This is a genomic window from Agrobacterium burrii (genome assembly GCF_017313405.1).
Taxonomy (GTDB): domain Bacteria; phylum Pseudomonadota; class Alphaproteobacteria; order Rhizobiales; family Rhizobiaceae; genus Agrobacterium; species Agrobacterium burrii.
Window position 1 is genome coordinate 1 of sequence record NZ_JAFLNA010000009.1, and the last position, 56,802, is coordinate 56,802.

General features: G+C 58.4%; 54 protein-coding genes and 1 tRNA gene (1 of these 55 only partly in view). 35 read left to right on the top strand and 20 right to left on the bottom strand.

Annotated features, from left to right (window positions below):
* Positions 1–39: 39 nt before the first annotated feature.
* Entirely contained in the window at positions 40–789 is a 750-nt protein-coding gene (locus JZX89_RS16780; RefSeq protein WP_207134807.1) for a hypothetical protein, read from the bottom strand.
* A gap of 560 nt (positions 790–1,349) precedes the next feature.
* Here JZX89_RS16780 and JZX89_RS16785 point away from each other — a divergent pair.
* The 6 genes from JZX89_RS16785 to JZX89_RS16810 all read left to right on the top strand — a co-directional run bounded on the left by JZX89_RS16785 (position 1,350) and on the right by JZX89_RS16810 (position 6,931).
* On the top strand, positions 1,350–2,381 hold the full coding sequence (locus tag JZX89_RS16785) for a glycosyltransferase family 2 protein (protein WP_336510817.1): 1,032 nt from the start codon (positions 1,350–1,352) through the stop codon (positions 2,379–2,381).
* Positions 2,350–3,084: a class I SAM-dependent methyltransferase gene (locus JZX89_RS16790; protein ID WP_153513131.1), complete on the top strand. Its 735-nt coding sequence runs from the start codon at positions 2,350–2,352 to the stop codon at positions 3,082–3,084. The genes JZX89_RS16785 and JZX89_RS16790 overlap by 32 nt, the downstream gene beginning before the upstream one ends.
* Positions 3,081–3,470 carry a GtrA family protein gene (locus tag JZX89_RS16795; RefSeq protein WP_174375266.1) on the top strand — a complete coding sequence of 130 codons (390 nt, stop codon included), beginning with the start codon at positions 3,081–3,083 and terminating at the stop codon, positions 3,468–3,470. The genes JZX89_RS16790 and JZX89_RS16795 overlap by 4 nt, the downstream gene beginning before the upstream one ends.
* A 179-nt stretch (positions 3,471–3,649) precedes the next feature.
* On the top strand, positions 3,650–5,449 hold the full coding sequence (locus JZX89_RS16800) for a hypothetical protein (RefSeq protein WP_153513133.1): 1,800 nt from the start codon (positions 3,650–3,652) through the stop codon (positions 5,447–5,449).
* Between the two features lie 412 nt (positions 5,450–5,861).
* A complete protein-coding gene (gene aqpZ, locus JZX89_RS16805; RefSeq protein ID WP_207134808.1) occupies positions 5,862–6,548 on the top strand; it encodes an aquaporin Z in 687 nt (228 codons plus the stop codon).
* Between the two features lie 89 nt (positions 6,549–6,637).
* Positions 6,638–6,931: a hypothetical protein gene (locus tag JZX89_RS16810; RefSeq protein WP_207134809.1), complete on the top strand. Its 294-nt coding sequence runs from the start codon at positions 6,638–6,640 to the stop codon at positions 6,929–6,931.
* Between the two features lie 223 nt (positions 6,932–7,154).
* Here the strand turns inward: JZX89_RS16810 and JZX89_RS16815 are convergent, their stop codons facing one another.
* Positions 7,155–9,095, bottom strand: coding sequence for a glycosyltransferase family 2 protein (locus JZX89_RS16815; protein ID WP_207134810.1), 1,941 nt, complete (start codon positions 9,093–9,095; stop codon positions 7,155–7,157).
* 170 nt (positions 9,096–9,265) lie between these two features.
* Between JZX89_RS16815 and JZX89_RS16820 the strand changes: the two genes are divergently transcribed.
* Positions 9,266–10,027 (top strand): transporter substrate-binding domain-containing protein, encoded by a 762-nt coding sequence (locus tag JZX89_RS16820; protein ID WP_207134811.1) that lies wholly within the window; start codon positions 9,266–9,268, stop codon positions 10,025–10,027.
* A 99-nt stretch (positions 10,028–10,126) separates the two neighbouring features.
* On the opposite strand, the gene uppX is transcribed toward JZX89_RS16820, so the two are convergent.
* Positions 10,127–11,419 (bottom strand): Wzx-type polysaccharide biosynthesis protein UppX, encoded by a 1,293-nt coding sequence (uppX, locus tag JZX89_RS16825; protein ID WP_174375263.1) that lies wholly within the window; start codon positions 11,417–11,419, stop codon positions 10,127–10,129.
* A gap of 289 nt (positions 11,420–11,708) precedes the next feature.
* Here uppX and uppY point away from each other — a divergent pair, with 289 nt between their 5' ends.
* Positions 11,709–13,004, top strand: a complete 1,296-nt coding sequence (gene uppY / locus JZX89_RS16830; protein ID WP_174375262.1) for a Wzy-type polysaccharide biosynthesis protein UppY — start codon at positions 11,709–11,711, stop codon at positions 13,002–13,004.
* A 26-nt stretch (positions 13,005–13,030) separates the two neighbouring features.
* Entirely contained in the window at positions 13,031–13,783 is a 753-nt protein-coding gene (locus JZX89_RS16835; protein WP_207134812.1) for a polysaccharide deacetylase family protein, read from the top strand.
* A gap of 47 nt (positions 13,784–13,830) precedes the next feature.
* On the opposite strand, the gene JZX89_RS16840 is transcribed toward JZX89_RS16835, so the two are convergent.
* Positions 13,831–14,481, bottom strand: a complete 651-nt coding sequence (locus JZX89_RS16840; protein WP_046800522.1) for a S24 family peptidase — start codon at positions 14,479–14,481, stop codon at positions 13,831–13,833.
* A gap of 113 nt (positions 14,482–14,594) precedes the next feature.
* Positions 14,595–15,245 (bottom strand): response regulator, encoded by a 651-nt coding sequence (locus JZX89_RS16845; protein ID WP_149898515.1) that lies wholly within the window; start codon positions 15,243–15,245, stop codon positions 14,595–14,597.
* A gap of 241 nt (positions 15,246–15,486) precedes the next feature.
* Here JZX89_RS16845 and JZX89_RS16850 point away from each other — a divergent pair, with 241 nt between their 5' ends.
* A complete protein-coding gene (locus tag JZX89_RS16850) occupies positions 15,487–15,840 on the top strand; it encodes a DUF952 domain-containing protein (RefSeq protein ID WP_149898516.1) in 354 nt (117 codons plus the stop codon).
* On the top strand, positions 15,840–16,931 hold the full coding sequence (locus JZX89_RS16855; RefSeq protein ID WP_207134813.1) for a quinone-dependent dihydroorotate dehydrogenase: 1,092 nt from the start codon (positions 15,840–15,842) through the stop codon (positions 16,929–16,931). Before JZX89_RS16850 ends, JZX89_RS16855 begins: the two co-directional genes overlap by 1 nt.
* Positions 16,932–16,996: 65 nt before the next feature.
* On the opposite strand, the gene JZX89_RS16860 is transcribed toward JZX89_RS16855, so the two are convergent.
* Positions 16,997–17,494, bottom strand: coding sequence for a CAP domain-containing protein (locus tag JZX89_RS16860; protein ID WP_153513140.1), 498 nt, complete (start codon positions 17,492–17,494; stop codon positions 16,997–16,999).
* A gap of 1 nt (position 17,495) precedes the next feature.
* Positions 17,496–17,762 (bottom strand): DUF6460 domain-containing protein, encoded by a 267-nt coding sequence (locus JZX89_RS16865; protein ID WP_045022252.1) that lies wholly within the window; start codon positions 17,760–17,762, stop codon positions 17,496–17,498.
* Positions 17,763–17,929: 167 nt separating this feature from the next.
* On the opposite strand from JZX89_RS16865, the gene JZX89_RS16870 reads away from it, so the two are divergent.
* From JZX89_RS16870 to JZX89_RS16880, 3 genes are all read left to right on the top strand, one after another.
* Complete coding sequence (locus JZX89_RS16870) at positions 17,930–18,871, top strand: class I SAM-dependent methyltransferase (protein WP_207134814.1); 942 nt, start codon at positions 17,930–17,932, stop codon at positions 18,869–18,871.
* Between the two features lie 135 nt (positions 18,872–19,006).
* A complete protein-coding gene (locus tag JZX89_RS16875; protein ID WP_207134924.1) occupies positions 19,007–19,618 on the top strand; it encodes a YitT family protein in 612 nt (203 codons plus the stop codon).
* 81 nt (positions 19,619–19,699) lie between these two features.
* On the top strand, positions 19,700–20,341 hold the full coding sequence (locus tag JZX89_RS16880) for a YitT family protein (protein WP_137083434.1): 642 nt from the start codon (positions 19,700–19,702) through the stop codon (positions 20,339–20,341).
* A 25-nt stretch (positions 20,342–20,366) separates the two neighbouring features.
* On the opposite strand, the gene JZX89_RS16885 is transcribed toward JZX89_RS16880, so the two are convergent.
* The gene (locus tag JZX89_RS16885; RefSeq protein ID WP_149898519.1) at positions 20,367–20,828 is read right to left on the bottom strand and encodes a carboxymuconolactone decarboxylase family protein; all 462 of its coding nucleotides are present in this window, start codon (positions 20,826–20,828) and stop codon (positions 20,367–20,369) included.
* 114 nt (positions 20,829–20,942) lie between these two features.
* Positions 20,943–21,446: an RrF2 family transcriptional regulator gene (locus tag JZX89_RS16890; RefSeq protein WP_149898520.1), complete on the bottom strand. Its 504-nt coding sequence runs from the start codon at positions 21,444–21,446 to the stop codon at positions 20,943–20,945.
* Positions 21,447–21,495: 49 nt separating this feature from the next.
* Between JZX89_RS16890 and JZX89_RS16895 the strand changes: the two genes are divergently transcribed.
* Both JZX89_RS16895 and pdeM read left to right on the top strand, forming a co-directional pair.
* Complete coding sequence (locus JZX89_RS16895) at positions 21,496–24,087, top strand: ligase-associated DNA damage response DEXH box helicase (RefSeq protein WP_246746755.1); 2,592 nt, start codon at positions 21,496–21,498, stop codon at positions 24,085–24,087.
* A 22-nt stretch (positions 24,088–24,109) separates the two neighbouring features.
* Entirely contained in the window at positions 24,110–24,838 is a 729-nt protein-coding gene (gene pdeM / locus JZX89_RS16900) for a ligase-associated DNA damage response endonuclease PdeM (protein WP_207134815.1), read from the top strand.
* Between the two features lie 78 nt (positions 24,839–24,916).
* Here pdeM and JZX89_RS16905 read toward each other — a convergent pair whose 3' ends face one another.
* From JZX89_RS16905 to podJ, 4 genes are all read right to left on the bottom strand, one after another.
* Entirely contained in the window at positions 24,917–25,354 is a 438-nt protein-coding gene (locus JZX89_RS16905; protein WP_149898523.1) for a universal stress protein, read from the bottom strand.
* A 159-nt stretch (positions 25,355–25,513) separates the two neighbouring features.
* Entirely contained in the window at positions 25,514–26,341 is an 828-nt protein-coding gene (locus JZX89_RS16910) for a TIGR02186 family protein (RefSeq protein ID WP_174375255.1), read from the bottom strand.
* The gene (locus tag JZX89_RS16915) at positions 26,338–27,264 is read right to left on the bottom strand and encodes a sulfite exporter TauE/SafE family protein (protein WP_149898525.1); all 927 of its coding nucleotides are present in this window, start codon (positions 27,262–27,264) and stop codon (positions 26,338–26,340) included. Before JZX89_RS16915 ends, JZX89_RS16910 begins: the two co-directional genes overlap by 4 nt.
* Before the next feature lie 264 nt (positions 27,265–27,528).
* Complete coding sequence (gene podJ, locus JZX89_RS16920) at positions 27,529–31,278, bottom strand: peptidoglycan-binding protein (protein WP_207134816.1); 3,750 nt, start codon at positions 31,276–31,278, stop codon at positions 27,529–27,531.
* Positions 31,279–31,653: 375 nt separating this feature from the next.
* Between podJ and JZX89_RS16925 the strand changes: the two genes are divergently transcribed.
* From JZX89_RS16925 to JZX89_RS16955, 7 genes are all read left to right on the top strand, one after another.
* Positions 31,654–33,450 carry an acyl-CoA dehydrogenase C-terminal domain-containing protein gene (locus JZX89_RS16925; RefSeq protein WP_207134817.1) on the top strand — a complete coding sequence of 599 codons (1,797 nt, stop codon included), beginning with the start codon at positions 31,654–31,656 and terminating at the stop codon, positions 33,448–33,450.
* Between the two features lie 37 nt (positions 33,451–33,487).
* Positions 33,488–34,696: an acetyl-CoA C-acetyltransferase gene (locus tag JZX89_RS16930; protein WP_207134818.1), complete on the top strand. Its 1,209-nt coding sequence runs from the start codon at positions 33,488–33,490 to the stop codon at positions 34,694–34,696.
* 10 nt (positions 34,697–34,706) lie between these two features.
* Positions 34,707–34,919, top strand: coding sequence for a hypothetical protein (locus JZX89_RS16935; protein WP_174375251.1), 213 nt, complete (start codon positions 34,707–34,709; stop codon positions 34,917–34,919).
* Positions 34,920–34,952: 33 nt separating this feature from the next.
* Positions 34,953–37,169, top strand: coding sequence for a 3-hydroxyacyl-CoA dehydrogenase NAD-binding domain-containing protein (locus JZX89_RS16940; RefSeq protein WP_207134819.1), 2,217 nt, complete (start codon positions 34,953–34,955; stop codon positions 37,167–37,169).
* A gap of 166 nt (positions 37,170–37,335) precedes the next feature.
* Positions 37,336–37,767: a hypothetical protein gene (locus JZX89_RS16945; RefSeq protein ID WP_207134820.1), complete on the top strand. Its 432-nt coding sequence runs from the start codon at positions 37,336–37,338 to the stop codon at positions 37,765–37,767.
* A gap of 285 nt (positions 37,768–38,052) precedes the next feature.
* A tRNA-Phe gene (locus JZX89_RS16950) sits at positions 38,053–38,128 on the top strand.
* A gap of 222 nt (positions 38,129–38,350) precedes the next feature.
* Positions 38,351–38,818 carry a GIY-YIG nuclease family protein gene (locus JZX89_RS16955; RefSeq protein WP_207134821.1) on the top strand — a complete coding sequence of 156 codons (468 nt, stop codon included), beginning with the start codon at positions 38,351–38,353 and terminating at the stop codon, positions 38,816–38,818.
* Between the two features lie 192 nt (positions 38,819–39,010).
* Here JZX89_RS16955 and mnhG read toward each other — a convergent pair whose 3' ends face one another.
* From mnhG to JZX89_RS16990, 7 genes are all read right to left on the bottom strand, one after another.
* Positions 39,011–39,355 carry a monovalent cation/H(+) antiporter subunit G gene (mnhG, locus tag JZX89_RS16960; RefSeq protein ID WP_149898534.1) on the bottom strand — a complete coding sequence of 115 codons (345 nt, stop codon included), beginning with the start codon at positions 39,353–39,355 and terminating at the stop codon, positions 39,011–39,013.
* Positions 39,352–39,633, bottom strand: coding sequence for a K+/H+ antiporter subunit F (locus JZX89_RS16965; RefSeq protein WP_080810635.1), 282 nt, complete (start codon positions 39,631–39,633; stop codon positions 39,352–39,354). The genes mnhG and JZX89_RS16965 overlap by 4 nt, the downstream gene beginning before the upstream one ends.
* On the bottom strand, positions 39,630–40,118 hold the full coding sequence (locus JZX89_RS16970; RefSeq protein ID WP_207134822.1) for a Na+/H+ antiporter subunit E: 489 nt from the start codon (positions 40,116–40,118) through the stop codon (positions 39,630–39,632). Before JZX89_RS16970 ends, JZX89_RS16965 begins: the two co-directional genes overlap by 4 nt.
* A complete protein-coding gene (locus JZX89_RS16975; protein ID WP_188355952.1) occupies positions 40,115–41,761 on the bottom strand; it encodes a monovalent cation/H+ antiporter subunit D in 1,647 nt (548 codons plus the stop codon). The genes JZX89_RS16970 and JZX89_RS16975 overlap by 4 nt, the downstream gene beginning before the upstream one ends.
* Entirely contained in the window at positions 41,758–42,093 is a 336-nt protein-coding gene (locus JZX89_RS16980) for a Na+/H+ antiporter subunit C (RefSeq protein WP_149898535.1), read from the bottom strand. The genes JZX89_RS16975 and JZX89_RS16980 overlap by 4 nt, the downstream gene beginning before the upstream one ends.
* A complete protein-coding gene (locus JZX89_RS16985; RefSeq protein WP_207134823.1) occupies positions 42,093–45,011 on the bottom strand; it encodes a monovalent cation/H+ antiporter subunit A in 2,919 nt (972 codons plus the stop codon). Before JZX89_RS16985 ends, JZX89_RS16980 begins: the two co-directional genes overlap by 1 nt.
* Before the next feature lie 104 nt (positions 45,012–45,115).
* Positions 45,116–45,481 carry a hypothetical protein gene (locus JZX89_RS16990; protein ID WP_153514111.1) on the bottom strand — a complete coding sequence of 122 codons (366 nt, stop codon included), beginning with the start codon at positions 45,479–45,481 and terminating at the stop codon, positions 45,116–45,118.
* A gap of 517 nt (positions 45,482–45,998) precedes the next feature.
* Between JZX89_RS16990 and JZX89_RS16995 the strand changes: the two genes are divergently transcribed.
* The 12 genes from JZX89_RS16995 to visR form a co-directional block, all read left to right on the top strand.
* On the top strand, positions 45,999–47,594 hold the full coding sequence (locus JZX89_RS16995; RefSeq protein WP_246746756.1) for a globin-coupled sensor protein: 1,596 nt from the start codon (positions 45,999–46,001) through the stop codon (positions 47,592–47,594).
* Positions 47,594–47,893: an STAS domain-containing protein gene (locus JZX89_RS17000; RefSeq protein ID WP_153513153.1), complete on the top strand. Its 300-nt coding sequence runs from the start codon at positions 47,594–47,596 to the stop codon at positions 47,891–47,893. The genes JZX89_RS16995 and JZX89_RS17000 overlap by 1 nt, the downstream gene beginning before the upstream one ends.
* The gene (cheY1, locus tag JZX89_RS17005) at positions 47,890–48,255 is read left to right on the top strand and encodes a chemotaxis response regulator CheY1 (protein WP_004439870.1); all 366 of its coding nucleotides are present in this window, start codon (positions 47,890–47,892) and stop codon (positions 48,253–48,255) included. Before JZX89_RS17000 ends, cheY1 begins: the two co-directional genes overlap by 4 nt.
* Before the next feature lie 16 nt (positions 48,256–48,271).
* Positions 48,272–50,524, top strand: coding sequence for a chemotaxis protein CheA (locus JZX89_RS17010; RefSeq protein WP_207134825.1), 2,253 nt, complete (start codon positions 48,272–48,274; stop codon positions 50,522–50,524).
* Positions 50,525–50,537: 13 nt separating this feature from the next.
* The gene (gene cheR, locus JZX89_RS17015; protein WP_207134826.1) at positions 50,538–51,446 is read left to right on the top strand and encodes a protein-glutamate O-methyltransferase CheR; all 909 of its coding nucleotides are present in this window, start codon (positions 50,538–50,540) and stop codon (positions 51,444–51,446) included.
* On the top strand, positions 51,443–52,498 hold the full coding sequence (cheB, locus tag JZX89_RS17020) for a protein-glutamate methylesterase/protein-glutamine glutaminase (protein ID WP_207134827.1): 1,056 nt from the start codon (positions 51,443–51,445) through the stop codon (positions 52,496–52,498). The genes cheR and cheB overlap by 4 nt, the downstream gene beginning before the upstream one ends.
* Positions 52,498–52,887, top strand: coding sequence for a chemotaxis response regulator CheY2 (gene cheY2 / locus JZX89_RS17025; RefSeq protein ID WP_149898541.1), 390 nt, complete (start codon positions 52,498–52,500; stop codon positions 52,885–52,887). The genes cheB and cheY2 overlap by 1 nt, the downstream gene beginning before the upstream one ends.
* Positions 52,884–53,429 (top strand): chemoreceptor glutamine deamidase CheD, encoded by a 546-nt coding sequence (gene cheD, locus JZX89_RS17030; RefSeq protein ID WP_046800555.1) that lies wholly within the window; start codon positions 52,884–52,886, stop codon positions 53,427–53,429. The genes cheY2 and cheD overlap by 4 nt, the downstream gene beginning before the upstream one ends.
* 14 nt (positions 53,430–53,443) lie before the next feature.
* Positions 53,444–53,827, top strand: coding sequence for a chemotaxis protein CheT (gene cheT / locus JZX89_RS17035; protein WP_153513157.1), 384 nt, complete (start codon positions 53,444–53,446; stop codon positions 53,825–53,827).
* Positions 53,828–53,956: 129 nt separating this feature from the next.
* Positions 53,957–55,639 carry a flagellar basal-body MS-ring/collar protein FliF gene (gene fliF, locus JZX89_RS17040; RefSeq protein ID WP_188355953.1) on the top strand — a complete coding sequence of 561 codons (1,683 nt, stop codon included), beginning with the start codon at positions 53,957–53,959 and terminating at the stop codon, positions 55,637–55,639.
* Between the two features lie 370 nt (positions 55,640–56,009).
* Positions 56,010–56,741, top strand: coding sequence for a transcriptional regulator VisN (gene visN / locus JZX89_RS17045; RefSeq protein ID WP_174375241.1), 732 nt, complete (start codon positions 56,010–56,012; stop codon positions 56,739–56,741).
* Between the two features lie 53 nt (positions 56,742–56,794).
* A protein-coding gene (gene visR, locus JZX89_RS17050) for a transcriptional regulator VisR (RefSeq protein WP_174375240.1) crosses the window boundary here: on the top strand, positions 56,795–56,802 show its 5' portion. It continues 694 nt past the right edge of the window; 8 of the gene's 702 nt are visible here — the first part of the coding sequence; the start codon lies at positions 56,795–56,797; the stop codon falls past the right edge of the window.

A 56,802-nucleotide genomic window follows, 5' to 3' on the forward strand; every position in this document is an offset into this window, starting at 1 on the left:
ACTACGCCATGCTGGACGAACCAGCCATGGCCGCATAACTCAAACCAAATGGCCTCCGGCAAACCCGGTGCGGTTCACTGCGTAGAGTAGCGCCAATGTTTGTTTCGAACTGCTCCATCTGTCGTGGAGCAATGATCCGGCCACATATTGGGTGCGGTAAGCTTCTGCCCCTAGGGAATTTTTTATATCTGCGAGTATTTTAGGAGCGCGGTTTAGACTGGGAGCAAAATCGAACTCGGGCTGCTTGTAGCGATCAGCGCCATGGTGCAAGTATAGAAGTGCTCGAACAACCGTCTTGATAGACTTGTCTTCCGAGTTGGCGTGTATGGAAAGGCTGTCCAGGCTGAAAATTCGAGCGAATGCTTGGTATCCCCCAAGGGGATCATAGATGTCTGACAAAAAATCAACGCCAGTCAGAACGTAGTGAGAGACGATATCGCGGTGTAAGTCGAGTGGATGGTCAATCAAGCCAACCAAAAGATCGTGATCATCCATGTGATCGAGTACAGCATGCGTCATCAAGGCGTGACGTACTGGTTGGGCATCAGGAAATAACGCCCAACCAATAAAGCCAGATGAAAGAACCTCTCTAAATCCAGGATAGGCGGGTTCGCTGCTCAAAATCACATTAAGTGCGTCTCTGGCTCTAAACTCCCGGCCCAGCACGATTTCTTTAAACGTTTTCTGAGTGGGGCTTTTCCTGGGTAGCTGATGTTTTTCCAGCAGAATCTCGATTGCCTTCACTGCTGCATTTAGTTCTCCAGAATCAAGAATTTCTACTACGTCCATTCCGCTAGCTCCTGTTGCTTCGGGATGACGATATTCGAGGTTGGAATTGCTTTCGACGCTGGGCGGGATATTTTTTATGTAACGGGTAAGATATTCATCTCAAGAAATCCGCACAGATCCAATGGCCGTTCCGGTATAATGAACGGTATTTTATAAAAGGATTTTCAATTAATGTCATTTAATCAAATAATTAATTGATTATTTAGATTCCCTTCACCCGCTCCAGAGAAATTATCTTCCGTAGTTCCTATCTATTTGTTATTGTTATTAAATAGAAAGTCCAGCGTTTGGCTTTACCTATTTTTCACATACGGTGCCACAAATGAGCCCCAGCCGGCCCGCTTGGGTATTGAGGCATGGCATAGGCGGCAAACAGGAGGCAAAAAGAATCCAGTTCGCTATCTGACGGAGCGGTCGGCGTCTTCTACCGCAGCTAAGGATACCCCCGCAGCTACTCGAAATGGATGGTCCAGGACAGGATATCCGGATAATCATCATTTAGTTGATGGATATGCTGGGTTGCTGTATAGGGCTCCAAACGCAGTAATCAAGAGACGCTCGTGGCTACTAAAAAAAACGAAGGCAAAGGCGATTCGAGGATGCTGTCGGTTGTCGTTCCTTGTTACAATGAAGTGGATGGCCTGGGTGAACTGCATCGTCGCGTGACAGAAGTTTGCGTGAGCTGTGTTTCTGATCAGTACGAGTTAATCCTTGTAAACGACGGATCTTCTGATGGGACTTGGGCCGCTATGTCTAAATTGGCAGAGCGAGACAGACACATCGTTGCCGTTAACTTATCACGCAATCATGGACATCAGCTTGCTTTGACTGCTGGGCTGAATATGTGCCGCGGTGACCGCGTATTTATTCTCGATGCGGATCTGCAGGATCCGCCCGAGTTATTGACAGACATGATGAGCCGTATGGATCTGGGTTGTGACGTTGTCTTTGGACAACGAATAAAGCGTGAGGGCGAAACAGCGTTCAAAAGAGCCTCAGCCTTTATTTTTTACCGCCTTCTCAATAGGATAGTGGATATAGACATTCCACCAGATACGGGCGATTTCAGGTTGATGAGCCGGCGTGCGCTCGATGTCTTGAACAGCATGCCAGAGCATCACCGTTTTATTCGCGGAATGGTTAGCTGGATTGGGCTACGGCAGGAGGCGGTTCAATATGAGAGAGCGCCTCGCTTTGTTGGTGAGACAAAATATCCGCTTCACAAGATGATTCGTTTTGCGATCGATGCCATCACGGGATTTTCGATCCGCCCGCTTCGAGTGGCGACATACGTGGGTCTAGGTTTTGGCTTTCTGGAATTGCTTCTGCTTGGATATGTGATTGTCGAATACCTCCTCGGGAACACGATTGAGGGTTGGGCGTCGCTTGCCGTAATTGTGCTTGCAGTTGGAAGCGTGCAGTTGTTTGTGGCCGGGATTATGGGTGAATACCTAGGTAGACTTTACATAGAATCAAAGGGGCGGCCCTTATTTATTATTCAGGACGTTCTTTGCTCGGAGGAACTAGTAGTCAATACGTCAACAGTAAAGGCGCTCGAACATGGACAACGAGACCAAGACGCAGGGCTCTAGAGGAGCACGCCTGCAAGCCGAATTCGACCTCCTGGCCGATGAGTATCGTAATGTTCACAAAGAAAACATAGCGATCACGGGCGAAGCTCCGGAGTATTTCTCAGAGTATAAAATCGCCGATCTCGCAAGGTGGTTCACACGAGAGAATAAACCCGTGGCGAGCATCTTAGATTTTGGAAGCGGTATAGGTAATTCCTTACCGTATTTCCGGAGCTACTTTCCTGGGAGCGAAATAAATTGCGCAGATGTTTCCGCACGCAGCATTGAAATTGCACAAACTCGATTTCCCGGCAACGAGAATTACCTGCTGATTGATGGAAACGTACCATTGCCAACGGATAGCCAGGACGTTGTGTTTTCTGCATGTGTATTTCACCACATTCCGCATGACGAGCACCTGCATTGGTTGGCAGAGTTGTGCCGCGTTACAAAGCCAGGGGGCGTTCTCGCCATCTACGAACATAATCCCCTAAATCCACTTACGCAGCGCGCCGTCAATACATGCGAACTTGATGTCAACGCCCATCTCATACGCGGAGGCGTGATGCGGGCTCGGGCTCGGAAAGCAGGTTGGGCGTCTGCTCAGGTAGCATATAAGGTATTCTTCCCTTCCGCTCTGGGAAAGTTGCGGCCACTGGAGAAACGCCTTGAATGGTTAGCTTTAGGGGCTCAGTACCGCATGCTAGCACGGAAGAGCGCATGATTGACGCTGTTTGGCAGGTTCTTCGCTTTGGCACAGTCGGGCTTGTTAATACTGCCGTTGGTCTCCTTGCTATCTATGTACTTATGTATGTATTTGATACGAATCTGCTGATCGCAAATGCCTCTGGGTATATAGTCGGTCTTTTAGTAAGTTTCTTATTAAATAGAACCTGGACTTTCAGGAGCGATCAGCGGACGACTGTGGTGTTGCTGCGGTATATAGCGGCGGCGCTTTTTTCGTATTCTTTAAATTTTCTTATTGTACTTTATGGCGACATGTATTCATCGGTGAATCAATTTTTTTTGCAAATTATTGGAATTTCATTTTATACGGTTTCCATGTTTATACTATGCAGATATTTTGTATTTGCTGTTCGGTCCCACTAACCGTGGCAGGAAGTGATAAATTGGAGATTCAATTAAATGGTGGATGATGACCTGCCGTCTCGCGTATCTGCTGATGAGTGCAATATTATACACGGTCTCAAGACGTCGACATGCCAGTGCAAGCCTGATAGACGGTTGGTGAACGAATTGCCCAACGGCGATCCTCTATCGAGATAGTGTTGAACAGTTATACGGATCACAGGACGGGGCATCAATTGCTGAAATTTTCGGACGGCGTTTCTCGACAAACCCCGAAGTCTCTACTCCAGATCGGCACCGCGCTTGCCTATGGTTTGGCCATCACTATATTTCTGTTAATCGCTCAGAGCGTCATTGACAATGTCCATATCACGACGACAAACGGACTTTGGAAGAGCATCGACATTAGAAGGTGGATCGAAAGCCCCTCCTGGTCGCTGATGCAGCCATCGAATGCAATTTTCTATCCGGTGTATGCAACTCTTGCGAAATTGCTGACAGAGGTCGGCGTGTATCCAGACTTGGTCTGGCGACAAATGGCTGTAATTAATGCGATATTCGCTGGAGTTGCGGGAGCTGTTGCCTTCGCATTCGTCGCAGCTTGGACGCGCAATCTCTTCGTCACCTTGTTGGCGGTAACGGCATATATGATGTCGGGCTACATTCTTCTGCACGGGCTCATCAACGAAGACATTATGCCAGGATACTCAATCGTTTTGACGAGCACGCTACTGGCTTGCGCCTGGTTCGGTCGGCCGTCGGCGCCGCGAATTATGGTTGTAGGAGTGCTTTTCGCAGTTGGGTGGTTGTTTGAATGGCGGCTCATGTTTCCAAGTCTGCCGCCATTGTTACTCGCGTTATTTCTGGCACCCGGTACTCGTTCGCAGCGCATCTTGAGGCCGTTTTTATTTCTTGCCGCGATGGCTGTCCCGCCGGCGATTGTAGCGATGCTTACGCTGACCGTGAATACGGCGGAACAAGCCATCACGTTGTTTACGACGTTGTTTTGGACTGGCAAGGGTGTCGGTAGCGGTTGGGGTGGCTTCTCTCTTAACAAGGTTTGGTTCGAATGGGCCGGGGTCGCGGAAGCGCTAATCGGCGGACGATATATTTGGGACCCTGCTTGGTTAATGACGACTCAGGCGACGGAAATCCTCGTTGCGACAGCGTTGTTGCTGGTGCTCGGCTGGTTATGTTTGCAGTATGCGTGGCGCAATCGGAGTAATCCGACAGTTTGCGCGGCCTTCGTGATCGTAGGGGGAAACGCCGGGTGTGGAATCGTTTTTAATCTCTATTCACAACCCCAAGACCCGCAGATGCAGATCAACGTTACGATCTGGTTGCTATTCGGTTGGGTGCTTCTGATAGATCGCCTGATACGGATGAGCAAACTCGGATCGTCAATAATTTTGCAAAGATTTGCACTAGCACTGGCAGTCGCTTCCCCGATCGTTTTGGGGAGCTATAACTTTGCTGTTGCTTACGCAGTGAAAGGTTATGACACTAGGACGATGAATCGGATCGCTGCCATTAATGCGCAGTTCGATCCGAGCAAAACAGTATTTGTGTACCATGACTTCGACGGCACGATCACATGGCAATCGTCGCTATACGGCATGGCTTCTTATGTCGGGATAGAGACGCTGCCGCCGGCACCTGCGCAAGAGCCCCTATTTAAGTGGATCGGGTTTGTTAGGGATGCCGTGCAACACCCGGAGTGGACTGCCGAGCAGCACGCTACAAAGGTGACTGCCGACATTGATCGCGCCCTTGAGCTTGGGTATCGTTTGGTGACGCCCGCGTATTGGACAGGCAGCGAGGACGAGTGGGTCCAAGGTTTTGCGACAGTTGTTGCTGATTCAAACAAATCGCGCGAGATCTGGCGTTTGTTGCACCAAAACTTTACAGCCACTAAAATCTGGAGTGAACCGGAGGGAGAGTCCTGGTATGAGATCACTCGCCGAGCGTGTATGTCGCAAAACCGGTCGGATTGTTCATAAGTCGCCGCTTCCTGAAGGTGTGGCTGCAGAAACTGGGTTGGGCGAGTCTTAATTGAGCCGCGTTTGTCTCATTTCGCCGGTTTTCGAAATGTCATAAATGATGACTGCTTGTGACAGGCTTTATCAAACATTGTAATGCCGATACTCGCGTAGCTAGTAAAAGAATATATCAGGACAAGGCAGCATTGGCGATGCCCTCGCTCAGCACTATCTCGCTGGAACCGTCGTGCTTGTTTCTGAAAGCAAAGGCTGGGTCCTTTTCACACACTCCAGTTTCACGGTTTTCGAGATGCTTCCTAACTGAAAATATGGCGCGCCATTTTGTAGTTGCTATGCGAATATGCAATTTATCTTGACTACGATTAAATTGCACGTGATAGTTGATGCAGTCGTAACATTATGGGGAAGTGTTATGAGTCGCAAACTTCTTTCGGAATTTTTGGGAACTTTCTGGCTTGTCTTCGGTGGCTGCGGCAGTGCGGTTTTCGCTGCTGGGTTTCCTGAGCTTGGTATTGGTTTTCTCGGCGTTGCTTTTGCTTTTGGCCTGACGGTTCTGACCATGGCCTATGCGGTCGGAGGTATCTCCGGCGGTCATTTTAATCCGGCGGTTTCCGTTGGTCTGGCGGTTGCCGGCAAGTTCCCGGCATCGAACCTCGTCCCTTATATTGTGACGCAGGTCCTGGGTGCGATCGTCGCGGCGGCGGCGCTTTATGTCATCCTTACCGGCAAGGCGGGGGCCGAAATTGGTGGTTTTGCCGCCAATGGTTATGGAGAACATTCACCGGGCGGATATTCCCTCGTATCAGCGCTGCTGATCGAGGTCATCCTGACGGCGTTTTTCCTGATCGTCATTCTGGGATCGACGCATGGCAGGGTTCCGGCCGGTTTTGCGCCGATCGCCATTGGACTTGCCCTCACCCTTATTCATCTGATTTCCATTCCGGTCACCAATACCTCGGTCAATCCGGCCCGCTCGACGGGACAGGCATTGTTTGTCGGTGGATGGGCGCTGCAGCAGCTCTGGCTGTTCTGGCTTGCTCCGATACTCGGCGGCGCCATCGGTGCTGTGATCTGGAAACTTTTCGGCGAGAAAGACTAAGGCCCAAGGCCAGCTCTGTCCTGCCCGCGCAGACATGAATGGGACGTTTGTTTCCCTGAATGGTCGGGGAAACCAGTGAGGAGGATGACATGGATCTTACTTCGATATTGGCCCAAATCGTGGGCGGTGCGGTCGGCGGCACGGCTGGCGGGAAGATAGTGAAGGATTCCGATCTCGGCTCACTCGGCAACCTGATCGCCGGCGCCATCGGTGGCATCGGCGGCGGAACAGTGCTGGGCTCGCTGCTCGGAGCCGCGGGAACTGCAGCGGCCGGCGGTGTGGATATCGGCGCTCTTGCCGGCCAACTGGTTGGTGGCGGTGTCGGCGGTCTGATCGTTCAGATCATTGTCGGCCTGATCAAGAACAAACTCGTCGCCAAATAGGGTCGTTCAGTCACCGTCGTGGTGATGTGACAGACCTTGCCGGAGGAGACACCTCATTCGGCAAGGCATTCTGGTCTATTGCGTATCGATAGCGGGCAACGCCGCCAGAACCGGATTTTTGCGAGATGCATTAGCACGGGCCGCAATGGTGGGACGTATTCTGCGGCCGTCGAAGAGAGGTGCGAAGACTGCATTTACCGATGTTGCGGATGCCGCGTCAGGCCTAATTCTTGACGGCCGGTATATGCGGTGTCTTGTTCCAGACGAAGGGTCTGGTTTTCAGTTCCACAACCGCGCGCCATGCCGCAAAAGACAACATCAGCCAGTAAAACGGGATCGCCAGCCAGCGTTTCCCGACCTGTTTCTTTTCATAGGATATCATTCTGTTTCGGCCCATCAGCACGAAGATGGTGTAGCTTCCGAAAATATTCAGCGTATCGATGATGAACAGAATGCCCTGCCAGGAAAACAGTATATCTGTGCCGCTTTCCAGGATCGCCATGGCCATGAAGGTGAAGGAAAGAAACAGCAGGGGGTGGGTCAGTGACGATAAAAGCATGCCGCCGATCAGCAGTTGAAAGACGATATAGTCGATCCATCCCATCTGGCGCGCAGTTGTAACCGGCGCACGGGTCATCACCAGCCAGCTTTGCAGCCAGCCCTTGTACCAGCGCGCGCGCTGGTTCAGCCAGACGGAGAGCGAGGTTGGCGCGTCTTCCAGCGTCTGTCTGCGGATGACACGGCAGCGATAACCGAGCCTGTGCAGCCTGAGGCCCATATCGGCATCTTCCGTCACATTATAGGGGTCCCACGCGCCAACGCGGCGCAACACGGCGGTGCGGAAATGGTTTGAAGTGCCGCCGAGCGGCAGCGGCAGCCTGTGTGCGGCAAGAACGGGCAACATGCAGCGAAAGAGGCCGGAATATTCCAGTGCGAAACACGCGCTGAGCCAGGAGGAGCATGCATTGCTGACAATAAGTGGCGCCTGCAGGCAGGCCACTTCATCCGGCTGGCTGCGAAAGGTGGCATGGGCTTCGCGCAATTGCTGCGGATGGGGACGGTCTTCCGCATCGTATACAACAACGAATGTACCCCGCGCCCCAGCGAGCGCATAGGTCAGCGCCTTGGGTTTGGTGCGCGGCAGGGATGGCGGCACTTTTATGACCTCGATATGCGGACCGGGACTGACACGTCTGATGGCGGCGATCGTCGCGTCATCATCCGCTTCGCAAACGAGTTTGATATCCAGCCGGGACTTGGGCCAGTCCAGACGCTCAAGCGCGCCGATGAGCTGCTCGACGACTGCCTCCTCGCGATAAAGCGCCACGAGAACGGTGTATACCGGCAGGTCGCTGTCGTTTCGGAGAGCGGGGAGGGTTTGTTTTTCGTTTTCCGTTGGAGCGTGCGGAACATTCACGAGCGCAAACAGCCTGAAAAGCAGGGTGAAGAAATACAGCATCGTCAGGCTGACGTGAATGTAAGCCAGAGCCACTTCCGCATAAAACAGCAGCGACAGCATCAGCAGCGTAACCAGAACGCCAGTGTAGAAACCCTGCTGGCCCTGTAGTGTAATCCTGGCGGAATGGTGCGGCGCCACGTTGAAAAGCCGTTGTTGCACCTCTTGGCTGCGGCGCGTCTCGCCTGACTTCCAGATTGCGCTGCGCATGGCATGCGGCGTGGTGACGGCAAGTTCGTCGAAAAGATGCGGATGCCGATCGAGCACGGTCTTCAGCGATTCGATCTGTCCCAGCGCCGGCACGATCAGAAGTAGCGGTCTGCCATTCAGCGGCTTCAGCCGAAGCATTTGCGGTTCGGCGAGTTGCGTATCGAGGTTATTGATATCCTCGACCCGTTCCGGATCGATTTCCGGGAAAAACGGTAGCCGCAGAAATCTGGCAAAGGCACCGAAATATGATTCCGGCTGGACAAGGCCGCTTGCCAGCAATTCATCTTCCGCCGTCGAGCCGTTTTTAAGAGCCCGCTGCTCGAATGCGTCGATATAGGGTTTGCCGAAGCCCAGTGAAGCGAGGAACTGCGCTTGTCCGGGTTCAGCCTGTTCAGCTGCGCTCCATTGCCGATCATCGCCGGTGAATGAAAATGCAATTTTCCGTTCCATTGGCGTCGTGTGAAACGATTCTCGTGTATAATGGCTAGATTGATCCATGCATCGCCGCCGCCGTCATGGTAATGTCCCACATTCTGCCACGGACAGTATAGATGAGAATGACGAATGTAACGCGAAATATAGGTATTGGCTTTACTTTAGCTGTCGCTTTACAAATTTTTGGTGTTATTGGCGAAACCCATGCCGAGGGTCTCTCGGACGGAAACCGCATGCCGGTGCTGTTCGATGCGCAGGAGCGCTTTCCGGGCGGCGATCTTTCCTCCGTGCCCCGGATCAGGTTTTTGATGTCGGTTGATTTCCCGCCGTTCAATTTTACCGATCAGGAGGGCCGACTTGCGGGTTTCCATGTCGATCTGGTGCGTGAAATCTGCGCCCAGCTGAAGGTGGAAAGCAAGTGCCAGGTGCAGGCATTGCCGTTTGACGAGCTGGAGGCGGCCCTGGAAATGGGAGAAGGCGAAGCGGTGATTTCCGGCATCGCCACCACCGCTGACCTGCGCAAAAGTTTTACCTTCTCGCGCCCTTATCTGCTGTTGCCGGCCCGTCTGGCGGTCAACAAGGCTGCGAAATTTTCCGGCACCGGCGCTGATGCCCTGTCGGGAAAAAAAGTGGGAGTTGTCGCCGGTTCGCGGCATGAACAGATGCTCAAGGCATTTTTCCCGAAAGCCGCTCCGGAAGGTTTCGAGGGTTATGAGCCCATGTATGAAGCCCTGAAGACGGGCAAGGTGGAGGCCATCTTTGCTGACGGCCTGCGCCTGCCTTTCTGGATTTCGGGAAGCGCCGCCGAGGGCTGCTGCGCGCTCTTTGGCGGACCTTATATGTCCGACAGGTTTCTTGGCGAAGGCCTTTCCATCATGGCGGTCGATCCGGACAATGTGCTTGTGCCGGCCTTTGATCAGGCGCTTGCCGCACTTTCCCGCAACGGCAGGCTGGAAGAAATCTACCGCCGTTATTTTCCCTACGGGCTCTATTAGAGCATTCGGGAAAACGGTGTAGCCGCTTCACGCTCGGAAACGGTGCGGACGGCGATAGTTTCTGTGTCGATCCGGTTCAGATCGCCTGTGGCGTACATCCTATTTCGCGGGGGCAAAAGCCTCGTCACTGCGGCGCAATCGCAAAAGCGCGATCCACACCGCAGCGGCAATGGCGGTCTCGACCATGAAATAGCTGCCGATCGTTCCTGAAATGCTGAAAGACCAGGTGGCAAACGCGACGACGACGGAACCGATGAGGTTGCCGCTGTTCCATATCTTGGCGCGAATATCCTGCCGCCCGGATGCGCCGAGTGCTTCAAGCGCCGTTGCCGCAACAGCCATGGGTATCACCGCCCAGCAGAGAACACGGGTGATGACGGGCAGCGAAACATATTCGTCGCCGAACAAGAGGGGCAGGAATGGTGCGATGATGAAGATCGCCAATGCGCTGCCGGCTGCGATGACAAGGGCGGCCTTCAGCACATTGTAGGCACGTTCTATCGTCTTGCTGATGCCCTGCAGGGCGGCGGAGGCCGAGCCGGGATAGATCAAGCGGTTAAGCGCCTCCACGGAGAGATAGGAACTGTCGAGAATCCGCCGGGCGATTGAATAGCTGCCCAGAACCTCGGCGCTGGCAATGGCGCCGAGAACCAGAATATCGGCATTGCCGCGCACGGCCTTGAACAGGAACTGCGTGGAAAACAGAATGCCGATGCGGATTTCATCGCGCACGATCCGGAACACGGGCATGCCGAGCCTGCTGATTGCCTTCACGGAAATCACGGCCGCAATGGTGTGGGCGGCGAGGTTCCACAAGGCCCAGGCCTCCACCGTTTCCACCTTGAAGACGAGGCAGGCGACCACGGCGGCAATCGTGCGGGCCACGGCAAACATCACTTCCAGCTTGTTGGCCGAGGCGAAGTCGGAATGGGCGATGAAACTCTGTGTGGAAAGCGAAATGACTTTCAGGAGAACGAGGTTCGTGATGAGGATCAGAAAGGTGGTGATGAGCGTGTGCAGCAATGTTTCCGAGGTCGGGAAAAACACCGGGATCGTTACCATGCCGATGATGGTCAGCACCACGCCTGTCGCCGCACTCAAAAGGTAGCTGTGGCCGAGCATGACGGGAAACATGCTGCGATCCTGCGCCACGCGGCGGATGAGCGATTCCTGCGAGCCGATGCCGCAGATCTGCACACCCAGGTTGGTCACGGCGGTAATCGAGGCGTAAAGCGCGAATTGTTCGACACCGAGATGGCGGGCGAGCAGGGCAAACGTCAAAAGCTGGGCGGCGCTGGACATCAGCAGTGCCCCGCCGGATGCCATGTAGGTCAATCCCAGTCTGACTAGATGGCCGAACCGCGGCGTATTCAACGACACCTCATTCTCCATGTTTTTTCGACATTGCCGGGCAAATTCAACAATGACCGCCCTGCCTTGCAATATTTCGCGAACTGAAAAAGCCGGTGATCGGCCAGTAATCTGAATGCCAGTAACCTGAATGAATGGCAGTTTCTCCTGTCTTAGCCTTCTTGAGGTAAGAGAGGGTTAAAGCAATTGCACAATAATGATGATAATGACCGTTTATGGTTATTTGGACATGGCCCGGTTTCACAAGGGTTTTGTTGTTCGTCACAAGGCAGGCCAATGATCCGATTTTCCGTTCCCGATGCAGGCGACCATGCCGCGCTTTGCTGATACGCAGTCCATTTCTGCGGAAAGCAGCGCCATGTCGCTTTCGGGCGGCCGTCGTGACGCGATTTTTTTCGTCGTCACGATGCTCTATATCTGGATTTCGGTAGCGCCTTTCGAGAACCTTGCCGCTCCGCCTGTGCCGCACGCCGCTGCAAACCAGCTGACCGGACTGGTGATCGCGCTGATTTTAGGGGTGTTTGCCCTGCGCCACCGGTTGACGGGGCTTTTGCTGCGGCCGCGTCTGCCCATCCTGTTGCTGTTTGCCTGGCTGGTGATCTGCTCGGTGGTTGGAGCGGGGCCTGGCACCTCGCTGCAACGCCTGATCTTCACCGCGCTACTGTGCTTCATCACCAGCGTCCTTGTGGTCATGCCAAGGGACCGGCGGCAGTTCGACCGGATGATGGCCGTTTTCGCCATCATTCTTTTGGCGCTTTGTTATTTCGGGGTGATCTTCCTGCGATCGCGTGCGATCCACCAGCCTTATGATCTTGAGGAAAAAGCGCTTGCGGGTGACTGGCGCGGCATCTTCAACCACAAGAATGCCGCCGCGCCCGCCATGATCATTCTTTTCATGGTCGGGCTTTATCTGCGTAACGCCTGGTCAACGGTCGGCGGTATTGCGATCACGCTGCTGGCGGGGTTCTTCCTCTGGAAAACCAACGGAAAAACCGCCGCGATGCTGTTGCCCGTCACCATCGCGCTGATCTGGATCATGGAAAGACATGCCGGTCGGACATTGCTGATGATCGGCAGTCTTCTGGCTTTCCTCAATGTCCTCGCGGTCGGCTCGACCTATTTTCCGAGCATACAGAACCTCGTCGAAAGCCTGGGGATCGATGCCACCTTCACCGGTCGGACGGACATATGGCGTCTGTCCTTCGACACCTTTGCGCAATCCCCGATCTTCGGGCAGGGTTTTCAGGCGTTCTGGACAAGCGACCGGCTTTTATCGCAGGCCGATATTGCCGGCACCTGGGCGGTCACGGCCTTTCATGCCCATAACGGTTATGTCGAAAGCCTGCTGAATGGCGGCCTGCCGGCCTTTATCCTGACAGTCATATGGCTCGTCATCATTCCCGCAAATGATTTTCGCACGGCGGTCGACCGCGGCACGGATCCGGGCCTGACGCGGCTTTTTGGACGAATTTGGGTGTATGCCTTACTTTCTTCGTGTCTTGAGAGTAATTTCTTTACCGGAACAGGGCCTATCTGGTCGTCTCTTCTGATTGCAATCTATTGTTTGAGGCATCAGGCTTACGACATACTTGAACAGGGGCAGTAATTTGTTGACAGGCCGGGGGGCTGTGTATGACGCAAAAAATCGGAACGATTGCAGACCGGGTCAATAACCGGCTCGTGCGGTATTTTCCGGGACCGGCGGTGCGGATCGAAACATCCGAACCCATCGTCTCCTTCACATTCGACGATGTGCCGGCGAGCGCCTGGACAAGGGGCGCCCGCATTCTGGAAGACGAGGGCGTTCGCGGGACGTTTTACATTGCCGGCGTTTTTATCGATAGGCACGATGAAGAGCAGGAGATGATTTCCGCACAAGGTTGTTCCGAGCTTGCAGCGGCCGGCCACGAGCTTGCCTGCCACACCTATTCCCATCGCAAACTGTCGAGCTTTTCACGGCGCGGGCTTGAAGAAGATTTCGACCGTAATGATAGCGTGCTCGGATCGTTCGACGAAAACCGGCACAAGCAGAATTTCTCCGTTCCTTTCGGCATGGCCTCGCCGGTCATGCAGCCCCTGTTGCGGCGCCGGTTCAGAACCGTCCGCGGCATCATGCCCGGCATCAACCGCGGCAGCGTCGATCCGCATAATCTTGCCGCCGTCGAATTGCGGTCGGATCAAAATTATCTCGATGCCGCTGACCGCTGGCTGGAGGATGTTTTGCAAAATGGCGGCTGGCTCATCATTTTCACCCATGATGTTTCGACTACACCAAGCTTTTACGGTTGCCCGGAAGAGCGGCTTCGGGGTCTTGTGCGTCGGGCGACGTCCGGAGGGGCGAAAGTCATGACGGTGGATGCCGCCGCAAATGCGCTCGGCCTCTGAACGTCTATTGTGCCTGGTATAGCGTCAGCGGCTCTTTATCCGCGCGCTTACTGGCTGGCCCAGATGATGCGGGCGATCCATTCCACATCGGCCATGTCGAAGCTGCGGTTCGGGTGTTCGGGATTGAGCGACAGAAGCTCGATGTTCTTGGGGCTTTGCCGCGCCAGCACCTTGGCCATCACTTCACCGTCACGGCTTTTCAGCACCACACGGTCACCGCGCCGCACCTGCGCGCCGGGTTCCACGATGAGGATATCGCCGTCGCGGTAAAGCGGCATCATGCTCTCGCCTTGCACTTCCAGCGCGTAGACGCCCTGCTTGCGCTCGGGGGAAGAGGGGAACTCCACCACATCCCAGCCCTGACCCGCCGGAAAACCGCCATCGTCGAAAAAGCCGCCGGAACCGGCCTGCGCGAAACCGAGCAGGGGAATGGCATTGTCGGCACCGGAAGGCTGCATGGTCTGCGCCTTGCCGAAAGCGTAGCCGAAAAACTGATCGACACTCGCCCCCGTTGCCTCCAGCACTTTTGATACGGATTCCGTCGAGGGCCAGCGTTTGCGTCCGTCCGGGCCGAAACGTTTCGACTTGTTGAACGAGGTAGGATCGAGACCGGCACGCTTCGCCAATGCCGAAGGCGTCAGCTCATGGCGCTTGGCAAGCGTATCGATGGCGCTCCAGATCGTCTCGTGTGAAAGCATGATAGAAAGCCCGCAGATGGAGCCGATGGCGGAAAAGCTCCTGTCGTTTACCCATCGGAATCTAGACTATATCCGGCCTGGAGTAAAGAAAGGAAAGGAATAAAATCCTTTGGTCATGCCACCATGGCCGATGTATTTATCTTGGCGAGCTGGATGACGGCCTGCGTGCGGCTGTCGACCTTGAGCTTCAGGAGAATCGCCGAGACATGTGCCTTGATGGTGGCTTCCGAAACATTCAGCTCATAGGCGATCTGCTTGTTCAGCAGACCTTCGGCCAGCATGCCCAGAACCCGGCTCTGCTGCGGCGTCAACGTTCTGAGCCGGCCGATGAGATCGGCGACGTCCGAATCCTGTTCCTTCTCGCCTTGATGACCCGCCGGTATCCAGACATCGCCTTCCAGAACCGCGCGGATGCCGTCCCTGATATCATCGATACCAGAGGATTTGGAAATGAAACCGGAAGCGCCGAGTTCGATGGACCGGCGTATGGTGGTTGCATCGTCCGTTGCCGAAACAATGACGATCGGCAGGCTGGAAAATTCCGCCCTGAGCGCCATCAGGCCTGAAAATCCGCTAACCCCCGGCATGGCGAGATCGAGAAGCATCAGATCGGCGTCGTGGCGCGCTGTTGCAGCGCTTCGGGCGGCTTCGAAATCTCCTGCTTCCACAATGGTCTGCTGCCCGTCAAGACCAGAGACGGCCTGTTTGAGGGCACCGCGAAAAAGCGGGTGATCATCTGCAATAATAATGACAAGTTCCGACATTCTGGCCCCCTCCCAAGGGCGTTATGCGGTTCTTTTACGGGTACTGGTGCACTCCCTTGCCGGTGGTCGAAACGCAGCCGGCTCCTCCGCTCAAGGTTGCGCCAATCGCTTGCGCATTACAAGAAAAAGCTTGTGGAGAGGCGGCCTTTGAAGCTCTCCGCAATAAAAATGCCGTGGAAACTGTGGACAATCTTCGAGCTTTGCGGCAAATCCCGCTGAGTGGAAAGCCTTGGAGAGCCCTATGCAGGAAACGCCCGCGATCATTTATAAAATCGTGCCGGAGACGTTGTGGAGTGCGGCGAGGGCAAAAGGCGTGTTCGAAGGTGCGGCTATCGACCTGACCGACGGCTTTATTCATTTTTCGACGGCGAAACAGGTGGCCGAGACCGCCGCGCGGCATTTTTCCGGCCAGGTCGATCTGCTTCTGATTGCAGTCGACGGCGCAGCGCTGGGCGACAAGCTGGTCTATGAACCCTCCAGAGGCGGTGATCTTTTCCCTCACCTCTATGCGTCTCTTCCTCTGACGGCCGTGCTTTGGGAAACGCCGCTCTCACTCGATCATGATGGCCAGCACCAGTTTCCGGAGATTTTGTGATGAACGGATTATTTTCCTCGATCGGCCGCAAGGGCCTGTTTCTGGTCGATCCGGAAAAGGCGCATGGGCTGTCCATCGCCGCGCTGAAAAGCGGCTTTTTGCCCACCTGCATGGTGCCACATGATCCGCGCCTGCAGCAGACGGTTGCCGGTCTCGTCTTCCCCAACCCACTCGGCATGGCGGCGGGTTATGACAAGAATGCCGAAGTGCCGGGACCACTTCTGCGGCTCGGTTTCGGCTTCACGGAAATTGGCACCGTTACGCCGAAGGCGCAATCCGGCAATCCGAAACCCCGTATCTTCCGTCTGGTTGAGGATGAAGGCGTCATCAATCGCCTCGGTTTCAACAATGAAGGCCATGCCGCAGCACTGGAGCGCCTGAAGCAGGCGAACCTGCGGGGCATCGTCGGCGTCAATATCGGCGCCAACAAGGATAGCGAAGACCGCATTGCCGATTACGTGCAGGGCATCGAGGCGTTTTATTCGGTCGCATCCTATTTCACCGTCAATATCTCCTCGCCCAATACGCCCGGCCTGCGTGACCTGCAGGCGCGTGAAAGTCTTGCAGCCCTTCTCACTGCCGTGCTCGAACGCTGCAAGGCGGAGACTGAGCGCTTCGGCAAACGCATTCCGATCTTTCTCAAGATCGCGCCCGATCTGACCGAAGAGGGGCTGGATGATGTTGCCGAAGAAGCGCTGGCCCATGATCTCGATGGATTGATCGTCTCCAACACCACGCTTTCACGCGAAGGCCTGCGGCCCGGTCCGCACAAAGGCGAAGCCGGCGGTCTCTCCGGCAAGCCGCTGTTCGAGCTCTCGACCACGGTTCTCGCCAAGATGCGCCGTCGCGTCGGCAGCAATATGCCGATCATCGGCGTCGGTGGTGTTTCAGCTGCGGAAACGGCTTTGGAAAAGGTAAGGGCAGGGGCCGATCTGGTGCAGCTCTATTCCTGCATGGTCTATGAAGGCCCCGGCCTGCCGTCCACCATCGTCAAGGGCCTGTCGAAGCTGGTCGCGCGTGAGGGCGTTCAGTCTATTCGTGACCTGCGCGACAGCACGGTCGATCGCTGGGCCGACCGCAAGCTCGGCTGATTCTGGAACGGGGTTGGGGGCGCGCGGCGACGCGCTTGCCCGTGAACCCCGCTTCCGTCATCTGATCAGGCGCAGAGCACCATCGCCCAATAGGGCCGGTTGCGGCTGGCGGCGTCATAGGCGACCGCGACGCCAAGGCCATTATAAGCCCCAAGCATGTTTTCGAGGTGATGCGGCGAGCCGATCCAGGCCTTGACTACACGCTCGACGCTGTCCTGCCCGGCGGCCACGTTTTCCGCAGCCGGAAGCGGCACCTTGCCATCCTTCATGCGGATGAGGAAACTGTCAGTGAGGCCGATCAGATGCGCCATCTTCTGCGCCTTGACCATGCGGCCGGCTTGATAGGCGGCAGCACCGCTTGCAGCGCCATTGATGGCGAGCGGCGAAAGCCCTTTCGAGCGGCGTAGATCATTGACCATCGGAAGCGCCGCCGCCGTCTCATCGCGGGTGCCGGATGGCATTCCCTTGTTGGTGGGCATGGAAACGCAGGCGGAAAGGACGGAGCCGGCGGAAATCAGCACGAAGCCGCGCCGGGTAAGCGTCTGGAATGATGTGTCGGTCATGTCAGCGGCGATAGCTCAGAAGGCGCAGGATGATGAAGATGGGAATGACGATCGTCGCCCCGAGGATCAGATAGTCGCCGATCGCGCCGAGCGCATGGAAACCGCTGCGCCAGAGGTCGACGACGAAATCGCGTGCGCTGTAGATGATGTTCCACGGCGTCAATCCGAAGATCGCCATCAGAAAACCGACAAGCAATGAAACGACGAGCAGCTTCACCACGGTGCGGGCCACCGTATCACCCAGCATTTTGTTGACCTCACCGGCCATCAGCAAGTCTCCTGTTTTGTCCTGACATATGCAGCACACCGCTTCGATGCAAGTTCGGCGCACTATATCGCGTCATATTCACCAATTCCACGCGTGCGCCATGAAATAGGACTTGAGTTTTTTTATGGCTTGATAAATGACAGCCGACATCTTCTCAGGAATCATTGATGGCCCCAAACCAGTTTTCTTCCGGTGACGTCATTGCCGACCGCCGGGCGGACTATGCCCGCATGTTGGCGGAAAGTGGTGATTATCCCGCCGCCGCCGAACTTATGGAACAGGCGCTTGAACTTGCGCCACGGTGGACGGCGGGATGGTTTCGCTTCGGGGAATATCACGAAAAGGCGGGGGAGACCGCAAAAGCGGTGGCGGCTTACGAGAACGTCGCCGAGCTTGATAGGGAAGGGCTGTTTGCAGCCGAACTGAAACTTGCGGTTCTCGGCGCCGCGGAAACACCCGAGCAGCCGCCGAGCCGTTATGTGGAAGGGCTGTTTGACGATTATGCCGACCGCTTCGAAACCTCGCTTGTTGAGAAGCTGGATTACAGCGTGCCACAAAAACTGGCGGAGCTGATCGGCAAGGCGGCGAAAGGCGGCGTCTTCGACACCATTGTCGATATCGGCTGCGGCACCGGCCTGCTTGGTGTCGAAATCCGCTCCCTCGCCAAACGGCTGGAGGGGTTCGATATTTCGCAGAACATGCTGGCCAAGGCCGAGGAAAAGGGTCTTTACGACCATCTCGGCCAGGCCGATCTTTCATTGAATGAAGAGACCTCGGGACTGTTCACCCCGGCACTTGCGCAACATCGCGCCGATCTCGTCGCCGCTGCCGACGTGATGATGTATCTCGGTAGCCTCGAAACCGTCATGCCGCTTGTTTCCGCCCTGCTCAAGCCATCGGGCTTTTTCGCCTTCTCGGTGGAGGATGCCGGAGATGGGGAAGGGTTCGTCCTGCGGGAATCCCTTCGTTACGCCCATTCCAAAAGCTACGTGACCGATCTTCTTGAGCGGACGGGCTTTTCCCTCATCGAAATCCGCAAAACCACCATTCGCAAGGATGCCGGAAAACCCCTATCCGGCATTCTCTTTCTTGCACGCGCCCGAGGCTGAACATTCCGTTTCTTGCCTTTTTCATGATAGGTCAGTCTTGCTTACATATCCATCTTGATCCGGTATTTTTTGCAGTGCAAAATATGCAGGAAAATTGAGGGAAAAAGCGTGAGCAGAACGAGAAGCGTTTACAGCATGTGGAGTTCCGATCCGGCCAGACACGCGCCGGTGGAAGACGTGCAGGGCATTGTTACCGGTGCCATCGTCTCGGCGCTCGGCTTTTATCTCCTGAACAAGGTCGGCCTTCTGACCGGCGGCACCGCTGGCGTCGCTTTTCTCCTGCATTACGCCTTTAGCATCAGCTTCGGCCTGCTGTTCTTCCTCGTCAATCTGCCGTTCTATTACCTGTCCTTCCGCCGCCTCGGCCTTGCCTTTTCCCTCAAGACCTTCATTGCCATCGGCCTCGTTTCGGTGCTGACGGAGGTGGAGGCGCGCTGGATGGTCATCGACAGCATTAATCCGCTCTGGGCGGCGCTGCTTGGTGGTCTGCTGCTGGGTTATGGGTTGCTGGCGCTTTATCGCCACCGCGCCAGCCTCGGCGGCATCGGCATTCTGGCCATCTATATTCAGGACCGTTTCGGCATCCGCGCCGGCCTGATCCAGCTGGCATTCGATGCCTTTGTCATGCTCTGCGCTTTTCTCGTCATCGATCCGGCCACCGTTGTCTATTCGATTGTCGGCGCTTTCGTTCTCAACATCTTCCTCGCCATCAACCACCGCTCGGACAGATACATCGTCGTGCGTTAAGCTGAGTGCTTGAAATTCGTCGTGCTTGGGCGCAATAGCTGGGCAAGGTCGGGCCAGATCGGGCAAGTCAGGGGAAAATGCATGGACGATACCAGTGCGCGCAGGCGATTGAACCTTTGGACGTCGGCGCCCGATCGCCATTCGCTGCTGGAAGATGCGCAGGCTATTCTGGCGGGCAGCATGCTCATTTCACTCGGCGTCACGCTGTTTTCCGCCGCGGGTCTTCTCACCGGCGGTGTGGTGGGTCTCGCATTTCTGGCGCATTATGCCAGTGGCTTCAGCTTCGGCGCGGTGTTTTTTCTTGCCAACCTGCCGTTTTATTATCTCGCCTTCCGTCGCCTCGGCCTTGCCTTCACAATCAAGACCTTCTGCGCCATCGCCATGACGGCATTATTGTCCGAATATATGCCGGGCTTTTTCGCTTTTGAGAGCATCAACCCGATTGCAGCCGCACTCTTTGGCGGACTGACAGTCGCCGCCGGCATGCTGGCTCTGTTTCGCCACCGCACCAGCCTCGGCGGTTTCGGCATATTGGCGCTTTATCTACAGGATCGTTTCGGCTGGCGTGCCGGCCTGGTGCAGCTCGCCTTTGATGGCATGGTGTTGGCCTGCTCCTTCTTCGTCGCGACGCCTTTTGTCATCCTCTGCTCCATCTTAGGCGCGCTGGTCATGAACCTCACGCTTGCCGTCAATCACAGAAACGACCGCTACATCGCCATGTAGCGGTCGTCCTTTTTAGATCGAAGGGTCAGGCTGCTTTCGCAGCCGCATCCACCGGGTGCTGCGAGCGGAAGCCCACGGCGATGCGGTTCCATGTATTGATGGCGCCGATGGCAACCGTGATCTTCACGATATCTTCGTCGGAGAACTGCGCCTTGAGGGTCTCGAAGGCATCATCCGGCGCACCGGTTTCGGCAATCCTGGTCACCGCATCTACCCAGCCGAGCAGCGCCCGTTCCTGTTCGGTATAAACGGTAGATTCCCGCCAGACGCTCATCAGGTTGATCCATTGTTCGGCAAGACCGTCATGGCGGCTTTCCTTGACATGCATGTCCACACAGAAGGCGCAGCCGTTGATGATCGAGGCACGCAGCTTGATGAGGTGAACGAAGCGGCGCTCAAGGCCACTGCTCTGGACGTAATTTTCCAGCGCCATCACGGCCTTGAAGGCTTCGGGGGAGGCTTTGGCATAGTTGATACGGGTTTTCATCGGTCTCTCCAGTGGTTGGGGTGTATTTGAGGGCATGCAGTATCCGTCCGGAAAGCTGTCAGGCTCACCGGTATTGGCTTGGCAGATCTGTAGGTGGTTCTGTCGTTTCGGATCTCAGCGCGTCATCGTCTTGCGCTCATTCAACTCCAGAAAGGCGCAGCCGCGCGCGGCAATCCCGCCATCGTCATTGGCGACGAGATCACCCAGAATGTCGGCGATGCTGGTTTTGGCCAGTTCCGCGCGGTATACCTTCTCCGCTTTCAGCATCGCGGCATTGATGCCGCAAGGCTTGGTGAAATAACGCCCCGGCAAGGGGTTCGGTCCGCGCTGGCGGATTTCCGCACAGCGAAAGGCTGGCTGCGGTCCTTCGACCGCCAGCACGATATCGAGCAGCGTGATCTTGTCGGTCGCTCTGGCCAGACGGTAACCGCCTTTCGGCCCCGGCACGGTGGCGACAATTCCCGCGCTCGACAGTGATTGCAGGTGTTTCAGAAGATAGCTCGTGGAAACGCCGTGGAATTCCGCAAGCGCCGCTGCCGAAAGCACGCCGCCTTCGGAAAGTCCCGCCAGCATGCCTACGCTGTGAATGGCCTGTTCCACGCCGTCGCCGAGTTTCATCCGTCTTTCCCATGTTCTGGTGCTTCAGTATCGTGGATATTATTTATCCATGATTATGGTTTCCTGTCAAGCGGCCATGTTCCGCCCTTCTTTTTTGCAGCTTTTTCACTACCTTGAAGGCGTGAAACACACCGAGTCTCCCACTTCCGGCACACATGTCGGCACCTTGCCCCTTCCATTCCAGAAATGGTTTGCTGAAAAAGGGTGGTCTCCGCGCGCGCATCAATTGGAGCTGATGGCGCGGGCGCGGGGCGGGGAAAACATGCTGCTGATCGCGCCGACGGGCGCCGGCAAGACGCTGGGCGGCTTTATGGCTTCGCTCACTGATCTGGCGGAACGCGGCAAGGTGCCGCCCGGCTCCGGCTTTGTCGGCGTGCACACGCTCTATATTTCGCCGCTGAAGGCGCTTGCCGTGGATATCGAGCGCAACCTGACGAAGCCAGTCTTCGAAATGGACCTTCCGATTTCCATCGAAACGCGCACGGGTGACACGCCGCAGGCCAAACGTCAGCGCCAGAAGGTCAAACCGCCCGATATTCTCTTGACCACCCCGGAACAGGTCTCGCTGTTGCTCGCCAACAAGGAAGCAGAGCGCTTTTTCAGTGACCTGAAATATGTGGTGCTGGACGAGTTGCATTCGCTCGTCACTTCCAAGCGCGGCCATTTGCTGTCGCTGGCACTCGCCCGGGTGCGCCGACATGCGCCCGATGTGCGCTTCATCGGCCTTTCCGCCACCGTGGCGGAGCCGATGGATCTGCGCCGTTACCTCGCACCGCAGGGACAAGGCGAACCGCCGGCCGGTCTCATCACGGTCGAAGGTGGCGCAAAACCGGACATCGCCATTCTACAGACGGAAGAACGCATCCCATGGTCGGGCCATTCGGCAAGCTACGCCATGAAGGATTTGTATCCGGCGCTGAAACAGCACCAGACAACGCTGATCTTCGTCAACACCCGCTCGCAGGCGGAGCGGATTTTCCAGGAACTCTGGACCATCAATGACGACAACTTGCCGATCGCGCTGCATCACGGCTCGCTGGATGCCGGCCAGCGCCGCAGGGTGGAAGCGGCCATGGCGGAGAACAAGTTGCGCGCTGTCGTCGCCACCTCCACGCTCGATCTCGGCATAGACTGGGGCGATGTTGATCTTGTCGTGCATGTCGGCGCGCCGAAGGGCGCGAGCCGCCTTGCCCAACGCATCGGCCGCGCCAACCACCGCATGGACGAACCGTCAAAGGCGATCCTCGTCCCCGCCAACCGCTTCGAGGTGATGGAGTGCCGGGCAGCACTGGATGCCAACTACATCGGCGCGCAGGACACGCCGCCGATCGCCGAAGGTGCGCTCGATGTTCTCGCCCAGCACGTGCTCGGCATGGCCTGCGCCGAACCTTTCTATGCCGACGAGCTCTATCGTGAAGTAACGAGCGCTTCGCCCTATGCCGATCTGCCGCGCGCCACCTTCGACCGGGTGGTGGATTTTACCGCGACAGGCGGTTACGCGCTGCGCACCTATGAGCGTTACGCCCGCATCCGTCAGATGAAGGACGGCCGGTGGCGTGTTTCCAATCCGGCGATCGCCCAGCAATATCGCCTGAACCTCGGCACCATCGTCGAGGCGGCGGAACTGAATGTCCGCATGGTCAAGCGCAATGCCAAAGGCACGGTCGGGCGCGGCGGCATGTCGCTCGGCAAGGTCGAGGAGCATTTCCTCGAACAGCTGGTGCAGGGAGATACGTTTCTTTTTGCGGGCAAGGTGCTGCGGTTCGAAGGCATCAGGGAGAATGAATGCCTGGTGTCGCAGGCCTTCTCCATGGATCCAAAAATCCCCTCCTATGCCGGCGGCAAGTTTCCGCTTTCCACTTACCTTGCGGATCAGGTGCGTTCCATGCTCTCCGACCCCGCCCGCTGGCAGGCGCTGCCGGATCAGGTGCGCGACTGGCTGGCGATCCAGAAAGAAAAATCGATCATTCCGAAGCGCGACGAGTTGCTGGTCGAGACGTTTCCCTTCCGCAAGCGCTTCTTCATGGTCATGTATCCCTTCGAGGGACGGCTGGCGCACCAGACGCTCGGCATGCTTCTGACGCGGCGGCTGGAGCGGGCGGGCGCAAAACCCATGGGTTTCGTCGCCACCGATTATTCGCTCGCCATCTGGGCCATGGAGGATATCGGCAGGCGGCTGAGATCCCGCCGCCTGTCGCTGGCAGACCTTCTTGATGAGGATATGCTGGGCGATGATCTTGAGGCATGGCTGGACGAATCCTTCATGCTGAAGCGCACCTTCCGCAATTGCGCCGTCATATCCGGCCTCATCGAGCGCCGCCATCCGGGCAAGGAAAAGACCGGCCGGCAGGTCACGGTCTCCGCCGATCTTATTTATGACGTTCTTCGCAGCCATGAGCCGGATCATATCCTGCTGGAAGCGACGCGGCGCGATGCGGCGGCGGGACTTTTGGACATTGGCCGTCTTGGCGATATGCTGAAGCGAATCAAGGGTCATACCACCCACCGCGCGCTGGAGCATGTCTCGCCGCTTGCCGTTCCGGTCATGCTGGAAATCGGCCGCGAGACGGTGGCGGGCGAGGCGATGGATCAGGTGCTGGCCGAAGCCGCCGACGAGCTGATCGCCGAGGCGATGTCCTGAAAATAAAGGAACGAATGTAAAAGTGCTGAGCCGGCTGACATTGAGCGACAGGTTTTCCAACGGCTTCGAATGCCTCGGCAGCGAAACCGCTGTCAATGGCGTCGCCGCCTGGTGCGATCCTTTGGGCGGGCTTTACCTGCCGGACCTGTCCCTGCTTGTCGTCTCCGATCTGCATTTGGAAAAAGGCGCGGCCTTTGCCCGGCGCGGGCGGATGCTGCCGCCATATGACACCATCGCCACCCTCAAAATCCTGTCGTCCCTCGTCAGCCGCTACGATCCGAAGATCGTCGTCAGTCTCGGTGACAATTTCCACGATCGCGTTGGTTCTCAGCACCTGCCGCTGATGCTGCGCGAACTCATCCGCGAGATGGCCCGTGGCCGCGAATGGATATGGATCAACGGCAATCACGATCCGGATGGCACGGTCGATCTGCCGGGGTCTTCGGTGGATGAGATGTTTTATGGCAGTCTCGTTTTCCGCCATGAGCCGAAAGTCGGCGATGCCGCCGGCGAAATCGCCGGGCATCTGCATCCCTCCGCCACGGTTCGCCGCCGCGAGAAGACGGTCCGTCGGCCCTGCTTCGCCACGGATGGTTCACGTCTGTTGATGCCGGCTTTCGGGGTGATGAGCGGCGGGCTGGATCTGCGCCACAAGGCCATGCGCGGCCTGTTCGATCATGCGGCGCTCGTCGCGCATCTGATGGGACGGGACCGCATCTATTCGGTGCGGTTTTCAAATCTGCTTGGCTGAGCGTATCATCGCCGTTCTCTCTTTGTTTTTACGCATTGTCCGGACGTAAAACCGCTACGCACTTTTCACGGAAATGCTCTATTGCCGGTAAACCAGCACCGGTATCTTCGAATTCTTCAGTACCTTTGCCGTGACGCTGCCGAGCAGCATCTCGATAAAGCTCCTGCGCCGGTGCGAGGCCATGGCGATGAGGTCGCAGCCGGTCCTGTCGGCGATTTCGACGATCGCTTCGTCCGGCCGTCCCGCCCGTGCCAGCAGGGCTTCGCAATCCAGCCCCATCGACGCTGCGTGCGCCTGCGTGTCTCTGAGAAGATGCTCAGCCTCCTCGCAACGGTGGAATTCTTCTTCGGCAATGGCGGCAATATCTTCGACGTCGCTCGCAATCACGTGGAAGGGTTCCGATACCGTCACGACGGTCACCTTTGCGCCTGCCTCTCTGGCCAGAGCGAACCCTTTGTCGATTGCGATCTGCGCCAGCGGCGAGCCATCGGTGGGAATGAGAATGTGCTTGAACATGACATTTCTCCTTTTCATCCCGGTTACAACCGCGCTGCCGCCACTGTCTGGGTGCATGGTTGTAACGCCTTGAATTTTACCGCAAACCGTCAAAGGAAGCGAATGCTATCTTTGCCCTTGCGAGCGGCAAACGCTCTCTTTTTCGCGATGAAAAAGCGGTCAGTCCTTGCGGAAGATGATGCTGGCGCCCCAGCCGGTCACGACGGCCAGCAGAACGCAGAGTGCGCCATAGGCAAGCGGCGTCTGATGCGCCGCATCGGTGATGGCCTGTTCCATGCCCGTCTTGACGACACGCAGTTTCAGCTCACGCTGGGCGATGAATTTGCCGCTCTTGAACAGATAGGCGCGAGCTGTGTGCACGCCGTTCGGCACGTTGGCGGGCAGGCGAAGCGTCGCCCAGAACAGGCCGGTGCGCTCCAGCCGCACCCCGGTCGTATCATTGCGGTAGATACCGCTGGAAAGCTTCAGACGCCGATAGGCTTCCTGAAAATCGAAGACATTATCGGGCACGCCGGAAAACACCGCGCTTTTGAGCGACAGATGATCGACGCCCAGCCCCATGGCCCGCAAGGTGCCTGGGGAGGCGACATCCGTGATGTCGCGTGTACTGGCCATGGAATAGGATTCCGGCAGCGGCGTGAAGGTGATCGCACTTGTATTGATCCAGATGCCCGCAATACGTTCCTTCTTGCGCACGGTCATGTAGTCGGTCGGCCCTTCGAGCGTAACGACAATATCATATTGGCCGATCGCCAGCAGCAGTTGATCGGTATTGTTCAACGCGCCGAAGAGCGTGAAATCCGCACCGCGAAAATCGGAGGCGATGGGAATTTCCGTCGTCGATGCGCCGATTTCGATATTTTCCAGCAATGACCGCTGCTGCGTACCGGGAGGCAGGGCAAGCGGCGGCGTCTGTGCTGAGGCCATGCTCCCAAAGGCAAGGCACGGCAAGAGCAGAAGGGCGGCGATGAGCAGGCGAGAGGTCAATAGCCCAGCCCTCCCACGGCGACCGAAAACAGGTCTTCCGGGCGCACCACCAGCGAGACCGCAAGACGAAGGGCGACCGCGAGCACGAGAAGGGCGAGAAGGGCGCGCAATTGTTCGCCGCGCAGTTTCTGCCCGACGCGCACGCCATATTGCGCGCCGATGACACCCGCCACCATCAGGATGAAGGCCAGCACCACATCGACGGAATAGTTGGTCGCCGCCTGAACGATGGTCGTATAGGCTGTCACGAAAATGATCTGGAACAGCGATGTGCCGACGACGACATTGGTCGGAATGCGCAGAAGATAGATCATTGCTGGCACCATGATGAAACCGCCGCCGACACCCATGATCGAAGTGAGGATGCCAATGCCAAAGCCGAGGGTGACGATGGGAATGATGCTGAGATAGATCTTCGATTTCTTGAACCGCATTTTCAGCGGCAGGCGGTGCACCCAGTTGTGATGGCCCGGCCGACGCAGCGTCACGGTTTCGTTGCGGGCGGCGCGGCGCAGCGCCGAAATGCTCTCCTTCAGCATCAGTGCGCCGACGGTGCCGAGCAGGATGACATAGAGCAGCGAAACGATGAGATCGAGCTGGCCGATGCTGCGCAGGAAGGAGAATATCCACACGCCGACCGTCGCCCCGACGAGGCCGCCGACAAGCAGTACACTGCCGAGCTTGATATCCAGCGTGCCGCGCCGGAAATGCGTGATCGAGCCGGAAACCGAAGAGGCAACCACCTGGTTGGCACCCGTCGCCACGGCCACTACTGGCGGGATATTGTAGAAAATCAACAGCGGGGTGATCAGAAAGCCACCGCCCACGCCGAACATTCCGGAAAGAAAACCGACGGCCGCGCCCATGCCGAGAATGATGAAAATGTTCACCGACAGTTCTGCGATTGGCAGATAGACAGTCACGGCTCGGACCTCGGGCAAATGGTTCCGGGCGGCAGGGCTTGTCCGGGTGAGGGGGCCGCGCCGCGATTTACACTTTCTGTCTGAAAAGACCGGGCATGCCCAGCCTTCATCCGTCATGCCCGCGAGGGCCTGACCTGTCAACATTCAACGGTAAATACGTTGATAATTTGGAAAGATAGCGGCTGTGTGTCGATGGCCAGCCACATTCCTGCGCCGAGTGGTGCAAAAGCGGCCAGGGCGGCCGCTTCACCTGTTCCGGAAGGCTTACTTGTTACGGGCGAGCAGTGCAGTCACCAGTTCATTGGTAATGCGCCCGTCGGGTGCCTGACCGACGGATTTCTGGAAATCCTTGATGGCGGTGACAGTGTTCTTGCCGAGCTTGCCATCCGGCTGACCGGCATCGAAGCCGTTCTTGTTCAGGATCGCCTGAATGTTGCGGATCGCCTTTTCCATGTCCACGGAGGCGGTCTTCACACCTTCCTTGCCAGCCCATTCTTCAGGCGGGTTGACGCTGTTGGTGTCTTCCGAAAGCGGCTTGACCTTCCATGCGTCCACCTTGGCCTTGGCGCTCTGAAGCTGCTGCGGGTTCATGGCTCCGGCAACCTCGTCACGCTTCTGGGCGGCGTCCGCGTCGCCATCCTTGGCGGCAATCGCGAACCATTTGTAGGATTCCTCGATATCCTGCTTCACGCCGCTGCCGCGGGCATAAAGAATGGCGAGGTTGAACTGGCTGTCGCGCACGCCGAGTTCCGAGGCCTTGATGAACCATTGCGCCGCAGCGGTGAAATCCGGCTGGCCGGCCGCGTCGGATGCGAGCAGGACGGCGAGATTGTGCATGGCACCGGCATTGCCCTGTTCAGCAGCCAGCGTGTAGTAGCGCTTGGCCTCGGAAAGGTTGCGCTCCACACCGTTCGCCTTCTCGTAAAGATTGGCGAGACGGTATTGCGCAGGCGCTAGGCCACGATCCGCCGCAAGCTTGTACCATTTCGCTGCTTCCGCACGATCGGCGGTAACACCACGACCTTCGGTATAACGGGCGGCGATCTCGAACAGCGCCTGCGTTTCGCCCTTGGCAGCCGCTTCGGCCAGAGATGCGGGTTCAATGCCGGCGGGAACCGCGATGGCGTCCTGCGGTGGAACAACGGTGGTGACGGTTTGCGTCGGAGCCTGCGGTTCGCTCTTTGCGACCGTGTCAGGCGTTGCCGGGTCCACGACCGGGGCATCGGCAACCGGCGGCTCGTCTGCGAGCGGTGCGCCGCCAATGGTGCGGGCATCGATGCTGTTCTGCGCCGGCGCATTATTCTCGATGCTGTCGGCCGATGCCGCCTGCTCGGGATCGATGGCGAGATCGGAGGGGATGGTCACGGCCTTGTTGCCGGTTTCGGGAAGTGCCGAGACCGGTGCATTGTCCATCTTCTGCTCGATAACCGGTGCCGGAGCTTCCGCGCCACCGATCATCGTCTTGACGAGCGGCATGGCCATCATGGCGAGAAGAATGGCGCCGATACCAAGCAGCAGCGGGCGACGATAGCGCGACAGCGCCGAAGCGTCGGCCTTGCGGCTCTTCTTGCCGGTTTCGAGCTTTTCTGGCGATGTTTCCATGGCCGCAGCCTGTGCTGCGCGGCGGGCGGCGGCAATGAAATCCGTCCGTCCTTCGGCATCTACGGCCTTGCCGCTGGCAGCCACCTGGCTGGCGCGCACACGTTCCAGTATCTTCTTGATGTCAGGTGCGCCCGAACCCGGTTCCAGAAGTTCGTTCTCCTGGCCTGCGGGCAGCACGTCGATCGGGTCGAGCGATGGAGCCGGCTCCACCTGCGTGCGGGCAGAGGAGGCCGAGACCGGCTCTTCAGCAGCTTTGGCGGTCTTCGCCGTGCTGGTCTTGAACCGTTTCGTCAGGCCGGCAAGCAGGCTCTTCTTTTCCGCCTTGGCGGGTTTTGCGGCAGCTGGCGGCACAACGGCCATCGCATCCGCTTCGTTTTCGTCGGCGTCGAGAATCGCCTGTTCTTCGGCGATATAACCTTCTTCCGGGAAGATGGCGGCTGGCATGGCCACATCTTCGCGGGCGGGCGTGACCATATGCTGCGCAACCTTGCGGGGCGCGGCCTCTTCGCGGTAGGCGGGGGCGTTGTCCAGGCTGTCGAGACGGCCGGCAATCTGCACCAGCGTCTCATGCAGCGCCTCAAAAGTGCGGTGCGTGCGCTCTTCGGTATTGCGGCTCAAGGCTTCGAGGCTGCGCAGATCGGTTGCGAGATCGGTCAGCATCGTCATGTCGGCGAGGTTTGCGCCAGCCGAAAGATTGTTGCGGGTATAGGCGTCCAGAACCGCTTCGGCCGCCTGCCGTGCCGCTTCGATGATATATTCGTCGTTCGACGCCATATAGTCCTCGATTGCCGCCATGCGGGAGTCGAGTTCCGGCGACATGCCGGCCGGCTGGTGGTAGCCCGGCTGGCTGATCAGCGAGGAGAGGTGGGCGATCTGGTTTTCGAGGCTCGTGAGCGCGCCGCTATCGGCGGGGGCGGCATGAGCGGTCTCGTCAAGACGCGCCGCGATATTGCCGAGCCGCTCTTCCAGGCGCGAAAAGGCGCTTTCGCTGAGACTCGATGCCGGCTGCGGCTGGCTGTAGCGATAATCGAGGTCTTCAATGCGGCGCGACAGCGTATCGAGCCGTTCTGCCAGACCGTCATTGACGGCGCCATGATCCAGCGCATCGATCTTGCGGGAGATATCGCTGAGGAAGGATGTCAGTTCCGTCTGCTGCGAGGGGCGCTGCGACCGCTCCAGAAGCAGCGAAAGCTGATCCAGCCGCTCATGTAGCTGGGCGGCGTCGCGGGCGGTGCTGAGTTCGTCAATCTTGCCAGACAGCGCTTCAAGGCGGGCAGTCAGGTCCAGCGCCGGCTCAGGCTTGGCGGCGGCGAGGCGGTTGATATCGCCGAGCTGTTCGGCAAGGCCGTTCAGACGGGTTTCCAGCCGCTGCGCCAGCGCGTTATCCGTGGCCTGCGTGTTGGAGCGGGTATTGGTCGCGGCAATGGCGCGGCTGATTTCGTCCAGCCGCTGGTCGAGACCGGAAAACTGTTCGGTAAAGGCGGCCTCATTGGGCTGCATATGCTTGCCGAGCTGCTCCACGGCGCTGGCAATCGCAATCAGCTTTTCCTCGAGCACACGCACGGCGGGGTTGTTGCTCATCCCGCCAAGCTGGGTCTTGATGTCATCAAGACGATAGGCGAGCGACACGATCTCATCCTGCAATGAGGTCGCATCGAAACCGCGCAACGTGTCTTCCACATTGTTCCAGCGGCTTTCGATCCGGTGCACGCTGTCTTCGCGCGCAAGCTGGTCGATGGTGAGACGCAGGTCTTCGAACTCGTTGCGCAGCCCGTAGGCGTCAGGAGATGCGAGGTTGCCGAGCTGGTCGATGCTGCCGGCAAGCCGGGCGATGTCATCGCGCAGGTCGCCGATAAATTGCTGGTCTTCCGCCACCGCACGAATATTGCGGATTTCGGTCCGTAGCCCCTGCGCTTCGCGGGCCACGCCCTCGGAAATATCGTGCTTCAGCTCATGGCGAAGATTGACGAGCGCCTGCGCGATCTCCTGCAGGGCGGCGTCATTGCGCTGCGGTTCCTGATATGGCGGAATGGAACGCGCGCGCGGAGCGGGGTTGGCCGTCGTGTTTTGAACGTTCGGCCGATATTCCGGTGCAAGCGGGCGGGTAATTGTCCGTTCCGGACGCGCAACGGGTTCCTGCGGGCGCTGGAAGCTCGCCTCGAGAAGGCGCTGGCGCTGGCGGATTTCGTTGACGGGGTCAAGTTGCGGCGGAGTAACCGTGGCGCGTGGCTCGCGCGGCGCGGCGTAAGCCTCGCCTTTCGGCTCGGGCGCGGGGCTCGGGCGCGGCTCGCGCGGAAACTTCTGGCTCATCAGCCCTTCAATACGGGCTTCAAGGCCTTCAATGGTGCGATTGAGAGCATCAAGAGACGACCTGTCGCTTGGCTGTTGGGTATTCGATCGCAATCCGTTCATCTTCTCGCTCGCTTCGCTTCCGCCCGCTATGCCCGGTTGTTGTCGCGACGTTGCCTGCCTGTGCATGCCGTCGCTGCAACATGCAGCAATTCCAGAGCCGGTATTCGCCCCCTTGGAGGAAAATGCGCCGATGAACGAAGCAGTTACCTCTTGTCGGAGAATTCACGAAACGTGGTAAAGAAGTGGTTAACTATGGTTGGAATTTTTTAACTTTTGTGGCGCGGGGGCAGGCCACGCCGGGCTGAGCAGCCATTTGGGGGGAGAGGATCGGCGACATTCCGTTGAAATTTATTTGACGTTTACGCGCACGTCAAATATTGTCATCCAATATCCGCCGGATTGTCTCCGGCACCACGATGCGGAGGAACATCGGTAATGCCTGTTTACAAGGCCCCAGTCAAAGACACGCTTTTTATCCTGAACGACGTTCTCGGCCTCGAGCGGTATAACAACCTGCCCGGCTTTGAAGATGCAACCCCTGACATGATCGAAGCCATTACCGGCGAGGCGGCGAAGCTGGCCGAAGAGCGGCTTTTCCCGCTCAACCTCTCCGGCGACCAACAGGGCTGCAAGCGCGCCGACGACGGTTCGGTTTCCGTGCCTGAAGGTTTCAAGGCAGCTTATGACGCCTATTGCGAGGGCGGCTGGATCGGTCTTGCCGTTCCGTCTGAATTTGGCGGGCAGGGCCTGCCTTATACGCTCCATGCGGCGATCGGCGAATATATGTCTTCCGCCAACCTGTCGCTGATGATGTATCCTGGCCTGACGCAGGGCGCCATCGCCGCCGTCCTCGTACACGGCACGCAGGAGCAGAAGCAAACCTATCTGCCGAAGATGGTGGAAGGCACATGGTCGGGCACCATGAACCTGACCGAACCCCATTGCGGCACCGATCTCGGCCTCTTGCGCACCAAGGCAGTGCCGCAGGGCGACGGCACTTACAAAATTTCCGGCCAGAAGATATTCATCTCCGCCGGCGAACATTCCATGACGGATAATATCGTCCATCTGGTGATTGCCCGCATTGAAGGCGCGCCGGAAGGCACCAAGGGCATTTCGCTGTTCATCGTGCCGAAGTTCCTGGTGAAGGAAGACGGCACGCTCGGCGAGCGCAACGGCGTCACCTGTGGTGCCATCGAGCACAAGATGGGCATTCACGGCAATGCCACCTGCGTCATGAACTATGACGATGCGACCGGTTATCTGCTCGGCGCGGAGAACAAGGGCCTTTCGGCCATGTTCGTGATGATGAACGAGGCTCGCCTCGGCGTCGGCCTGCAGGGGCTTTCGGTCGGCGAGATCGCCTATCAGAACGCTGTCGAATACGCCCGTGAGCGCATTCAGGGCCGCTCGCTTTCCGGCGCGAAATTCCCGGACAAGAAGGCCGATCCGATCATCGTGCACCCGGATATCCGCCGCACGCTGATGACCATCAAGGCCTATAACGAGGCAGGCCGTGCCTTCCTTCTGTGGACCGCGCTGCAATCCGATATCGCCCATCGCTCGACAGACGAGAAAGAGCGGCAGGCGGCGGACGACCTGCTGAGCCTTGTGACGCCGATCCTCAAAGGCGTGTTGACCGACAAGGGCTTTGACCATGCTGTGATGGCACAGCAGGTCTTCGGCGGCCATGGCTACATCGAAGAACATGGCATGAGCCAATATGTCCGCGATGCGCGCATCACCATGATCTACGAAGGTGCCAACGGCATTCAGGCGCTCGATCTCGTCGGCCGCAAGCTCGGCATGAATGGCGGCCGCGCCGTGATGGCGCTGTTCAAGGAAATCGGCGATTTCTGCGAGGAAAACCGCGCCGATGAAAAGCTTGGCCTTTACACCAAGGGCCTGAAAAAGGGCTTGAACGACCTGCAGGCCGCAACCATGTGGTTCATGCAGAACGCCATGGCGAAGCCCGACAATGCCGGCGCCGGCTCGACCGACTATATGCACCTCTTCGGCATCGTGGTGCTGGGTTACATGCAGGCACGCATGGCGAAAGCCGCCAGCGAAGCGCTTGCAGCAGGCAGCGCTTCGGATGAGGATTACCTCAAGACCAAGCTTGTCACGGCGAAGTTTTATATGGAGCGCATCATGCCGGAAACGGCGCTGCGCAAGGCCCGCATCGAAACCGGCGCGGACACCATGATGGAACTGGCTGCGGAAGCATTTTGAGAAGGTTGGCGGTAAACACGCCGCAGGGAGAGAGTTTATGACCGACGTTTACATTTACGACCATGTCCGCACCCCGCGCGGACGCGGCAAGAAGGACGGCAGCCTGCATGAGGTGCCTTCCGTTCGCCTGGCCGCCAAGACGCTCGAAGCCATCCGCGACCGCAATGGGCTCGACACCTCCGCTGTCGATGACATCATCATGGGCTGCGTCGATCCTGTCATGGATGCCGGCGCGGTGATCCCGAAGGCTGCCGCCTTCGAGGCGGGGTATTCCAACAAGGCCCCGGGCATGCAGATCTCGCGCTTCTGCGCCTCGGGTCTTGATGCCATCAACTTCGCAGCCGGCAAGGTCAAGGCCGGTTCGGACGATATCGTCATCGCCGGTGGCGTCGAAAGCATGTCGCGCGTCGGCATGGGCATGTCGGGCGGCGCCTGGTACATGGACCCCTCGGTCAACTTCCCGGCCTTCTTCATGCCGCAGGGCGTCTCGGCCGATCTCATCGCCACCAAATACGGCTTCTCCCGTGACGATGTCGACGCCTATGCCGTCGAGAGCCAGAAGCGCGCAGCGCATGCCTGGGAAAAGGGCTATTTCAACAAGTCGGTCATTCCGGTGAAGGATTCAAACGGCCTGACGATCCTCGACCGTGACGAGCATATGCGCCCCGGCACGGACATGCAGGCGCTCGCCTCGCTTAATCCGTCCTTCCAGATGCCCGGCGAAATGGGCGGCTTCGAAGCCGTCGGCATCATGGCCCACCCGGAAGTGGAGCGCATCAACTACGTCCACCACGCCGGCAACTCCTCCGGCATCGTCGATGGCGCTGCCGCCGTGCTGGTTGGTTCCAGGGCGGGCGGCGAGGCAATGGGCGCGAAACCGCGTGCCCGCATTAAGGCTTTCGCCAATATCGGCTCCGATCCGGCGCTGATGCTGACCGGCCCGGTGGATGTGACCGAAAAGCTGCTGAAAAAGACCGGAATGTCGCTTGCCGATATCGATCTTTTCGAACTCAACGAGGCCTTCGCCGCCGTGGTGCTGCGTTACATGCAGGCCTTCGACATCGATCATGACCGGATGAACGTCAATGGCGGCGCCATCGCGATGGGTCATCCGCTGGGCGCAACCGGCGCGATGATCCTCGGCACGGTGCTGGATGAGCTGGAGCGGCGCGATCTGAACACCGCGCTCGTGACGCTTTGCATCGGCGCGGGCATGGGCACGGCGACGGTTATCGAGCGGGTTTGAGAGGCTGGTCATGAGGCGCGAGGTTTACGAGCGACCCAAGAACGAGATCGAACAGCAGCTGGCTCGGCACAATCTGGAAAAGGACATGGCACAGGATCATAAGGCGTCCATCCGCCCCGTTTCTCCTGTCTACGTCCAGCGGCTCCGGGCAGAGCGTTGGGGTTTGGTTGTGTTTCTCGTTCTCGTGGTCGGTTGTATCAGCCTCGTGATCGGACTGTCGTAACCGCACGGAAATTTCAGGGAAGAGGAATCCCAAATGAGCACTTACACCAATTTCACCATTGAGACGGACGCAGACGGCATTGCCCTCGTCACCTGGGACATGCCGGAAAAATCCATGAACGTCTTCACCTCCGAGGTGATGGACGAGCTGAACGCCATTCTTGACGCGACTGTCGCAGATGGCGCCGTCAAGGGCGTCGTCTTCACGTCAGGCAAGAGCACCTTTTCCGGCGGCGCCGATCTTTCGATGATCAAGTCGATGTTCTCCTTCTACAATGACGAGAAGGCGAAGAACCCGGATGAGGCGGCGGCAAAGCTGTTCGAACTCGTGGGCCGCATGACCGGCCTGTTCCGCAAGCTGGAAACCAACGGCAAGCCATGGGTCTCGGCCATCAACGGCACCTGCATGGGTGGCGCGTTCGAGCTGTCGCTCGCCTGCCATGGCCGTGTGGCATCCAATGCCAAGAGCCTCAAGATCGCCCTGCCGGAAGTCAAGGTCGGCATCTTCCCCGGTGCCGGCGGCACCCAGCGCGTGCCGCGCCTGACGGACGCGCAATCCGCACTGCAGATGATGACGACGGGCCAGTCGCTGACCGGCGCGCGCGCCAAGGCCATGGGGCTGGTTCATCAGGTGGTCGAGCCGGATCAGCTGGTTGCAACCGCAAAGCAGATGATCAAGGATGGCCTGAAACCGGTCGCACCCTGGGATGAAAAGGGCTTCAAGGCCCCCGGCGGCGGCATCTGGACGCCGGCGGCTGCCCAGCTCTGGCCCGCCGCACCGGCCATTTTGCGCCGCGAAAGCGCCGGCAACTATCCGGCCGCCCTCGCCATCCTCAAATGCGTTTATGAGGGCCTGCAATTGCCCTTCGATACCGCGTTGAAGGTGGAGCAGCGTTATTTCACCGAAATCCTTCGTTCGAAGGAAGCCTTCGGCATGATCCGCTCCCTGTTCATTTCCATGCAGGAACTGGGCAAGGGCGCGCGCCGCCCGGCTGGCCAGCCGAAGACGGAGTTCAAGAAGGTGGGCGTCGTCGGCGCGGGCTTCATGGGTGCCGCCGTGGCTTACGTCACCGCTGCCGCCGGCATTCCCGTCACGCTGGTGGATCGCGACCAGGAAGCCGCCGACAAGGGCAAGGGCCATTGCGAGGAAAGCGTCAAGGCCGCCATCGGCAAGGGCAGGCTGACGCAGGATGAGGGCAAGGCCCTGCTCGACCTCGTCACCCCGACATCCGATTACGCCGCGCTTTCTGATGCCAATCTCGTCATCGAGGCCGTCTTCGAAGACCGCGATGTGAAGAAGGCCGTCATCGAGGCCGTAGAAGCTGTGCTTCCTGAAGGTGCAATCTTCGCCTCCAACACCTCCACCTTGCCAATCACGGGCCTTGCGAAGAACTCGAAGCGCCCGACCGATTTCATCGGCATCCATTTCTTCTCACCGGTCGAGAAGATGATGCTGACGGAAGTCATCCTCGGCAAGGAAACGGGCGACAAGGCGCTTGCCGTCGCGCTGGATTATGTGGCCAAGATCAAAAAGACGCCGATCGTCGTCAACGATACGCGCGGTTTCTTCGTTAATCGCTGCGTGCTGCGCTACATGGCGGAAAGCTACGACATGCTGATCGAAGGCGTGCCGCCGGCCATGATCGAAAATGCCGCGAAATTCGCTGGCATGCCGGTCGGCCCGCTGGCGCTGAACGATGAGGTGGCGATCGATCTTTCCTACAAGATCCTGAAAGCCACCGTCGCCGATCTCGGCGAAAAAGCTGTCGATCCGCGTCATATGGAGCTGGTGAAGAAGCTGGTGGAAGACGAGGGCCGCTTCGGCCGCAAGAACGCCAAGGGCTTTTACGATTATCCGGAAAAGCCCGCCAAAAAATCCCTCTGGCCCGGCCTGAAGGATCTTTATCCGCAGCAGAAGCCTGAGGACGTGGATATGGAGGTGCTGAAACAGCGCTTCCTCGTCACCGTGGCGCTGGAAGCCGCCCGCACGGTGGAAGAAGGCATCGTCACCGATCCGCGTGAGGCGGATGTCGGCTCCATCCTCGGTTTCGGTTTCGCGCCCTATACCGGCGGTGCGTTGTCCTACATTGACGGCATGGGCGCGAAGAATTTCGTCGCTCTGGCCGAAAAGCTCAGCGAGGCTTATGGCCCACGCTTCAAGCCGACGCCACTCCTGAAGGACATGGCCGCCAAGGGCGAAACCTTCTACGGTCGCTTCGATCCTTATGCCAGCGCCGCCAAGGCGGCCTGAGGCTTCACGGCAGAACAATAAACAGGCCCTTCGGGGCCTGTTTTTTTGAGCCGAATCTACCGCGCTGATCGCTTTATGTGCATCCTTTGCCCGGCTGGGGCGTTGAAACGGCGAGACCGGGCAAAGACGCCCGCCGCCGCAATTCAGCACGCCCCAGGAGACAGCGATGAAAGCACCACTGCGATCCCACGGTTTCGACAAGCCCACGGACCTCGACGACCATCTGGCAGAGCTGGACGAAGAGGCTGAGGCGATAGCCGCGGAAGCAAAGACGGAAAAAACCACGGCGAAGAGGGCGCGTGCTGAGGATACCGTTGATCCGTCGCTGCGCGCCGAACTGGAAGAGCTTCGCAAACAGGTCGACAAGATCCGCCGCGATGTCAAACGGCTGGAGGCGGCCCGGCATTCCCGCCACAGGCCCGCACAGGCGCACCATGAAAGAGACCGCGAGAATTCCCGTCTGATGATGGTGGTGCGCTCGGTTGCCGTCACCTCGCTTGCCAGCCGCATCTTCGCGTCCTCGCCCGTCATGGCGGCGCTGGTGGCCGTGGTGCCTTTCGCGCTTGGCCTTGCCGCGCGACGCAGCGAAACGGCCTAGCTGCCGCTTCCCATGCCGCTATGCCGGGCAGGATCGGCTGCTGCCTAACCCGGGTAGCGGCCGGATGCCGTAGTGCGCGGCACATGGCCGATAACGGGTTTTCTCCCGCAATCCGGCCTGCGCCGGGCAGACATTCCAGCCATCCACAGCCCTCGTGAAAAAACTGTCAAAAAACTTCGCGATGGCGCTTGCCATGTCCGAACAAGATGTTATAACCCCGCTCACTTTCGGGGCGCCAAAACGGCCCCGCCCGCCAAAAGCGGAGGTTCTTCAAGGACCTGAAGTGCCCGGATAGCTCAGTTGGTAGAGCAGCGGATTGAAAATCCGCGTGTCGGTGGTTCAAATCCGCCTCCGGGCACCATTTTTTTTACAGCGTTGTTTTGCTGTGATGTTTGCCTCCAAATTTCTATAGTTTTGTCGTTCTAGGCAGTCTTGTGTCTCGTTCTAAGCGCTTTTTGCTTCCTGTCTGTCTAGTACTACGCGATACAACATATAGTATGAAAAATAAGATATGGCACCATTGCGTTTCCGTTATGTTCTGACATCATGAAAAGGAAGCGATTCTGATTAGGGGTGTACAGGCATGACAAACGGCATTTTTGGTCTCCTATCCCAGCCTTCGGCGTTGGGCAATGAACAGCATACCCATAGCTGGCAAGGCCGATCTGGTCGATGGTACATAACTACTGTGTATCCATCGTTGCGCGCACAAATCAGGAGCCCATCGGTATATGTGATGGTCCGGCGCGATACGAATGGCGTAGCGCATCCGCTCTATATCGGGCAAACATCAGACACCGGTCGCCGCATGGAAGAGCACCTATTTGATAAGGTGTTGCAGGCCATGCAACTTGGCGGGAGCGAACTTCACGTGCATTTGTTAGCAAGAGGCGAGGCAGAGCGAATCTCGATTGAAACAGACCTTCGCAACGGTCATTTTACGCCTCTCAACAGGCAGGGCAGTGCAGTGACGCTTGGCGGGCTACTGAGCCTAGGATCATCATACGGGAAAGGAGAGAGCTTTCTTTCTAGGTTGGGTTCTGATCGCTAGAATTAAAAACAGGGAAGATAATTACGCTGTTCTAGTGCCGAGAATTGGCGGAACTTTCGAAGTAACCGTAAGCACTGCAACGTTGTCCGCACGTCGGAGCCATGTTGGAGTGAGGATCGATAGGGCAATAGGCAAAGCTGCCCGTCGTAGCTTAACGGGAAGGCCGTTTTCGGCGTTGAAGGTAACTTTAGCCTAAAGATGCTCCCGATTATCCGTATTCTGCTCCGCCCGGTCCCGATAAAGCGCGGCCCGCCCAAGCAGCATCAGCGAAACCGGTGTCGTCACCGTCATGAAGATGCCGATGAAGATTTCGTGGAAGGCGAAGCGGTCGCCGGAGACGGAGAAATAGATGATCGAGGCCATGACGATGCCGCCAGTGCCCCAGCTGGTGCCGAGTGTGGGCGCATGCAGGCGCTCGTAGAAGCTGTTCAGCCTCGCAAAGCCGATGGTGCCGATCAGCGTCAGCGATGCGCCTAGCAGCACGAAGAAAGCCACGAGAATGGCGGCCCAGAGCGGAAATTCTGCGGCGCTGTTCATTCGATCACCTCGCCGCGCATCATGAATTTGGAGAGGGCGACGGTGGAGACGAAGCCGAGGATGGCGATCAGCAGCGATGCCTCGAAATAGATGTCGTTGCCGGTGCGCAGGCCGAAGGTGAGGAGAAGCAGCATGGCGTTGACATAGAGCGTATCCATGCCCAGCACCCGGTCCTGGGCGCGGGGGCCGATGGCGATGCGATAGACTGATATTGTCATGGCGATGGCCAGCATGAACTGCGCCAGCGAAAAGGACCAGAAAAGGATAATCGAACTCATTCGAATATCTCCATCAACAGTTTTTCATATCGGTTCTTGATGAGGCTTATCCACGCGGCCTCATCCACATCGTCGAGAACGTGGAGGAGAAGTGTGCCCTGGCTGGAATTATATTCGAGCCAGGCGCTGCCCGGCGTCGAGGTCAGGATGGTTGCCAGCACGGCCAGCGCCATGGGATCGCGAATATCGAGCGGCACCGCCAGGAAGCCGGATTTGCGGTCTCTTTCGCGCTTGAACAGAATGATCTTCACGACCGAGATATTGGACCTGATAATATCATAAAGCACGATCAGGATCAGCAGCGCGAGCTTGTGCCAGTTGCGGATACGCGGTTTGGCTGGCCGCAGCGACGCCATCGCCCAGGAGGCGATGAGCGCAACAGCGGTGCCAAGCAGCAGATGTCCGGGCGAAAAGCTGTTGATTGTCATCCAGAAGAAGATCAGCGAAACCGTCAGCAGCGGGTAGGGGAGGAGACGGCTCATCATGGCTCCGCCTCCGGGTTGCTTCCCGCTCGCGGTGCGGAAATGACGCCCTGAATATAACTTGCGGGCAGATCGAGGATACGCGCCGTTTCCTGCATGTAGCGCATCACCGGACCCGCCTGCACGGTCATGGCAAGTGTCAGGGCGAGCAGCAGCATGATGGGTGCTATTTCGATGACGAGAACACGCGGCACGGTGCCTTCTATGGAGGCCCAGAAGGTGCGGATGCCGGCGCGGGTCATCGAGATCAGCGAGGCAAAACCGGCAAAGACGATCAGGAAGACCAGCCACCAGGAAAGCGTGGAAATGCTGTCATTGGCGCCAAGCCCGGAAGGGTTGAGAATGGCTGTCAGCATCGAGAATTTAGCGATGAAACCCGAAAGCGGCGGCAGGCCGGCCAGAAGAATGCCGCACGCGGCAAAACAGGCGCCGAGTACCGCGATCGTGGCGGGCATCGTCACGCCGACTTCCTCTTCCTCTTCCTCCTCTTCACCTTCGCCATAGGCCTCCATGGTCACGGCGAGAACGTTCGCGCCCGCATCCTGGCCGCGCTCCACCAGCTCGATCAGCATGAAGAAGGCGCTGATGGTGAGGGTAGAGCTGACCAGATAATAGAGCGCGCCGGCCGCAACTGTCGGATTGCCGGTACCCATGGCGGCGAGAAGCGTTCCCGACGATATCAGTACCGAAAAGCCGGCAAGCCGCCCGAGCGCCTGTGATGCCAGAACGCCGATCGCCCCGAAGATGATGGTGGCGATGCCGCCGACGAGCAGGGCATCATGGCCGAAGCCTGCCGATTCCCCCGCCGTCTGCCCGAACAACAGGAAGGACAGACGGGCAATGACATAAATGCCGACCTTGCTCATGATGGCGAACAGTCCGCCAACCGGAGCGGAAGCCGAACCATAGGCCGATGGCAGCCAGAAATTCAGCGGCCACATGCCGGCTTTGACCAGAAACGCAATACCGAGGACGGCAGCGCCGGTTTCCAGCAGCATGCGCTGGTCCGGGTTCAGCCCCTCGATGCGATGGGCAAGGTCGCCCATGTTCAGCGTGCCGGTGACGCCATAGATCAGGCTGACGCCGATCAGAAAGAACAGCGCCGCGACGAGGTTGATGGCGATGTAGTGCAGCCCGGCCTTGACGCGCTGCTGGCCGGAACCATGCAGCAGCAGGCCATAGGAGGCCGCCAGCATCACTTCGAAGAACACGAAGAGATTGAAGAGGTCGCCGGTCAGAAACGCGCCGTTGACGCCCATCAGCATCATCTGGAACAGCGAATGGAAATGCGCGCCGGCCTTGTGCCACTTCGCCATCGAATAGATCAGCGAGGGAATGGCCAGCAGCGCCGTCAGCAGCACCATCAGCCCGGAAAGACGATCTGCGACAAGCACGATGCCGAAGGGGGCGGCCCAGTTGCCGAGCAGGTAGACGCCGCTCGAAACCACAGCGGCGATTTCGGTATTGACCGTCGAATTCACCTCGCGGAACAGCAGGATGGCGACGATCAGCAATAGCACTGTCGAAGTAAGGCTGATGGCGGCCTTTGCCACGCGCTGGCGCTCGTCGAAGAACAGCAGAATGGCGGCGGTGATCAGTGGCAGAAGAATGGGCGCGATGACGATGTGGAAGGGGAATGACATCATTTCGTCTCCCTCCCGTCCACGTGGTCGGTGCCGGTGAGGCCACGGGCGGCAAGCAGCACTACGAGGAAAAGCGCCGTCGTCGCAAAGCCGATGACGATTGCCGTCAACACCAGCGCTTGCGGCACGGGGTCGGCCAGCGTGGAACTATCGACACCATTGACCAGCACCGGCGGCGCATTGGTCTTGATGCCGCCGACGCCGAAGATGAACAGGTTGACGGCATAAGACAGCAATGAGAGCCCGACGATGACCTGATAGGTGCGCGGGCGCAGGATAAGCCACACGCCGGAGCCGGTCATGACGCCGATACCGATCGCAAGAATGAGTTCCATTACAGGTCCTCCGCTTTTGCGGCTTCAGGCGTGCGAACGCGGTAGTTGCGCAACGATTGGTGTGCCAGTGCTATGAGAATAAGAACGGTGGAGCCGACGACCGCCGAAAAGACGCCGAGATCGAACAGCAGGGCGGATGCCGTGGGCATTTTGCCGATATAGGGTATCTCCGTATACTGGAAATACGAGGTCAGGAACGGGTAGCCGAAATACCACGAGCCGATACCCGTCACTGCGGCCATCAACAGGCCGAAACCCATCCAGCGCAGCGGCAGGATGCGAATGCGATCCTCCGCCCAGCGTGCGCCGCCGGCCAGATATTGCAGCAGGAAGGCGATTGCCATGGTGATGCCGGCCGCAAAGCCACCGCCGGGCAGGTCATGGCCGCGCATGAACAGGAAAATCGAGAAGGTGATGATGACCGGGAACATCCATTGCATCACGATCGACGGCACATAGAGATAATCGTGGACGGTATCACCCTTGCTGCGATCAGGACGTTCGGCATCGAAGGCATTCTGCATCTTCTGCTGTTCCGGCAGCCCGATGCTTTCATGCGCAGGGCGGAAACGGCGCAGCAGTGCGAAGACGGTGAGCGCCACAATCGCCAGCACCGCGATTTCGCCGAATGTGTCGAAGCCGCGGAAATCGACCAGAATGACGTTGACGACGTTGGTGCCGCCACCTTCGGTATAGGCGCGCTCCAGGAAATAGGTGGAGATGGCGTTTGGCACCGGCAGCGTCATGACGGCATAAGCGATGACCGACATGCCGATGCCGCTGGCGGCGGCGAGCAGAAAGTCGCGAGCGCGGCGAAGCTGCGCCGGCAGCTCGTCGCTGCTATCGACCTTCTCGAAACGTTTCGGCAACCACCGGAGACCGAGCAGGATGAGAACCGTAGTGACGATTTCGACCAGCAACTGGGTAATCGCTAGATCCGGGGCGGAAAGCCAGATGAAGGTGAGGCAGGTGACGAGCCCCGAAACGCCGAGCATGATGAGGGCGGCAAGCCGATGATATTTAGCCTGCCAGGCGGCACCGAGCGCGGCGATCATGCCGATCAGCCAGAGAATGGCGAAGATCGGATCGAAAGTCGTCACGCGCGGCAGCGACAGGGAAAATTCCGAAAGGAACAGGGGCGAGAAACCGGCGAGAAGCGCCACGAGGATCAGAAGTCTCAGCTGCGGCTGCAGACGCCGCGTGCCGAGCGTGCTTTCCAGCCACCGCGCCCACTTCCAGGACACGGTGACGAGAATGCGCTCGAAGATGCGCTGGCCTCGCAAATGCCGGAAGACCGGCGGACCGTCATCGCAGCGCGAAAAATAGCCGCCGAGCAGTGCATAGATGGTAACGCCGCCGATCAGCGCCGCGATACTCATGATCAGCGGCAGGTTGAAACCGTGCCAGATCGACAGGCTGTAAACGGGCGTCTGCGGCCCGAGAACGGAAAGCACGGCCGAATGCAGGAACGGGCCGATCGAAAGGCTTGGAACGATGCCGACGATCAGGCAGGCGAAAACCAGAAACTCGATCGGAAAGCGCATCCAGCGCGGCGGCTCGTGCGGATTGGGGTTCGGTAGATCGACCGGTTTGGGACCGAAAAACACCGTGTGGATGAAGCGCAGCGAATAGGCGACGGCAAATGCGCCGGACAGCGTCGCGACATAGGGCAGCGCCCGGTCCAGCAGCGAATCGGCGTGGGTTTCGACGGCCTCGGCAAAGAACATTTCCTTGGAGAGGAAGCCGTTGAACAGCGGCACGCCGGCCATCGCCGCACTTGCCGCCATGGCAAGCGTGGCCGTCGCTGGCAGATAGGTGTAGAGCCCGCTCAAGCGCCGCATGTCGCGGGTGCCGGTTTCATGGTCGATGATGCCGGCCGCCATGAACAGCGAGGCCTTGAAGGTGGCGTGGTTGACCATGTGGAAGATGGCCGCAACCGCGGCCAGCGGGCTGCCGAGGCTGAGCAGTGTGGTGATGAGCCCGAGATGGCTGATGGTGGAATAGGCGAGCAGCCCCTTCAGATCCTGCTGAAACATGGCGAAATAAGCGCCGAGCAGCAGGGTGATGACGCCGGCCATGCCCACCAGCCAGAACCATTCCGGCGTGCCTGCCAGCACCGGCCAGAACCGCGCCAGCAGAAACACCCCGGCCTTCACCATGGTGGCCGAATGCAGATAGGCGGAAACGGGCGTCGGCGCCGCCATGGCATTCGGCAGCCAGAAATGGAAGGGAAACTGCGCGCTCTTGGTCAGCGCGCCGCCGAGAATGAGGATAAGCGCCGGCAGATAGAGAGGATGGGCGCGGATTTGGGCGCCGGCCTCGATGATCTTGTCCAGATCATAGCTTCCCGCCATATGGCCAAGGATCAACAGCCCCGCCAAAAGACTGAAGCCGCCGATGCCGGTCACGGTCAACGCCATGCGGGCGCCGTCACGCGCCCCGGCGTTCTGATGCCAGTAGCCGATCAGCAGGAACGAGAAGATGCTGGTCATTTCCCAGAAGATCGACAGCAGAATGACGTTGCCGGACAGGACCACGCCGAGCATCGAGCCCATGAAGGCGAGGAAGAAGGCAAAAAACCGCGGGATCGGGTCTTTTGCCGACATGTAGTAGCGGGCGTAGAGGACCACGAGCAGGCCGATGCCGGTAATGAGGATTGCAAATAACCAGGCAAATCCGTCCAGCCGCAGGGTGAAGTTCAGGCCGAGTTGCGGCAGCCATTCCGCATCGTATTTCAGTGCGCTGCCATCGCTGATCGTCGGATAAAGAAAAATACTGCTGACAAGGCCGAAGAGGGCCACAGCGCCAGCCACGGAGGCGGGGCCTGCGGCCGCGCCGTCGCGCGGCATGAAAGCCGTTAAAATGGCGCCGACAAAAGGCAAGGCGACAATAAATGGAAGAATGGTTGCAAGTGTCATATGCGGCGGCGGTTTTTCTCTGGAATTGGAGTCTGCGGCGGGTTTCCGACGACTCCGATCCCTCAAGGCTCATAAGAACCGAATGATGAGGACCGCCGGAATGACTAATAGATAATATGCGGGGGCGCTCTTGGAACCACGCTCGCAAAGTCTCGGAAAGCTTGTGGCGCGATGGCAACAGATGTAACGGCCGGCCCGGCGTCAACGGTGATCCGCAAAGCGGGAGAGGGGAAGTTGCCGGGGCGAAGACCTGAACCGGCATCCCCGGCCTTGCAGCCGCTATCGCAATCCCTGTCGCCAAGAGTGAGGGAACGGCTGAGATCAACCGTCTCCAATCTCTCCAGACGGCTGGTCTTGGAAAGTGTCTTGATGCCGGAAGGTGCCTGAAAGCCGATCATGACGAGCAGGCTTGCGACCATGATGCCGATCAACACTTGCGGATGGCGCCTTGAACGGCGGCATGTCTCCATCCATAACAAGTTGGCATCTCCTTGATCGTAAAGGTCTCTTTAAAGCATCACCGCTCAGCGAATATCCCGTTGATTTGTTTTAGGGGAAGCCGCACGCGCTTGTCCAGCGCACAGGCCGGAAAAACCGCCCGCGATGGCCGATTCCTTTTCGGTTTTGCCGGTTTGCGGCAAAGTGAGGGCGGCAACGGCTAAAAGCTTTTACAAATTTCACCGTTTGACGCCGGAGCCGATGTTTCTTAACTTTCAAGCAAGGAATTAACCATAAAGATTGATGGTATTTCCACGGCGGAATGGGGTTCTCTCCCCTTCCAGGCATGACGCCGCACTGCCGTACCGGGCCGGATCCGGTATTTTCGTTTCTTGGTTCAAGAAGGTCAGGCAAGCGTCGATGCCGCATCGTCCGCGATGGGTATGTTCGTTCAAAAATCCCCCAAGGGTGCTGACGTTCTGAACCTTGGTCAATTTGGCCGGGTTCCTCCGGCCGTCATGGTGTTGGGGACGTCGGTTGGGGCAGGATTTGCCATCAGATCAAGCGCGCAGATCGGCAGGTGCAAGCCTGGCGGGACGGCTTCGCTTTGCCGGCCTCGACGAGACGCAATCCGATTTCCTGCGCAATTATCGCGGCATGCTCGAGCCTTACGTCAAGGCTGGTCTGCGGGACGTGATGAACCGTTTCCAGTCGATGCCCGACTGTTCACCGTCTTTCGAAAGCGAAAACCAGCTTGATCGCCTGCACGACCTGCAATCCTCGCACTGGAGTGTGCTGACGGATGCGCGTTTCGATGCGCTTTATGCCGAGCGGGTGAAGGTTCTTTCTGACAATGCCGGCCGCATGGGTCTCGATCCGCGCTGGCAGATCGCCAGTCACGCGGTCGTTCTTGAACATCTGCTCGGTGGGCTGGTGGCCGAACACGCGCCACGCTCCATCCTGCCCGGTAACCGCAAGAAAACCCGCGAACTGGCGGAAGCCGTGAAAAACGTCGTCCGTCTGGTGATGGTCGATACCGAGATCGCCGTCTCGCTGCGGTTTAATGAATTGCGCCTGCGCCATGGCCGCGAATTGGCGGAACAGCGCGACAGCGACCGTTCGGAAGCGGCGACATTGCTGGGCGCGGCGCTGACATCCTTCGCCGCAGGCAACTTGCAGGCCCGCATCGCCGGCGATGTGCCGGAAGCCTATCGTGATGTTGCATCCTCGTTCAATACGGCGCTGGCGACCATCGGCGCATCGCTGATATCGGCGCAAAACGGTATCGGCGAGGCCGAAGCGCTAAGCGCGCGGTTTGCCGAAATGGGCCGTTCCATGGCCGAGCGTTCCGGCCAGCAGGCCGAAGCGCTTGCGGAAACCTCCCGTCCGATCCAGACGATGATCAGCGGCGCGGCCGAAAACGGCGTTCGCATATCGGCGACGGAGACAGCGGTTTCCCGCGCCCGTGAGGCAGCGGTCGAAAGCGGCAAGGCTATCGGCGAGGCGATCGACGCCATGTCGCACATCGAGCAATCCGCCGAGCAAATCGGCAGGATCATCGGCACGATTGATGAAATTGCGTTTCAGACGAACCTTCTCGCCCTCAATGCCGGTATCGAGGCGGCGCGCGCGGGTGACAGCGGACGTGGTTTCGCCGTCGTCGCGCAGGAAGTTCGCGCTCTGGCGCAACGGTCTGCTGACGCTGCAAGAGAGATCAAAAGCCTCGTCGGCACCACGAAAACCCAGGTCGAGGGCGGCGTGCGCATGGTCAACCGCACGCAGGAGGCAATCGGCGGCGTCGTCCGGCAGGTGTCCGGCATCAACGACATGATCGCCGAAGTCTCCCGCCATACGGCCGACCAGGTCGGCGAGCTGCAATCGGTCGCTGCCGACATGAGTGAACACCAGCGGCAGGCGGGGCGGATCGCCGCCGATATAAGCGGCGGCGCCTCCGAGGCCGACGCACTTCACACCGTCATTCTGGAACTCGGCCGCACCATCAGGGAGTTCCGCATCGCCCGTCAGGGTCAGGCGGGGGCGATGGCCGTGGCGGAGCGTCAGGACACATCATTTATGGCCCGTGGGGATGACCGCACGGATTACGGCCAGGATTACCAACAATTCAGACGCCAAGGAGTCATGTAATGGCAGCCAGAAAAGCAGCTGAGGCGACGCTGAAACTGTCACCGGTGCTGGATCTCAACGAGGCATCGGCGCTGCACGGCAAGCTGATGACGCTGAGAGGAGCACCTTTGTCGGTGGATGCGTCCGAGGTTGAGCGTATCGGAGCACTTTGCGCCCAGGTCCTGATGGCCGGTGCGAAGTCCTGGGAGGAGGACGGCAAACCGTTCGGTTTTGCCAAGGCGTCCGATGCATTCGACAAGACCATGAAACTGATAGGCGTCGAAATCGATCATTTGCTCCTGAAGGAGATCAAGAAGTGAAGAAAAAAGTTCTTACCGTGGATGATTCCAGAACGATCCGGAACATGCTCCTGGTCACGCTCAACAATGCCGGTTTTGAAACCATTCAGGCCGAAGACGGCGTTGAAGGTCTCGAGGTGCTCGAGCAGAGCAACCCCGATGTCATCGTGACTGACATCAACATGCCCCGTCTTGATGGCTTCGGCTTTATCGAGGGTGTGCGCCGCAACGAGAAGTATCGGGCTATCCCGATCCTCGTTCTGACAACCGAAAGCGACGCAGAAAAGAAGAACCGCGCCCGTCAGGCCGGTGCGACCGGCTGGATCGTCAAGCCGTTCGATCCTGCGAAACTCATCGATGCCATTGAACGCGTAACCGCCTGATACGGGACATTTCACGATGGATATGAACGAAATCAAGGAAATCTTTTTCCAGGAATGCGAGGAGCAGCTCGCTGAACTGGAATCGGGGCTTCTTAAATTGAATGACGGCGACCGTGATCCGGAAACCGTCAACGCCGTTTTCCGTGCCGTTCATTCCATCAAGGGCGGGGCCGGCGCCTTCGGTCTGGATGATCTCGTGGCCTTCGCCCACGTTTTTGAAACGACCCTCGACTGCGTTCGCTCCAACAAGCTGGAACCGGGCCAGGATGTTCTCAAAGTCATGCTGCGCTCGGCCGACGTGCTGGCGGATCTGACCAATGCCGCAAGAGATGGCGGCAGTGTTGATGAAAGCCGCACCCGTGGTCTCGTCAAGGAACTGGAAGCGCTGGCCAATGGCGAAACGGTGCAGGTTTCCGCGCCGGCGCCGGTTGCGATAAAGGCTCCGGCTCCCGTCGCGCCCAAGCCGACGGATGACAGCGGTTTCGAGCCGATCCCGTTCTCCTTCTCGGATTTCGCTGACGAAACCACGCCGTTGATGGAAGCGCCGACCTTCCAGGTCAAGTTCAAGCCGCATGCGTCGCTTTATTCGAAAGGCAACGAGGCGGCGCTTCTCCTGCGCGATCTCTCGCGTGTCGGCGAAATGAGCGTCAATTGCGACATGTCGGAGCTTCCCACGCTCGACAAGCTCGACCCTGAAGCCTCGTATCTCTCCTGGACGGTTTCGATCACGACCGACAAGGGTGAAGAGGCTATCCGCAGCGTTTTTGAATTCGCCGAATGGGATTGCGATCTCGAAATTTCGCCGGTTCTTTCCGATGCCGCTGCGGACGAGGAAGAACTTCCGATGATCCCGGTTCCGTTCGATCTCTCGGCTCTCGATAGCGGACCGGAAGAAGAGCCCGCCGTCGCGCAGGAAGCGCCTTTTGTTGCCGCAGCCGTCGAGGCAGCAGTTGCAACGACCCAGATTGCTCAAAGCGTCAATGCCGCCATCGAAAAGCGCGAGGCGGCGGCAGCGCCCGCCGCAGCCCAGGCAAACGCAAATGCGGCCGCCAATGCGAATGTCGGCCAGACCATCCGCGTCGATCTCGACCGCGTCGACCGCCTGATCAACCTCGTCGGCGAGCTTGTCATCAATCAGGCAATGCTGTCGCAGAGCGTCATCGAAAACGATGCGAGCGGCACCTCCGCCGTCAATATGGGTCTCGACGAGCTGCAGCAGCTGACGCGCGAAATCCAGGACAGCGTCATGGCCATCCGTGCGCAGCCGGTAAAGCCGGTCTTCCAGCGCATGTCGCGTATCGTCCGCGAAGTCGCTGATATGATCGGCAAGCAGATCCGCCTCGTCACCGAAGGCGAGAACACCGAAGTCGACAAGACCGTTATCGACAAGCTGGCCGAGCCCCTGACCCACATGATTCGCAATGCCGTCGACCACGGCATCGAAACACCGGAAAAGCGCGAAGCGGCGGGCAAGAACCCTGAAGGCACCATCAAGCTTTCGGCCAAGCACCGCTCGGGCCGTATCCTGATCGAGCTTCAGGATGATGGCGCCGGCATCAACCGCGAGCGCGTTCGCCAGAAGGCGATCGACAATGATCTCATTGCCGCCGATGCGAACCTGACCGACGAGGAGATCGACAATCTGATCTTCGCGCCGGGCTTCTCGACGGCAGACAAGATTTCCGACATTTCCGGCCGTGGCGTGGGCATGGATGTGGTCAAGCGTTCCATTCAGGCGCTTGGCGGCCGCATCAGCATCTCCTCGCGCCCCGGTCACGGTTCGACCTTCACCATGAGCCTGCCGCTGACGCTCGCCGTCCTCGACGGCATGGTGGTCACGGTGGCCGGTCAGACGCTTGTGGTGCCTTTGACCGCAATCGTGGAAACCCTGCAGCCGGAAGCGAAGAACATTCATTCCTTCGGCTCCAACCAGCGGCTGATCTCCATCCGCAATTCCTTCTGCCCGCTGGTTGATGTCGGACGCGTTCTGAATTTCCGTCCAACACAGGCCGATCCGGTGGAAGGTGTCGCGCTTCTGGTGGAATCGGAAGGCGGCGGCCAGCGCGCCCTGATGGTCGATGCGATCCAGGGTCAGCGTCAGGTCGTCATCAAGTCGTTGGAAGCCAACTATACCCATGTTCCGGGCATTGCCGCCGCAACTATTCTCGGTGACGGACGCGTTGCGCTCATTCTGGATGTCGATGCCATCGTCAGCGCTTCGCGCGGACAGCCCCTGAAGCAGGAAATGTCGCTTGCGGCGACAGGTTGAAAGCGGATCATCCATGGCAGCACTTAATCTCAGCGACCAGCGCCAGTCTCCGGACGACGTTCTTGCCAGCGGCGAATACCCGCTGACAAGACGCGATCTGTCGGAGATCGCTGCGATGATCTATGCGGATGCGGGCATCTATCTCAACGACACCAAGGCGTCGCTGGTCTATTCCCGCCTCTCGAAGCATATCCGCAATCTCGGCCTCTCCGGTTTCCGCGAATATTGCACGTTGGTCTCCTCAACCGAGGGCGCCCCGGCGCGGCGCGAAATGCTGTCGCACCTGACGACGAATTTCACGCGCTTCTTCCGCGAGAACCATCATTTCGAACATCTGCGTGACGAGGTCCTGCCGGGTCTCATTGCAAGAGCAAAGAGCGGTGGACGTGTCCGCATCTGGTCGGCGGCCTGTTCCGACGGGCAGGAACCCTATTCCATTGCCCTTACCGTGCTCGCCATGTTCCCGAATGCGGCGGACTACGATTTCAAAATTCTGGCAACCGACATCGACCCGAAGATTCTGGCGCAGGCCCGCGCCGGCGTTTACGACGACAATGCGCTCGAAACCGTGTCTCCCGCCATGCGCAAGCAATGGTTCACGGAGGTTGATGCCGGCGGTCGCCGCAAATTCCGTATCGACGACAAGATCAAGCGTCTCATCACCTTCAACGAATTGAATCTGATGACGCAATGGCCCTTCAAGGGCAATTTCGACGTCATCTTCTGCCGCAACGTCGTCATCTATTTCGACGAGCCAACGCAGACACGTATCTGGTCGCGTTTCGCCGGACTGCTGCCGGAAGGTGGTCATCTTTATATCGGCCATTCCGAACGCGTCTCCGGCGACGCCAAGAACCTGTTCGATAACACTGGCATCACCACCTACCGCTACATTGGTCACGCATCCGGGAGGAAGGCATGAGCGCACTCGCACGGGTACTCGTCGTCGATGATAGTCCAACGATGCGCGGCCTGATTTCGGCTGTCCTCAAGGCTGATCCGGAAGTCGAGGTGGTCGGACAGGCCGGCAACGCCATGGAAGCGAGAGCAGCTATCAAGCAGCTCAACCCCGATGTCGTGACACTCGACATCGAGATGCCGGAAATGAACGGCCTTGAATTCCTCGAAAAGATCATGCGCCTGCGGCCGATGCCGGTCATCATGGTCTCGTCGCTTACACATCGCGGTGCGGATGCCTCGCTCGCTGCCCTTGAAATCGGTGCTTTCGACTGCGTCGGCAAACCGGCTCCGGGTGATGCGCGTCCCTTTGGCGATCTCGCCGACAAGGTGAAAGCCGCCGCCCGCTCCCAGCATGCCGCCTATCGCGCGGCTCGTCCGGAAAGCGCCGCGGCAGTGCAGCCTACGCCGGTCAGCGATTATCGGGCCGGTCGCAAAGTCGTGGCCATCGGTTCATCCACGGGTGGGGTCGAGGCGCTGATCGCCGTGCTGCAAAAATTTCCGGCCAATTGCCCGCCGACCGTCATCACCCAGCACATGCCGTCGACCTTCACCAAGAGTTTCGCCGAGCGGCTGAACCGCATCTGCGCGCCCGTCGTGGAAGAAGCGACGGATGGCGCACGGCTGCAAACGGGCAAGATTTATCTCGCGCCGGGCGGCGAGCGCCACCTGCAGATCGCGAACCGCGCAGCACCCTGCTGCCGGCTCATCGAGCGTGACCCGGTCAACGGCCATCGCCCCTCCGTCGATGTTCTGTTCGATTCGGTGGCCGAGCTTGCCGGACGCAACGCCGTCGGCGTCATTCTCACCGGCATGGGCCGTGATGGCGCGGCCGGACTGCTGAAAATGCGGCACGCCGGTGCGCGCACCGTCGGCCAGAATGAAAAAACCTGCGTCGTCTACGGCATGCCCCGCGTGGCCTATGAGCTTGGCGCCGTTGAACAGCAATTGCCGCTGGCCTCCATCGGCGAAGAAATCCTGAAACTAACCACTGCCCGCAAAGAAGGTGCTGACTAATGTCTCTCGCAGAAAAGATCAAAGTTCTGATCGTTGACGATCAGGTGACCAGCCGGTTGCTCCTCAGCGATGCGCTGACACAGCTCGGCTTCAAGCAGATCACTTCCGCCGGCGATGGCGAGCAGGGATTGAAGATCATGGAGCAGCAGCCCCATCATCTCGTCATCTCCGACTTCAACATGCCGAAAATGGACGGTCTCGGTTTTCTGCACGCCGTGCGGGCCAACCCGACCCTCAAAAAGGCGGCCTTCATCATCCTCACCGCGCAGGGTGACCGCGCGCTGGTGCAGAAGGCGGCGCAGCTCGGTGCGAACAACGTGCTGGCCAAGCCTTTCACCATCGACAAGATGCGTGCAGCCATCGAGGCGGTTTTCGGATCGCTGAAATGATTGAAGCTGCGGCTAAGCGCGTACATATCATTCAGGGCGAGTACAAGGTTGTCAGCGATCCCGACGTGGTCATGACGACGATACTCGGTTCGTGCGTGGCCGCCTGTCTGAGAGATCCCGTTGCCGGCCTTGGAGGAATGAACCACTTCCTGCTGCCGGGAACGGGCAATGTGACCGGGGGAGATGCGACGCGTTACGGCGTGCATCTCATGGAACTTCTGATCAACGGCCTTCTAAAGAAGGGCGCCCGCCGCGACCGGCTGGAGGCCAAGGTTTTCGGCGGCGCGAAGACGATCGCCAGCTTCTCGAATGTCGGTGAACAGAATGCCATCTTCGCCATGCAGTTTCTGAAGGATGAAGGCATTCCTGTCATAAGCTCCTCCACGGGCGGAGAGCATGGCCGCAAGATCGAGTTCTGGCCGGTCTCTGGTCGCGCGCGTCAGCATCCGCTCAGCGGCGCGGAAACCCAGAAGACGGTCGCCATGGAAACGCGTCCGGTGCCGGCCCCAAAGCCCGTCGCCAACGACATCGAATTTTTCTAGTCACGGAGTTTCCAATGCAGATTGCAGACCACGCCGGTACCGCTCCGTTCGAAGAAGCCCTGCCGGATGTTCTCATGCGCGTGGTGTCGGAATTGCACGATGTCGCCTATCTCATCGAACGTATCGAGCCGCAGTTGCTGGAAGTGACCAGCGGTCAATTGTCCGGCGACGGCATCAAGCTGTTGCAGGGTATTGATCTCGCCGTCCAGAAGACCCGCGGTCTTGCCGAATTCATCGACACCGTCACCGGTTCCATTCCCGGAGAATGGATCGTCGATGTCTCCACGGCGCTCAGCCTCGTCAAGCTTGCCGAAATGCAAAAGGCGCTGGGCGCCGCCTTCCGCCATGGCCATTCCCAGCCGCTGGACAAGGCTTCCGGCGACTTCGACCTGTTCTAGACCATATTCCTGCTGGCGCGCCTTTCCTCGCCGAATGCGGAGAAAGGCAACGCTCGCGCAAGCTTCGCACCCTATTGTCATTACGGGGCCAAAAGGTCTCGGATTCTATGAATGACGGTGCGGAACAGAATGAATCTGTTAAATCAAATCCCTCAGGTCCTGAAAAATATCGCGGCGCTGGGTCAGACACGGCTGCTGATGCTGGGCGGCGTGGGCGTTTTGTCCATGGCCGTTATCCTTGCAGCAGCTCTCTACGTGAACCGTCCCGCTTACGAGACCCTTTATGTAGGGCTTGAAAAAAGCGACCTCAACAAGATCAGCATTGCGCTCGCCGAATCGGGGCTGGACTTTCAGGTCGGAACCGACGGTTCGAGCCTTCAGGTTCCCGTAGGGCTTACCAGCAAGGCAAGGCTGCTTTTGGCCGAGCGCGGTCTGCCTGATAGCGCCAATGCCGGTTACGAGCTTTTCGACAATGTCGGTTCTCTCGGCCTGACCTCCTTCATGCAGGAAGTGACGCGCGTTCGTGCCCTCGAGGGTGAGATCAGCCGCTCCATCCAGCAGATCGATGGGATTGCGGCCGCACGCGTCCATATCGTCATGCCTGATGTCGGCAATTTCCGCCGTGGCGAACAGAAGCCAACCGCATCGGTCATGATCCGCGCCAGCGCCACCGCAGGTCGCAAGGCGTCCGCCTCCATCCGTCACCTCGTCGCCTCGGCCGTTCCCGGTCTTGAAGTCGATGACGTGACCCTGCTCGATTCCACCGGCCAGCTTCTCGCTTCCGGCGACGATGTCACCAACGCCGCCATGAACCGCTCGCTGACACTGGCGCAGAATGTCCAGCAGGAAATCACCACCAATATCGACAAGGCGCTGGCGCCTTTCCTTGGCATGGACAATTTCCGCTCCAGCGTCACGGCGCAGCTGAACACCGACAGCCGCCAGATCCAGGAAACCGTCTACGATCCGGAATCGCGTGTCGAGCGCTCTGTCCGCACGGTAAAGGAAGACCAGAAATCCCAGGAGACGCAGCCGGATACGGCAGCGACCGTGGAACAGAACGTGCCGCAGGCTGCCCCTCAGGGCGGCGCTGGCGGCCCGCAGTCTTCCGACCAGTCGGCCAAGAAGGAAGAGCAGACCAATTACGAGATCAACTCGAAAACGGTCGCCACGGTCAAGAACGGCTATACCGTCGAGAAGATTTCAGTTGCCGTGGTCGTCAACAAGGGCCGTATTGCCAAGATGGTCGGCGAACCCGTCGATCAGGCCAAGATCGACGCCTATCTTGCCGAAATGCAGAAGATCGTGACATCGGCGGCAGGCATCTCTTCGGATCGTGGCGATATCGTCACGCTGACGGCAATGGACTTCCTTGAAACGCAATTGCTTGACGAGGCCACCAGCGGTCCGGGCATCATGGAAGTGCTGAGCCGCAATTCCGCCGGCATCATCAACTCGCTCGCTTTCGTGGCCGTCGCTTTCCTCGTCGTCTGGCTCGGTGTGCGTCCCCTGGTCCGCACGGTTGCCGGCAATGGTGCGGCTGCCGGTCAGCTCAGCCAGGAGACCGCCGGTCTCGAACTGCCGGATTTCTCTCCCGGCATGGATGCAGGTGCTGGTGGTCTTATGGAAGGTTTCGGAGCGGATTTCGGCTTCGACAGCACCGACGATCTTCTGGCCGGTGGCGACAGCGAAGGCACCTTCAACCGCCGGGTTCGCGAAGGACCGGAACGCAGGCTCTCCCGCATGGTGGAAATCAGCGAGGAAAGAGCAGCCAAGATCCTGCGCAAATGGGCGGTGGAAAAAGCAGCGTGATTTTGAAAAGGCCGGGTTTACCCGGCCTTTTTCGCATTTTCCGGCTTTTTACTATCCTTGGTCGTCGGCCCGTGGCATTCTCGTTTCAGGACAGCATTTACAAATCATTCATCAACGATACAGTTTGCTGGGAATAGGCTGAGAATGCCGATTATGAATCAGCCAGCTTTTCAGTATGTTTTTTTAGCAATAGACGAATGAGGAAATACGTGGAAAGGCTGTTGTCAGGTAATGGCAAATTCCGGTCGGTTCCATAAAATGAAATGATTCGGTCTCCGGGGGCGCGCCATTCCGTTTTGGTAAGCTTCTTGAATGGAATGATTCCATCCCGAGGTATAATCTCCCGCTGGGAGCAAGAGGGCGTAGGCGATTGAAAGTCGATGTTGATATCCGCAGGCTGTCTGCCAAGCCTATGGAGGGCATGGGTAAGCCCTTGCCGCGCGACCAGCTTGCCAAAAATGTCGCAGCCACGGCCGCTGCCGGTAACGTTGCAGGTGCACTGGATCTGCTTGTAACTTACGCCGGCGCCTCGCATTATCTGCTGGCGCGGGATGATCTTCTCGAAGAAACCGGGCTGAAATTCATCGTCACATCCGACTGGCCTTTCGATCTGGTACGCAGGCTGGGTATTGAACTGACGAACAGCCAGAACAGATCGAGCGAAATGGAAAAATGCCTTTCGCTTCTGCGGCCACGATTATTGTTTCTTCCTGACGACGTTTCTGTTCCCTACGGTATCGACCGGCAATATTCCGCACTGTCCTTCTGCGTAGGCCGCATCCGGCTTTCCCTCCTGCTGCTGTTTCCCGAACACGTTGTTCCTTCACCGGAGCGTTTGCGCGAAATCGCCCTGCTAACAGGTTATTGCATCAGTTTCGGCATCGCCAGCGAAGCAAAGCCTGTGCGTGATATCGATCTTACCGAGCGCGAGCTCGAATGCCTGTTCTGGATTGCAGAAGGCAAGACAAGCGACGAAATTGCGATGATCCTTGGCATTTCGCGCAATACGATCAATAATTACATTACAAGCGTGATGCGTAAAACCGCGACAAAAACCCGCTCGGAGGCAATTGCCTACGCCGTGCGCAACAACCTCGTATAATGGTCGGACGGATGGTACAGACGAAAGACAATGAGGGTACAGGTCAAACGGGCATGTTTTA

What these genes read in the sequence shown, in the direction of transcription:
- JZX89_RS16780 (WP_207134807.1), bottom strand. Translation starts at nt 789, where the DNA reads ATGGACGTAGTAGAAATTCTTGATTCTGGAGAACTAAATGCAGCAGTG.
- JZX89_RS16790 (WP_153513131.1), top strand. Translation starts at nt 2,350, where the DNA reads ATGGACAACGAGACCAAGACGCAGGGCTCTAGAGGAGCACGCCTGCAA.
- JZX89_RS16795 (WP_174375266.1), top strand. Translation starts at nt 3,081, where the DNA reads ATGATTGACGCTGTTTGGCAGGTTCTTCGCTTTGGCACAGTCGGGCTT.
- aqpZ (WP_207134808.1), top strand. Translation starts at nt 5,862, where the DNA reads ATGAGTCGCAAACTTCTTTCGGAATTTTTGGGAACTTTCTGGCTTGTC.
- JZX89_RS16810 (WP_207134809.1), top strand. Translation starts at nt 6,638, where the DNA reads ATGGATCTTACTTCGATATTGGCCCAAATCGTGGGCGGTGCGGTCGGC.
- JZX89_RS16815 (WP_207134810.1), bottom strand. Translation starts at nt 9,095, where the DNA reads ATGGATCAATCTAGCCATTATACACGAGAATCGTTTCACACGACGCCA.
- JZX89_RS16820 (WP_207134811.1), top strand. Translation starts at nt 9,266, where the DNA reads ATGCCGGTGCTGTTCGATGCGCAGGAGCGCTTTCCGGGCGGCGATCTT.
- uppX (WP_174375263.1), bottom strand. Translation starts at nt 11,419, where the DNA reads ATGGAGAATGAGGTGTCGTTGAATACGCCGCGGTTCGGCCATCTAGTC.
- uppY (WP_174375262.1), top strand. Translation starts at nt 11,709, where the DNA reads ATGCCGCGCTTTGCTGATACGCAGTCCATTTCTGCGGAAAGCAGCGCC.
- JZX89_RS16835 (WP_207134812.1), top strand. Translation starts at nt 13,031, where the DNA reads ATGACGCAAAAAATCGGAACGATTGCAGACCGGGTCAATAACCGGCTC.
- JZX89_RS16840 (WP_046800522.1), bottom strand. Translation starts at nt 14,481, where the DNA reads ATGCTTTCACACGAGACGATCTGGAGCGCCATCGATACGCTTGCCAAG.
- JZX89_RS16845 (WP_149898515.1), bottom strand. Translation starts at nt 15,245, where the DNA reads ATGTCGGAACTTGTCATTATTATTGCAGATGATCACCCGCTTTTTCGC.
- JZX89_RS16850 (WP_149898516.1), top strand. Translation starts at nt 15,487, where the DNA reads ATGCAGGAAACGCCCGCGATCATTTATAAAATCGTGCCGGAGACGTTG.
- JZX89_RS16855 (WP_207134813.1), top strand. Translation starts at nt 15,840, where the DNA reads ATGAACGGATTATTTTCCTCGATCGGCCGCAAGGGCCTGTTTCTGGTC.
- JZX89_RS16860 (WP_153513140.1), bottom strand. Translation starts at nt 17,494, where the DNA reads ATGACCGACACATCATTCCAGACGCTTACCCGGCGCGGCTTCGTGCTG.
- JZX89_RS16865 (WP_045022252.1), bottom strand. Translation starts at nt 17,762, where the DNA reads ATGGCCGGTGAGGTCAACAAAATGCTGGGTGATACGGTGGCCCGCACC.
- JZX89_RS16870 (WP_207134814.1), top strand. Translation starts at nt 17,930, where the DNA reads ATGGCCCCAAACCAGTTTTCTTCCGGTGACGTCATTGCCGACCGCCGG.
- JZX89_RS16875 (WP_207134924.1), top strand. Translation starts at nt 19,007, where the DNA reads ATGTGGAGTTCCGATCCGGCCAGACACGCGCCGGTGGAAGACGTGCAG.
- JZX89_RS16880 (WP_137083434.1), top strand. Translation starts at nt 19,700, where the DNA reads ATGGACGATACCAGTGCGCGCAGGCGATTGAACCTTTGGACGTCGGCG.
- JZX89_RS16885 (WP_149898519.1), bottom strand. Translation starts at nt 20,828, where the DNA reads ATGAAAACCCGTATCAACTATGCCAAAGCCTCCCCCGAAGCCTTCAAG.
- JZX89_RS16890 (WP_149898520.1), bottom strand. Translation starts at nt 21,446, where the DNA reads ATGAAACTCGGCGACGGCGTGGAACAGGCCATTCACAGCGTAGGCATG.
- JZX89_RS16895 (WP_246746755.1), top strand. Translation starts at nt 21,496, where the DNA reads ATGATTATGGTTTCCTGTCAAGCGGCCATGTTCCGCCCTTCTTTTTTG.
- JZX89_RS16905 (WP_149898523.1), bottom strand. Translation starts at nt 25,354, where the DNA reads ATGTTCAAGCACATTCTCATTCCCACCGATGGCTCGCCGCTGGCGCAG.
- podJ (WP_207134816.1), bottom strand. Translation starts at nt 31,278, where the DNA reads ATGAACGGATTGCGATCGAATACCCAACAGCCAAGCGACAGGTCGTCT.
- JZX89_RS16925 (WP_207134817.1), top strand. Translation starts at nt 31,654, where the DNA reads ATGCCTGTTTACAAGGCCCCAGTCAAAGACACGCTTTTTATCCTGAAC.
- JZX89_RS16930 (WP_207134818.1), top strand. Translation starts at nt 33,488, where the DNA reads ATGACCGACGTTTACATTTACGACCATGTCCGCACCCCGCGCGGACGC.
- JZX89_RS16935 (WP_174375251.1), top strand. Translation starts at nt 34,707, where the DNA reads ATGAGGCGCGAGGTTTACGAGCGACCCAAGAACGAGATCGAACAGCAG.
- JZX89_RS16940 (WP_207134819.1), top strand. Translation starts at nt 34,953, where the DNA reads ATGAGCACTTACACCAATTTCACCATTGAGACGGACGCAGACGGCATT.
- JZX89_RS16945 (WP_207134820.1), top strand. Translation starts at nt 37,336, where the DNA reads ATGAAAGCACCACTGCGATCCCACGGTTTCGACAAGCCCACGGACCTC.
- JZX89_RS16955 (WP_207134821.1), top strand. Translation starts at nt 38,351, where the DNA reads ATGACAAACGGCATTTTTGGTCTCCTATCCCAGCCTTCGGCGTTGGGC.
- mnhG (WP_149898534.1), bottom strand. Translation starts at nt 39,355, where the DNA reads ATGAACAGCGCCGCAGAATTTCCGCTCTGGGCCGCCATTCTCGTGGCT.
- JZX89_RS16965 (WP_080810635.1), bottom strand. Translation starts at nt 39,633, where the DNA reads ATGAGTTCGATTATCCTTTTCTGGTCCTTTTCGCTGGCGCAGTTCATG.
- JZX89_RS16970 (WP_207134822.1), bottom strand. Translation starts at nt 40,118, where the DNA reads ATGATGAGCCGTCTCCTCCCCTACCCGCTGCTGACGGTTTCGCTGATC.
- JZX89_RS16975 (WP_188355952.1), bottom strand. Translation starts at nt 41,761, where the DNA reads ATGATGTCATTCCCCTTCCACATCGTCATCGCGCCCATTCTTCTGCCA.
- JZX89_RS16980 (WP_149898535.1), bottom strand. Translation starts at nt 42,093, where the DNA reads ATGGAACTCATTCTTGCGATCGGTATCGGCGTCATGACCGGCTCCGGC.
- JZX89_RS16985 (WP_207134823.1), bottom strand. Translation starts at nt 45,011, where the DNA reads ATGACACTTGCAACCATTCTTCCATTTATTGTCGCCTTGCCTTTTGTC.
- JZX89_RS16990 (WP_153514111.1), bottom strand. Translation starts at nt 45,481, where the DNA reads ATGGAGACATGCCGCCGTTCAAGGCGCCATCCGCAAGTGTTGATCGGC.
- JZX89_RS17000 (WP_153513153.1), top strand. Translation starts at nt 47,594, where the DNA reads ATGGCAGCCAGAAAAGCAGCTGAGGCGACGCTGAAACTGTCACCGGTG.
- JZX89_RS17010 (WP_207134825.1), top strand. Translation starts at nt 48,272, where the DNA reads ATGGATATGAACGAAATCAAGGAAATCTTTTTCCAGGAATGCGAGGAG.
- cheR (WP_207134826.1), top strand. Translation starts at nt 50,538, where the DNA reads ATGGCAGCACTTAATCTCAGCGACCAGCGCCAGTCTCCGGACGACGTT.
- cheB (WP_207134827.1), top strand. Translation starts at nt 51,443, where the DNA reads ATGAGCGCACTCGCACGGGTACTCGTCGTCGATGATAGTCCAACGATG.
- cheY2 (WP_149898541.1), top strand. Translation starts at nt 52,498, where the DNA reads ATGTCTCTCGCAGAAAAGATCAAAGTTCTGATCGTTGACGATCAGGTG.
- cheD (WP_046800555.1), top strand. Translation starts at nt 52,884, where the DNA reads ATGATTGAAGCTGCGGCTAAGCGCGTACATATCATTCAGGGCGAGTAC.
- cheT (WP_153513157.1), top strand. Translation starts at nt 53,444, where the DNA reads ATGCAGATTGCAGACCACGCCGGTACCGCTCCGTTCGAAGAAGCCCTG.
- fliF (WP_188355953.1), top strand. Translation starts at nt 53,957, where the DNA reads ATGAATCTGTTAAATCAAATCCCTCAGGTCCTGAAAAATATCGCGGCG.